53 protein-coding genes (2 of these 53 only partly in view) are annotated in these 57,085 nt (G+C 61.8%); 24 read left to right on the forward strand and 29 right to left on the reverse strand.

The window, feature by feature from the left end; all coding sequences use genetic code 11:
- Positions 1 to 512: the 5' portion of a UdgX family uracil-DNA binding protein gene (locus tag HFO99_RS07515; RefSeq protein ID WP_164575722.1), read on the reverse strand. 130 nt of this gene lie to the left of the window's left edge; only the first 512 of its 642 coding nucleotides appear in the window; it begins with the start codon at positions 510 to 512; the stop codon falls past the left edge of the window.
- Between the two features lie 210 nt (positions 513 to 722).
- Here HFO99_RS07515 and HFO99_RS07520 point away from each other — a divergent pair, with 210 nt between their 5' ends.
- The 12 genes from HFO99_RS07520 to pepT all read left to right on the forward strand — a co-directional run bounded on the left by HFO99_RS07520 (position 723) and on the right by pepT (position 15,314).
- Positions 723 to 2,186 (forward strand): phospholipase D-like domain-containing protein, encoded by a 1,464-nt coding sequence (locus HFO99_RS07520; protein WP_222333975.1) that lies wholly within the window; start codon positions 723 to 725, stop codon positions 2,184 to 2,186.
- Positions 2,187 to 2,280: 94 nt separating this feature from the next.
- Positions 2,281 to 3,093: an endonuclease/exonuclease/phosphatase family protein gene (locus tag HFO99_RS07525; protein WP_222360296.1), complete on the forward strand. Its 813-nt coding sequence runs from the start codon at positions 2,281 to 2,283 to the stop codon at positions 3,091 to 3,093.
- A 207-nt stretch (positions 3,094 to 3,300) separates the two neighbouring features.
- Entirely contained in the window at positions 3,301 to 4,191 is an 891-nt protein-coding gene (locus tag HFO99_RS07530; RefSeq protein ID WP_222360298.1) for a LysR substrate-binding domain-containing protein, read from the forward strand.
- A 530-nt stretch (positions 4,192 to 4,721) separates the two neighbouring features.
- A complete protein-coding gene (locus tag HFO99_RS07535; RefSeq protein ID WP_222360300.1) occupies positions 4,722 to 6,545 on the forward strand; it encodes a methyl-accepting chemotaxis protein in 1,824 nt (607 codons plus the stop codon).
- A 386-nt stretch (positions 6,546 to 6,931) separates the two neighbouring features.
- Positions 6,932 to 7,654, forward strand: a complete 723-nt coding sequence (locus HFO99_RS07540; RefSeq protein ID WP_222360302.1) for a FadR/GntR family transcriptional regulator — start codon at positions 6,932 to 6,934, stop codon at positions 7,652 to 7,654.
- Positions 7,651 to 8,823: a PLP-dependent transferase gene (locus HFO99_RS07545; protein WP_222360304.1), complete on the forward strand. Its 1,173-nt coding sequence runs from the start codon at positions 7,651 to 7,653 to the stop codon at positions 8,821 to 8,823. Before HFO99_RS07540 ends, HFO99_RS07545 begins: the two co-directional genes overlap by 4 nt.
- 35 nt (positions 8,824 to 8,858) lie before the next feature.
- Entirely contained in the window at positions 8,859 to 10,118 is a 1,260-nt protein-coding gene (locus tag HFO99_RS07550) for an ABC transporter substrate-binding protein (RefSeq protein ID WP_222360306.1), read from the forward strand.
- 202 nt (positions 10,119 to 10,320) lie between these two features.
- A complete protein-coding gene (locus HFO99_RS07555) occupies positions 10,321 to 11,256 on the forward strand; it encodes a carbohydrate ABC transporter permease (protein ID WP_222360308.1) in 936 nt (311 codons plus the stop codon).
- 4 nt (positions 11,257 to 11,260) lie between these two features.
- The gene (locus HFO99_RS07560; RefSeq protein WP_222333652.1) at positions 11,261 to 12,091 is read left to right on the forward strand and encodes a carbohydrate ABC transporter permease; all 831 of its coding nucleotides are present in this window, start codon (positions 11,261 to 11,263) and stop codon (positions 12,089 to 12,091) included.
- Positions 12,092 to 12,095: 4 nt separating this feature from the next.
- Complete coding sequence (locus HFO99_RS07565; protein WP_222360309.1) at positions 12,096 to 13,154, forward strand: ABC transporter ATP-binding protein; 1,059 nt, start codon at positions 12,096 to 12,098, stop codon at positions 13,152 to 13,154.
- Between the two features lie 69 nt (positions 13,155 to 13,223).
- A complete protein-coding gene (locus HFO99_RS07570; RefSeq protein WP_222360311.1) occupies positions 13,224 to 13,976 on the forward strand; it encodes a metallophosphoesterase in 753 nt (250 codons plus the stop codon).
- Positions 13,977 to 14,081: 105 nt separating this feature from the next.
- Positions 14,082 to 15,314, forward strand: coding sequence for a peptidase T (pepT, locus tag HFO99_RS07575; protein ID WP_222360313.1), 1,233 nt, complete (start codon positions 14,082 to 14,084; stop codon positions 15,312 to 15,314).
- A gap of 85 nt (positions 15,315 to 15,399) precedes the next feature.
- Here the strand turns inward: pepT and HFO99_RS07580 are convergent, their stop codons facing one another.
- The 5 genes from HFO99_RS07580 to HFO99_RS07600 form a co-directional block, all read right to left on the reverse strand.
- Positions 15,400 to 16,236, reverse strand: a complete 837-nt coding sequence (locus tag HFO99_RS07580) for a cell wall hydrolase (RefSeq protein ID WP_222250904.1) — start codon at positions 16,234 to 16,236, stop codon at positions 15,400 to 15,402.
- A 266-nt stretch (positions 16,237 to 16,502) separates the two neighbouring features.
- Positions 16,503 to 17,543, reverse strand: coding sequence for a sulfate/molybdate ABC transporter ATP-binding protein (locus tag HFO99_RS07585; protein WP_222250906.1), 1,041 nt, complete (start codon positions 17,541 to 17,543; stop codon positions 16,503 to 16,505).
- A gap of 10 nt (positions 17,544 to 17,553) precedes the next feature.
- Complete coding sequence (gene cysW, locus HFO99_RS07590; protein ID WP_222250908.1) at positions 17,554 to 18,426, reverse strand: sulfate ABC transporter permease subunit CysW; 873 nt, start codon at positions 18,424 to 18,426, stop codon at positions 17,554 to 17,556.
- Complete coding sequence (gene cysT, locus HFO99_RS07595; RefSeq protein ID WP_222360315.1) at positions 18,416 to 19,273, reverse strand: sulfate ABC transporter permease subunit CysT; 858 nt, start codon at positions 19,271 to 19,273, stop codon at positions 18,416 to 18,418. Before cysT ends, cysW begins: the two co-directional genes overlap by 11 nt.
- Positions 19,274 to 19,281: 8 nt before the next feature.
- The gene (locus HFO99_RS07600; RefSeq protein ID WP_020052644.1) at positions 19,282 to 20,307 is read right to left on the reverse strand and encodes a sulfate ABC transporter substrate-binding protein; all 1,026 of its coding nucleotides are present in this window, start codon (positions 20,305 to 20,307) and stop codon (positions 19,282 to 19,284) included.
- Positions 20,308 to 20,669: 362 nt separating this feature from the next.
- Here HFO99_RS07600 and HFO99_RS07605 point away from each other — a divergent pair, with 362 nt between their 5' ends.
- A complete protein-coding gene (locus HFO99_RS07605) occupies positions 20,670 to 21,686 on the forward strand; it encodes a porin (RefSeq protein ID WP_222360317.1) in 1,017 nt (338 codons plus the stop codon).
- A 114-nt stretch (positions 21,687 to 21,800) separates the two neighbouring features.
- Here HFO99_RS07605 and HFO99_RS07610 read toward each other — a convergent pair whose 3' ends face one another.
- From HFO99_RS07610 to HFO99_RS07645, 8 genes are all read right to left on the reverse strand, one after another.
- Complete coding sequence (locus HFO99_RS07610; protein ID WP_222360319.1) at positions 21,801 to 22,256, reverse strand: PTS sugar transporter subunit IIA; 456 nt, start codon at positions 22,254 to 22,256, stop codon at positions 21,801 to 21,803.
- A 56-nt stretch (positions 22,257 to 22,312) separates the two neighbouring features.
- Positions 22,313 to 23,005 (reverse strand): response regulator transcription factor, encoded by a 693-nt coding sequence (locus HFO99_RS07615; protein ID WP_222360321.1) that lies wholly within the window; start codon positions 23,003 to 23,005, stop codon positions 22,313 to 22,315.
- Positions 23,002 to 25,710, reverse strand: coding sequence for a sensor histidine kinase (locus tag HFO99_RS07620; RefSeq protein ID WP_222360323.1), 2,709 nt, complete (start codon positions 25,708 to 25,710; stop codon positions 23,002 to 23,004). Before HFO99_RS07620 ends, HFO99_RS07615 begins: the two co-directional genes overlap by 4 nt.
- Before the next feature lie 178 nt (positions 25,711 to 25,888).
- Positions 25,889 to 26,458, reverse strand: a complete 570-nt coding sequence (gene kdpC, locus HFO99_RS07625; protein WP_222333640.1) for a potassium-transporting ATPase subunit KdpC — start codon at positions 26,456 to 26,458, stop codon at positions 25,889 to 25,891.
- Positions 26,459 to 26,636: 178 nt separating this feature from the next.
- Entirely contained in the window at positions 26,637 to 28,697 is a 2,061-nt protein-coding gene (kdpB, locus tag HFO99_RS07630; protein ID WP_222333639.1) for a potassium-transporting ATPase subunit KdpB, read from the reverse strand.
- Between the two features lie 44 nt (positions 28,698 to 28,741).
- Positions 28,742 to 28,897: a hypothetical protein gene (locus tag HFO99_RS07635; RefSeq protein ID WP_222360325.1), complete on the reverse strand. Its 156-nt coding sequence runs from the start codon at positions 28,895 to 28,897 to the stop codon at positions 28,742 to 28,744.
- Between the two features lie 9 nt (positions 28,898 to 28,906).
- A complete protein-coding gene (gene kdpA, locus HFO99_RS07640) occupies positions 28,907 to 30,610 on the reverse strand; it encodes a potassium-transporting ATPase subunit KdpA (protein ID WP_222360327.1) in 1,704 nt (567 codons plus the stop codon).
- A 70-nt stretch (positions 30,611 to 30,680) separates the two neighbouring features.
- The gene (locus HFO99_RS07645; RefSeq protein WP_003547774.1) at positions 30,681 to 30,770 is read right to left on the reverse strand and encodes a K(+)-transporting ATPase subunit F; all 90 of its coding nucleotides are present in this window, start codon (positions 30,768 to 30,770) and stop codon (positions 30,681 to 30,683) included.
- 487 nt (positions 30,771 to 31,257) lie between these two features.
- On the opposite strand from HFO99_RS07645, the gene HFO99_RS07650 reads away from it, so the two are divergent.
- Positions 31,258 to 32,301 (forward strand): NAD(P)-dependent alcohol dehydrogenase, encoded by a 1,044-nt coding sequence (locus HFO99_RS07650; protein ID WP_222360329.1) that lies wholly within the window; start codon positions 31,258 to 31,260, stop codon positions 32,299 to 32,301.
- Between the two features lie 13 nt (positions 32,302 to 32,314).
- Here HFO99_RS07650 and HFO99_RS07655 read toward each other — a convergent pair whose 3' ends face one another.
- The 4 genes from HFO99_RS07655 to HFO99_RS07670 all read right to left on the reverse strand — a co-directional run bounded on the left by HFO99_RS07655 (position 32,315) and on the right by HFO99_RS07670 (position 36,010).
- Complete coding sequence (locus HFO99_RS07655; RefSeq protein ID WP_130746877.1) at positions 32,315 to 32,884, reverse strand: DedA family protein; 570 nt, start codon at positions 32,882 to 32,884, stop codon at positions 32,315 to 32,317.
- A gap of 30 nt (positions 32,885 to 32,914) precedes the next feature.
- Entirely contained in the window at positions 32,915 to 34,276 is a 1,362-nt protein-coding gene (locus HFO99_RS07660; RefSeq protein ID WP_222360331.1) for an FAD-containing oxidoreductase, read from the reverse strand.
- On the reverse strand, positions 34,273 to 34,731 hold the full coding sequence (locus HFO99_RS07665; protein ID WP_222360333.1) for a DUF4126 domain-containing protein: 459 nt from the start codon (positions 34,729 to 34,731) through the stop codon (positions 34,273 to 34,275). Before HFO99_RS07665 ends, HFO99_RS07660 begins: the two co-directional genes overlap by 4 nt.
- Before the next feature lie 91 nt (positions 34,732 to 34,822).
- The gene (locus tag HFO99_RS07670; protein WP_222360335.1) at positions 34,823 to 36,010 is read right to left on the reverse strand and encodes an acyl-CoA dehydrogenase; all 1,188 of its coding nucleotides are present in this window, start codon (positions 36,008 to 36,010) and stop codon (positions 34,823 to 34,825) included.
- A gap of 174 nt (positions 36,011 to 36,184) precedes the next feature.
- Here HFO99_RS07670 and HFO99_RS07675 point away from each other — a divergent pair, with 174 nt between their 5' ends.
- Positions 36,185 to 36,523, forward strand: coding sequence for a cupin domain-containing protein (locus HFO99_RS07675; RefSeq protein WP_011655128.1), 339 nt, complete (start codon positions 36,185 to 36,187; stop codon positions 36,521 to 36,523).
- A gap of 22 nt (positions 36,524 to 36,545) precedes the next feature.
- On the opposite strand, the gene HFO99_RS07680 is transcribed toward HFO99_RS07675, so the two are convergent.
- Positions 36,546 to 37,499: a LysR family transcriptional regulator gene (locus HFO99_RS07680; RefSeq protein ID WP_222333628.1), complete on the reverse strand. Its 954-nt coding sequence runs from the start codon at positions 37,497 to 37,499 to the stop codon at positions 36,546 to 36,548.
- Positions 37,500 to 37,673: 174 nt separating this feature from the next.
- On the opposite strand from HFO99_RS07680, the gene HFO99_RS07685 reads away from it, so the two are divergent.
- The 7 genes from HFO99_RS07685 to mmsB all read left to right on the forward strand — a co-directional run bounded on the left by HFO99_RS07685 (position 37,674) and on the right by mmsB (position 44,869).
- Entirely contained in the window at positions 37,674 to 38,879 is a 1,206-nt protein-coding gene (locus HFO99_RS07685) for an ABC transporter substrate-binding protein (protein WP_222360337.1), read from the forward strand.
- 5 nt (positions 38,880 to 38,884) lie between these two features.
- Positions 38,885 to 39,667 carry an ABC transporter ATP-binding protein gene (locus tag HFO99_RS07690; protein WP_222333627.1) on the forward strand — a complete coding sequence of 261 codons (783 nt, stop codon included), beginning with the start codon at positions 38,885 to 38,887 and terminating at the stop codon, positions 39,665 to 39,667.
- Complete coding sequence (locus HFO99_RS07695; RefSeq protein ID WP_222333626.1) at positions 39,667 to 40,368, forward strand: ABC transporter ATP-binding protein; 702 nt, start codon at positions 39,667 to 39,669, stop codon at positions 40,366 to 40,368. The genes HFO99_RS07690 and HFO99_RS07695 overlap by 1 nt, the downstream gene beginning before the upstream one ends.
- Before the next feature lie 4 nt (positions 40,369 to 40,372).
- Positions 40,373 to 41,260: a branched-chain amino acid ABC transporter permease gene (locus HFO99_RS07700; protein WP_222333625.1), complete on the forward strand. Its 888-nt coding sequence runs from the start codon at positions 40,373 to 40,375 to the stop codon at positions 41,258 to 41,260.
- A 1-nt stretch (position 41,261) separates the two neighbouring features.
- Positions 41,262 to 42,251 (forward strand): branched-chain amino acid ABC transporter permease, encoded by a 990-nt coding sequence (locus tag HFO99_RS07705; RefSeq protein WP_222333624.1) that lies wholly within the window; start codon positions 41,262 to 41,264, stop codon positions 42,249 to 42,251.
- Positions 42,252 to 42,382: 131 nt separating this feature from the next.
- A complete protein-coding gene (locus tag HFO99_RS07710) occupies positions 42,383 to 43,978 on the forward strand; it encodes a GMC family oxidoreductase (protein ID WP_222333622.1) in 1,596 nt (531 codons plus the stop codon).
- A gap of 9 nt (positions 43,979 to 43,987) precedes the next feature.
- Positions 43,988 to 44,869: a 3-hydroxyisobutyrate dehydrogenase gene (mmsB, locus tag HFO99_RS07715; RefSeq protein ID WP_222360339.1), complete on the forward strand. Its 882-nt coding sequence runs from the start codon at positions 43,988 to 43,990 to the stop codon at positions 44,867 to 44,869.
- A gap of 16 nt (positions 44,870 to 44,885) precedes the next feature.
- Here mmsB and HFO99_RS07720 read toward each other — a convergent pair whose 3' ends face one another.
- From HFO99_RS07720 to HFO99_RS07755, 8 genes are all read right to left on the reverse strand, one after another.
- Positions 44,886 to 45,644 (reverse strand): fumarylacetoacetate hydrolase family protein, encoded by a 759-nt coding sequence (locus tag HFO99_RS07720; RefSeq protein ID WP_222360341.1) that lies wholly within the window; start codon positions 45,642 to 45,644, stop codon positions 44,886 to 44,888.
- 79 nt (positions 45,645 to 45,723) lie between these two features.
- Positions 45,724 to 47,103: an FGGY-family carbohydrate kinase gene (locus tag HFO99_RS07725; protein ID WP_222360343.1), complete on the reverse strand. Its 1,380-nt coding sequence runs from the start codon at positions 47,101 to 47,103 to the stop codon at positions 45,724 to 45,726.
- Complete coding sequence (rhaM, locus tag HFO99_RS07730) at positions 47,100 to 47,420, reverse strand: L-rhamnose mutarotase (RefSeq protein ID WP_003547822.1); 321 nt, start codon at positions 47,418 to 47,420, stop codon at positions 47,100 to 47,102. Before rhaM ends, HFO99_RS07725 begins: the two co-directional genes overlap by 4 nt.
- Positions 47,417 to 48,424 (reverse strand): ABC transporter permease, encoded by a 1,008-nt coding sequence (locus tag HFO99_RS07735; protein WP_222333615.1) that lies wholly within the window; start codon positions 48,422 to 48,424, stop codon positions 47,417 to 47,419. Before HFO99_RS07735 ends, rhaM begins: the two co-directional genes overlap by 4 nt.
- A complete protein-coding gene (locus HFO99_RS07740; RefSeq protein ID WP_003553868.1) occupies positions 48,421 to 49,422 on the reverse strand; it encodes an ABC transporter permease in 1,002 nt (333 codons plus the stop codon). Before HFO99_RS07740 ends, HFO99_RS07735 begins: the two co-directional genes overlap by 4 nt.
- A gap of 25 nt (positions 49,423 to 49,447) precedes the next feature.
- Complete coding sequence (locus HFO99_RS07745; protein WP_222360345.1) at positions 49,448 to 50,983, reverse strand: sugar ABC transporter ATP-binding protein; 1,536 nt, start codon at positions 50,981 to 50,983, stop codon at positions 49,448 to 49,450.
- A gap of 73 nt (positions 50,984 to 51,056) precedes the next feature.
- Positions 51,057 to 52,052 (reverse strand): rhamnose ABC transporter substrate-binding protein, encoded by a 996-nt coding sequence (gene rhaS / locus HFO99_RS07750; RefSeq protein ID WP_024320014.1) that lies wholly within the window; start codon positions 52,050 to 52,052, stop codon positions 51,057 to 51,059.
- 47 nt (positions 52,053 to 52,099) lie between these two features.
- On the reverse strand, positions 52,100 to 52,912 hold the full coding sequence (locus HFO99_RS07755) for a DeoR/GlpR family DNA-binding transcription regulator (RefSeq protein WP_011655152.1): 813 nt from the start codon (positions 52,910 to 52,912) through the stop codon (positions 52,100 to 52,102).
- A gap of 198 nt (positions 52,913 to 53,110) precedes the next feature.
- On the opposite strand from HFO99_RS07755, the gene HFO99_RS07760 reads away from it, so the two are divergent.
- Positions 53,111 to 55,207, forward strand: a complete 2,097-nt coding sequence (locus tag HFO99_RS07760) for a bifunctional rhamnulose-1-phosphate aldolase/short-chain dehydrogenase (RefSeq protein WP_222360347.1) — start codon at positions 53,111 to 53,113, stop codon at positions 55,205 to 55,207.
- 64 nt (positions 55,208 to 55,271) lie between these two features.
- Here HFO99_RS07760 and HFO99_RS07765 read toward each other — a convergent pair whose 3' ends face one another.
- Positions 55,272 to 55,430: a YqaE/Pmp3 family membrane protein gene (locus HFO99_RS07765; protein ID WP_003547831.1), complete on the reverse strand. Its 159-nt coding sequence runs from the start codon at positions 55,428 to 55,430 to the stop codon at positions 55,272 to 55,274.
- 77 nt (positions 55,431 to 55,507) lie between these two features.
- On the opposite strand from HFO99_RS07765, the gene rhaI reads away from it, so the two are divergent.
- Positions 55,508 to 56,800 carry an L-rhamnose catabolism isomerase gene (rhaI, locus tag HFO99_RS07770; RefSeq protein ID WP_222360350.1) on the forward strand — a complete coding sequence of 431 codons (1,293 nt, stop codon included), beginning with the start codon at positions 55,508 to 55,510 and terminating at the stop codon, positions 56,798 to 56,800.
- 94 nt (positions 56,801 to 56,894) lie between these two features.
- Here the strand turns inward: rhaI and HFO99_RS07775 are convergent, their stop codons facing one another.
- On the reverse strand, positions 56,895 to 57,085 hold the 3' portion of the coding sequence (locus HFO99_RS07775) for a carboxymuconolactone decarboxylase family protein (protein ID WP_024320017.1). It continues 268 nt past the right edge of the window; 191 of the gene's 459 nt are visible here — the last part of the coding sequence; its start codon lies off the right edge, out of view; it ends in the stop codon at positions 56,895 to 56,897.

The raw sequence follows: 57,085 nt of genomic DNA on the forward strand, positions 1-57,085 counted from the left end.
TTTGCCGGATGCAGGATATGGCCGCGCTCCGGCGTCAGCTTTGCTTTCGGGCCGAGCAGCGCATAAAGAGCGCTTGCGCCGAGCGTCACGACGAGCTTCGGCTGCAGGATATTGATCTCTGCGCCGAGCCACCAGGCGCACCGCCTGATCTCGCCGGCATTCGGTTTCGAATGCAGCCGCCGTTTGCCGCGTGGCGTGAACTTGAAGTGCTTGACCGCATTGGTGACATAACAGCGTTGACGATCGAGACCTGCCTCTTCGAGGCAGCGATCGAGCAGCCGGCCGGCGGGGCCGACAAAGGGCCTGCCGGTCAGATCCTCCTGATCGCCCGGCTGCTCGCCGATGAGGACGATCTCGGCTTTTCCAGAACCTTCGCCGAAGACGATTTGCGTGGCATTCCTGTAGAGATCACAACGGGTGCAATCTTCGGCCTGATGCCGGAGTTCGGCAATGCTGTCAGCGTCCGCGACTTCGAGCGCCAAGGCGGGACCGACGTTTGCGGCTATGTTCATGATGGCGATCCTCATTTCCTTGGGGTCAATCGATCTGTGCCGGGATTGTTCCCGTTCGGGAATGGGCGGCGCGCTTTCGTTGCGGGCCTATTCAGGAACTTTTCACGATCGGTCCCCGGGCTGGCAAAATGGTCACGGTGAAAAATTTCGCCTCATGGGAGAGCGGCAGTGTGATTGAACGTCGCGGTTTCGCGGCTATATTCGCCAGCGATGTTCTATCTCCTATCAACCTACTGGCCGCATATCCTCTTTGTCGTTTCGATCGCCATGGGGGCCGCGGCGGCGATCCATGCCGCCATGACCAAGGAGGAGGTGCGTGCCGCGATCGGCTGGGTCGGCGTCATCATTCTGTCTCCGATCATCGGCGCGGTGCTTTACGCGATTGCCGGCATCAACCGCATCCGCCGCAAATCGTTGAGCGTCCGCCGCGACGCGCTGCTGCTTGCGGCCGAATTCGACGAACTGGAGACATTTGATGCCGAGGCCGAGACGGTGATCAGCCAGTTCGGCCGCCGTTTTGCCGCGCTGCAGACGCTGGGCGACCGGGTGACTCGCAATCCGCTGACGACAGGCAATACGATCGACGTGCTGGAGACCGGCGACGAGGCCTATGCCGCGATGAAGACCGCCATCGACGAGGCGACGCGCAGCATCCTGCTCGAAACCTATATTTTCGACCGCGATGCGGCTGGCCTTCGCATCGCTGATGCGCTGATTGCCGCGGTCAGGCGTGGTGTGGAGGTCCGGGTCCTGATCGACGCGGTCGGGGCGCGTTATTCGGTGCCGAGCATTCTCGGCCATCTCAGGGAGAGCGGCGTCACCGTTGCCGTCTTCAACGGCAACGTCATCATGGGCTTGCGGCTGCCTTATGCCAATCTGCGCACCCACCGTAAGATCCTGATCGTCGACGGGAAAATTGCGCTGACAGGCGGGATGAACATCAGGGCGGGATTCAGCGAGGAGGCGACAGGCGAAAACTTTGCCCACGACACGCATTTCAGCGTCACGGGCCCTGTCGTGGCCGACCTCTTCGACCTCGCCGCCGAAGACTGGCGCTTCTCGACGCAGGAGTTGTTGAACGACGAGCCGTGGCGCATCGAACCGCCAGAGCGCAGCCCCGGTGATCCCATACTGATGCGTGTCGTCGCCTCCGGCCCGGACCGCAGCGTCGAGACCAACCATAAGATGCTGATGGGCGCTTTTTCCGTGGCGCGCCAATCGATCCGCATCATGTCGCCCTATTTCCTGCCGGACCGCGAACTCATCAGCGCGCTGGTGACGGCAGCGCGGCGCGGCGTCGAAGTTGATATCGTCGTGCCTGCGGTCAACAACCTCGTCCTGGTCGACCGGGCGATGACGGCGCAATTCGACCAGATCCTCAAGAATTATTGCCGCATCTGGCGCTCCACCGGCAACTTCAGCCATTCGAAGCTGCTGACGATCGACGGCACCTGGGCCTATGTCGGCTCTTCCAATCTCGACCCGCGTTCGCTGCGGCTGAATTTCGAGGTCGATCTCGAAGTGCTGAACGAGGGCTTCGCCGCCGAGATCGACGAGCACATCGAGGAAACCTTGAAAACGGCAGCGCCGGTGACGCTTGAGGGGCTGCAGGCGCGACCCTTCGCGGTGCGGCTGATCGAAAAGATGCTATGGCTGGGGTCGCCCTATCTCTGACGGATTTTTTGTTGATCGGACGTGGCAAGTCCGGCTTGCCTGCCTATACTGCTGAGACAAGCCTTTTCGATCAACGGAACAAGTGCGCCTGCCGATGCACGCCAGAAAAGATAGCCTTCCCGCCAGCATTCTCGCCTCGATCAGGAGCAGGAAAAAGCGGCTCGACGCAGCCTATACCGAGGCAAGGCCGCGCAGCGCGGGAACGCTGATCGCCTCCTACAACGTACACAAGTGCATCGGCACCGACCGCCGCTTCGATCCGGAGCGCACCAGCCGGGTGATCCATGAAATCGGCGCCGACGTGATCGCGCTGCAGGAGGCCGATACGCGCTTCGGCGAACGCACGGGCATTCTCGATCTCGGCCGGCTGGAGCGGGAGACCGGACTGATCCCGGTGCCGATTGCCGGCATGGCGAAAGCGCATGGCTGGCACGGCAATGTCGTGCTCTTCAAGAAAGGGCTGGTGCATGACGTGCATCAGGTCAAGCTGCCGGGGCTGGAGCCGCGCGGGGCGCTGGTTGCCGAAATCGAACTCGAGCAAGGGGTGCTGCGCATCATCGCCGCGCATTTCGGATTGCTGCGCCACAGCAGAGCCCAGCAGGCCCGCACGCTGGTCGAACTGATCAACGACAGGCACGAGATGCCGACCATCCTGCTTGGCGACCTCAACGAATGGCGGCTCGGCGACCGCTCTTCGCTCAACACCTTCCAATCCGCCTTCGGCGAGCTGCCGGCCGCCGTCCCGAGTTTCCCCGCCGGCCTGCCGCTTCTGGCGCTCGACCGGATCATCGCCAACCGCAAGGGGATCATTTCGGAGGTGGAAGCGCATGACACGCCACTGGCGCGCATCGCCTCCGACCACCTGCCGATCAAGGCGCTTGTCGATCTGGAGCCGGTGCCGGTCTGATGTCACGGCGACAGGGGTGCTGTCGCCATTGTCACTTCGCCCGGCGCTTTCACTCAGGCATGGCTGAAACGTCACCAGTCGGATGACGTTCAATATGATCTCGAATATCCGCCTGCGCATCGATATCTCTCCTTCGCGTCATATGCCGCCTCTTGCCTGGCGCCTTCAAACGAGCTTATCGTTCCCTCGAATGACTTGAGGTTATGGATGAAACGCGGGCGCCTGCCATTGACGGCTTTGCGGAGTTTCGAGGTCGCCGGCCGCCTCGAAAGCTTCACGCTGGCGGCGCAGGAGCTGTTCATCTCGCAGGCAGCGGTCAGCCGGCAGATCCGCGAGCTGGAGACGTCGCTGGGCGAAGCGCTCTTCGAGCGCCGCCATCGCAGCGTCCATCTCACCACTTCCGGGGCCAGGCTGCTGGCGATCCTGACGTTATCCTTCGACCGGATCGATGAATGCCTGGAGGAGATCCGCGGCCGGTCGACGGCTGCCGCGGTGACGATCAGCGCGGAACCTTCCTTCGCGGCATGCTGGCTCGTTCCCCGCCTGCCGGAGTTTCGCGAGCGGCATCCCGAGATCGAGGTAACGATCGACTCCGATCCACACCTCGTCGAGTTCCGCAGTGGCCAGGCCGACATCGCCATCCGCCACAGCGCGGTCGCCACCGTCTGGCCGAGAACCGAGAGCAGGCATCTCGCCGATGTCAGAATGATAGCGGTCGCAGCGCCTGCGCTGCTTAAGATGGGGCCGGCGATCAAGCGGCCGGAGGACATTCTGCGCCACACGCTGCTGCATGAGGAAAATCGGGACGTGTGGTCGAGATGGTTCCAGACGGCTGATGTCGCCATGCCGGAGACGGCGCGGGGGCCGATCTATGCCGATGGCGGCCTGGTGATGCAGGCTGTCCTGCGCGGGCAGGGCGTAGCGCTGATGGACGAGATCTTCGCCGAGGAGGAGATCAAAGCAGGCCGGCTGCTTCGCCTCTTCGATCTTGCCATTCCTCACGGCGCCTACTGGCTCGTTGCGCGCAGTTTCGAACGGCTCAGCCCATCTGCCTCGCTCTTCGTGCGCTGGATCGCGTCCCGGATCAGGGGATTCTGAAGGGGCGGACGAGGGCGATCTATTGTCTGTGCCGCTCGACCTCGGTCAGCACCGTGATGAAGGCCCCAAACCCTGCGGTTGGCGTTGTCGTTATACGCGTCATGGACGCAGGCGAGCGTACGCGACAGAAGATCAAAGGTCGGCATGCCGTGCCATCCCGATCTCCGCACCGAGCCCGATGATCCGAAGTTTGTTGGCCCTTTGGGAAAGCCTGAGTGCTTTGTCCTTGAAGGTTTCGGGTGCCACCGCCAGTAGCCCAGAGGCGATGATGGCCACGTTCCGGTGACTGGCTCGAGGAATACTCAACTCGGGTCAATCGGCTGCGCATAATCCGTCCAGCTTTGCTGGCCGAATGGCCTTCGGCAGATTGCTAGACACGCGCATTAATACCGCCTTTTGGCGAGTGCCAAAGTCAAGCACACTAACTGCGGGTTTGACGTTTAATTAAACAGAAATCCCTAAAATTCATACAATACTTACCAAGAGCCAAGTTTGTGACCTGGCCTGACATCGTTCCAAGGAGTGAATACATGCGCAGGCCTACCGTCCGAACCGCCCTGATCGTCATCAATCTGACCTTTGCGTCCATCTTTCTCGGCTTCGCAATGTTCTCGCTGAGTAGCGTGCGAGCGGTAAATGAGGACACTACTGCCATTGCCAGGAATTGGCTGCCAAGCGTTTCCGTTGTCAGGAACATTCAACTCCAACTTCAGAAGATGAAGTTCACATATGCCAATCATATCATGTCCCTCAGTGACGAAGCGATCGCGGCGGCTGAAAGGCAGGTTACCGCACAGAGAGAGGAACTGGCAAAAGCGATCGAAGCCTATAACGCGTTGATATCATCGCCTCGCGAGAAAGAAGTACTGGAACAGATCGCAAAAGGCGCAACCGACTACGCGAATGCAGCAGAGCCGATGCTCGAGAAATCTCGTAAGAACGACAACGATGCGGCGAAGGTCATTTTCTACAATGATATGGAGCCCATTATCCAAGAAGCCGACAAGGACGCTAGCGAGCTGCTTTACATCAACGTCAAGGGTTCGGATGCCTCATACGAGAGCAGCGAACTAACTTATAGTACGATCCTCTGGAGCACCTGGGGTCTTATTGCGTCAGTCTTGGCGATCGTCGCTGGCGCGATTGTCTACGTCGCCTCGCAGATCGCCCGTCCAATCAACGCGATTACGGGTTCGATGATCGGGCTTGCTGCAGGCGACACAGCGGCAATCATTCCTTATGCCAGCCGAACGGACGAAATCGGCTCGATGGCCGGGGCGGTCGAAGTTTTCAGGCAGACGGCATTGGCCAAGATCAAAGCTGATCAGGAGATTGAGGTAAGTCGCGCCCTTTCAGAAGGTGAACGCCAGAGACGTGAGGAAATTGACCGTGCGCGAGCGGTGGCGATGGCCCAGGCTACGAACGGATTGGCCGGAAATTTGAAGAAGCTGGCTGATGGCGATCTCACAATCCAGATCAGCGAGCCATTCGATGCTGATTTTGAGGCGCTAAGGAGCGACTTCAACAGTGCAGTGGCCCAGCTCTGTCGAACACTGACCAAAGTGGCCGGCTCGACAGTGGGTATCGACAGCGGATCGAACGAGATCGCCAACAGTGCGAACGACCTCGCAAAACGCACCGAGCAGCAGGCGGCGGCTTTGGAACAAACGGCGGCCGCGCTAGACGAAATCACAGCAAACGTCGCCTCATCTTCCAAACGCGCCGAAGAAGCCCGGAAGGTTGCCGCTGAGGCCAACGCTAGCGCAGCGACGTCCGGCCAGATTGTCACACAAGCAGTCGAAGCAATGAGCCGCATCGAGCAATCTTCCAACGAGATATCGACCATTATCGGTGTCATTGACGAAATCGCCTTTCAGACGAACCTCCTCGCGTTGAACGCAGGTGTTGAAGCTGCACGCGCGGGCGAAGCTGGCAAGGGCTTCGCGGTCGTTGCCCAGGAGGTACGCGAGCTGGCGCAGCGCTCAGCTAAAGCGGCAAAGGAAATCAAATCACTCATTCAAACATCGAGCGGAGAGGTGGCAACAGGTGTCGAGCTGGTCTCGAAAACCGGCAGTGCCTTGAAGCAGATCGGTGAGCTCGTGGTAGCAATGAACCAACACGTCGAAGCGATCGCAGTATCGTCGCGCGAGCAGTCGACGGGTCTCGCTGAGATAAACACGGCAGTTAACAGCCTCGATCAGACGACCCAACAGAATGCTGCGATGGTCGAGGAGGCGAGTGCCGCCTCCACGTCGCTGGCGAACGAGACCGTCACGCTACGCGAGCTGATTGGACAATTCAAAATGGGTGACGGAACGGGACACCAAGCCTATGCTTTCCGCAAGACTGCATAGTTCACCTGTCATCGATCCGACTAAAAGTTCACTCGACGATACGTCGCCGTGAACGCACCGTTGCGTCTGTCAAATCTGGGATTCGGATGCCGATTCTCGGTCAAAGGGCGTAGAAATTGGCAATTGATAGGATGGTAGCGTTCCGCGTGATGTCCAGCTAAGCCGCTTTTTGGCCCGGCGCCCAACCCACACATCGATACGAATGCACAATGACACCCGCAACCTCCCAATAAGAACGGAGAACGGGCTTGCCACCATGCATGTTGGCTGAACCAACGCGAGTTCGTTGCCAACAAACACCCCTTGACGCTTTCCCCACTTTGAGAAATGCTAAGATGTCAGACCAATTTCAAGCTCTGACTGCCTGAGAAGAAAAATGGGGAGCCATGAAGGCAAATCGCAGCGACAGGCCGGTGATCCGGCCGCTTCCGGTCATGGACCGCGCGCGTCAGGTGACCGATGCGCTGGCGGACTATGTCGAGGAAGCCAGGTTGAAGGCGGGAGACCGGCTGCCGGCCGAGCGCGAGCTGATGGCGGCCCTTGCCGTCGGCCGCTCGACCATTCGCGAAGCGATCCGCCACTTCCAGGCGCTCGGCGTCATCGAGACGCGCAAGGGCAGCGGCACCTATCTGCTGAAGCCGGTTTCCAGGGCGACGATCCACATGCCGCTGTCGCTCGACACGGTCCATTTGCGCGACGCGCTGCTGCAGACGCTGGAGGTTCGCCGCGGCATCGAATGCGAGGCGGGCATGGTTGCGGCCCGGCGGCGCACGAGCACGGATCTCGTCGTCATCGAGGAAAAGCTGGACGCGATGGAACGAGTGCACTTGGAGAAGGGCACCTCCGGGCCGGAGGATCTGGCCTTCCATCTCGCCGTCTACGACGCCACCCACAATCCGCTGTTTCGCCAGCTTCTCGAACAAATGCGCGAGACCTTCGAGCGCTTCTGGGAGCATCCGTTCGACCGGCAGGATTTCGCGCGTCGGTCCTTTCCCTTTCACCGCACCCTTTTCGACGCGATCACTGCCGGGGACCCCGAGGCGGCGCGCGCCGAAACATTGAAAATTCTCGATATCGTCGAGGAAGACATCAAGGAAATGTCCAAATGAGCAGCGGCTCTGAACCGTTCGATCTTGCTTCCCTCATCACGGCTCACGACGAGAGCAACTTCGCTGACGCCGTCGTGCCGCCGATTTTCCAGACTTCGCTTTTCACCTTTTCCGATTACGACGACATGATCGCCTCTTATCGCGGCGAGAAGGTGCGGCCGATCTATACGCGCGGCCTGAACCCGACGGTACGCGCCTTCGAGGAAATGCTGGCCAGGCTTGAAGGTGCCGAGGATGCGTTGGGTTTTGCCAGCGGCATGGCGGCGATCTCGTCGGCGGTCTTAAGCTTCGTCGAGCCGGGCGACCGCATCGTCGCGGTCAAGCACCTCTATCCCGATGCCTTTCGCCTGTTCGGCACCATCCTGAAGCGGATGAAGATCGAGGTGACCTATGTCGACGGGCGCGACGAGGAGGCGGTCGCCAAGGCGCTGCCCGGCGCCAAACTCTTCTATATGGAAAGCCCGACGAGCTGGGTGATGGAGGCGCATGACGTCGGCGCGCTCGCAGCACTCGCCCGACAACAGGGCGTCGTCTCGATGATCGACAACAGCTGGGCGAGCCCATTCTTCCAGCGGCCGCTGACGCTCGGCGTCGATCTCGTCATCCATTCGGCCTCGAAATATCTCGGCGGCCACAGCGATGTGGTGGCGGGCATCATCGCCGGCTCGAAGGCGATAATTGCGCGGGTCAAGGCCGAGGCCTATCCCTATCTCGGCGGCAAGCTTTCGCCGTTCGACGCCTGGCTGCTGATCCGCGGGTTGCGCACGCTGCCGCTGCGCATGCGAGCCCACGAGACATCGGCGCTTGAAATCGCCAGGCGCCTGCAGAAACTCGACGTCGTGGAGACGGTCTGCCACCCGGGGCTCGCCAACCGCCTGCCCGCCGGCCTCAACGGCACCTCGGGCCTGTTTTCCTTCATCTTCCGCGACGGCGTCGATATCCGCACCTTCGCCGATCGCCTCAAGCTCTTCAAACTGGGCGTAAGCTGGGGTGGACATGAAAGCCTGATCGTACCGGGCGAGGTGGTGCTCCAGCAGAAGGCACAGCCGAATTCCGCACATGCCTTCGGCATCCATGCGCGATCCGTACGTCTCCATGTCGGCCTCGAAGGAACCGAGGCTCTGTGGAGAGACATCGAGGAGGCGCTCGCCGCCGCCTCACAATCCTGAAACCCGAGAGAAACCTAATAAGGGGGAACTGAGCCATGAAAAAACTAATAATCTCGACGCTCTTTGCTTCGATGATGGCGGGAACGGCCTTTGCCGATACGACGCTCAAGCTTGTCGAAGTCATCACCAGCCCGGAGCGCACCGAAACGCTGAAATCGATCGTCGGCAAATTCGAAGCCGCCAATCCCGGCACCAAGGTCGACATCATCTCGCTGCCCTGGAACGAAGCCTTCCAGAAGTTCGCGACCATGGTGTCGGCCGGCGACGTGCCCGATGTGATGGAAATGCCCGATACCTGGCTGTCGCTCTATGCCAATAACGGCATGCTCGAGAGCCTGGAGCCCTACCTCGAAAAGTGGGAACACACCAAGGAGCTGACGCCGCGCGCGCTCGAACTCGGCCGCGACGTCAAGAATACCGCCTATATGCTGCCCTACGGCTTCTATCTCAGGGCGATGTTCTACAACAAGAAGCTGCTTTCCGAAGCCGGCGTCGCCGCGCCGCCGAAGACCATGGAAGAATTTACTGCCGCTTCGGAAAAGGTTTCCAAACTGTCCGGCAAATACGGCTACTGCATGCGCGGCGGACCGGGCGGCCTCAACGGCTGGATGATCTTTGCGGCCTCGATGGCCGGCTCGAACAAGTACTTCAACGATGACGGCACCTCGACGATGAACAGTCCCGGCTGGGCCAAGGGCATCGAATGGATGGTCGATCTCTACAAGAAGGGCTATGCGCCGAAGGATAGCGTCAACTGGGGCTTCAACGAAGTCGTCGCCGGCTTCTATTCCGGCACCTGCGCTTTCCTCGACCAGGATCCGGATGCGCTGATCGCCATCGCCGAACGCATGAACAAGGATGATTTCGGCGTCATGCCGTTGCCGAAGGGTCCTGACGGCAAGTCCTTCCCGACGATCGGCTATGGCGGTTGGTCGATGTTCACGACAAGCGGCAACAAGGATCTCTCCTGGAAGCTGATCGCCACCCTCGAAGGGCCGGAAGGCAATATCGAGTGGAACAAGCGCATCGGCGCGCTGCCGGCCTATACGGCGGCCGAGAAGGACCCCTTCTATGCCGGTGACCAGTTCAAGGGTTGGTTCGAGGAACTGGCGGACCCGAACACGGTTCCAACCGTCATGCCGACCTACCTCGAGGAATTCGCCTTCTTCAAGGATTCGCTGGCGATCAAGACCTCGCAGCAGGCATTGCTTGGCGATATCTCGGCAAAGGATCTGGCCAACCAGTGGGCGGAATACCTCACTAAGGCGCAGCAGAAGTTTCTTGCCAAGAAATAAGAGGGCTTTGAGCCAGAAGCCCCCTCATCCGACCCTGCGGGCCACCTTCTCCCCGAGGCGAGAAGGGAACGGAAACGTTGCGGCATATTCCCTTCTCCCCAGCGGGGAGAAGGTGCCGGCAGGCGGATGAGGGGGCTCCGGTCTCTCCATTCAAAAGCACCACAAATTCCCAACCGGGTAAGACAATGGAAATTGCAGACCGATGACCATATCCGCCGATACGCTCGACATGCGCCGCGACCGCAGGCCATGGCTGCGTCGCGTTGCCGATGCTTCGGAGCCCTATCTCTACAGCGCGCCGTCGCTGATCCTGATCATTGCGATCATGCTGGTGCCGCTGACGGTTGGGATTTCCTACGCCTTCCGCGATATCCAGCTGCTCAATCCGTTTTCCGGCGGCTTCATTGGGCTCGATCATTTCCGCGAGCTTGCCGGCGACGCCGCCTTCTATGGCGCGCTGCGGAACACGCTCTGGTGGACAGGCGCCTCCGTCGTCCTGCAATTCGTCTTCGGGCTGATCCTGGCGCTGCTGCTCGACAAGCCGTTCAAGGGCCGTGCAATCGCGCAGGCTCTGGTCTTCCTGCCTTGGGCCGTGCCTTCCTTTCTTGCCGGGCTCAACTGGGCCTGGCTGTTCAATCCCGTCATCGGGCCGATCCCGCACTGGCTCTTCGCCCTCGGGCTGATGCATGAGCCGGGCAATATCCTCTCCGATCCCAACTATGCGATGTGGGGGCCGATAGTCGCCAATGTCTGGTGGGGCATTCCGTTTTTCGCGATCACGCTGCTTGCCGCCTTGCAGGCGATCCCGCGCGATCTCTACGAGGCGGCGTCGATCGACGGCGCCGGCTGGTTCCAGCGTTTCCGTTCGATCACCCTGCCGTTTCTGGCGCCGACAATCGCCATCACCGTGCTACTGCGCACCGTGTGGATTTCCAATTTCGCCGATCTCATCGTCGTCATGACCAGTGGCGGACCGGCCGACCGGACGCAGATCGTCGCCAGCTATATCTTCACGACAGCCTTCAGGCGGCTCGATTTCGGTTATGCCTCGGCGATCGCGCTGGTGCTGCTGGTACTGCTGCTTGCCTATTCGATGCTGATCATCCTGCTCCGGCAGACGCTGCTGAACAAGGATTGAGATCATGAGACGATCCGTCATTCCCACCATCGCACACCGTCTGGCGATCCTTTGCTACATCGCCTTCGCGCTCTTTCCGCTGTTCTGGCTGCTCAAGGTGTCGGTGACGCCGAACGACCTGCTCTATAGCGAGGGCGTGCGCATGTGGCCGTCGCGCACGACATGGGATCATTATGCCTTCGTGCTGCGGCACAGCGCCTTTCCGACCTTCTTCAAGAACAGCCTGATCGTCTCGGCCTCGACGGCCGTCACCGTGACGATCTGCGCCTCGCTGTCCGGCTACGCGCTGTCGCGCTTCAATTTCCGGGCAAAATACGGGATCATCGCCCTGATGCTGCTGACCCAGATGTTCCCGCTGGTCATGCTGGTGGCGCCGATCTTCAAGATCCTGTCGCCCTTACATCTGACCAACAGCCTGACCGGGCTCGTCATCGTCTACACCGCCTTCAACGTGCCTTTCGCCACCTTCCTGATGCAGTCCTTCTTCGACGGCATTCCGAGGGATCTCGAAGAGGCGGCGAAGATCGACGGGGCGACGCAGTTCACGGCGTTTCGCCAGATCATCCTGCCGCTGACCCTGCCGGGAATCGCCGCCACCCTCGGCTTCGTTTTCACGGCCGCCTGGAGCGAGCTGCTCTTCGCGCTGATGCTGATCAACGGCAATGATGCGGCGACCTTCCCCGTCGGCCTTCTCACCTTCGTTTCGAAATTCTCGGTGGATTTCGGGCAGATGATGGCGGCGGGCGTCATGGCGCTCATTCCGGCCGGCCTCTTCTTCCTGCTCATCCAGCGCTATCTCGTCCAGGGCCTGACGGCCGGCGCGGTCAAGGGTTAATCAAATGGCATCGATCGATATCCGGAATATCCGCAAAGCCTATGGTCATGTGCAGGTGCTGCACGGCGTCGACCTCGAAATCCGGGACGGCGAATTCGTCGTGCTCGTTGGCCCGTCCGGCTGCGGCAAGTCCACGCTGCTGCGGATGATCGCCGGGCTGGAGGAGGTCACATCAGGCGAGATTCGCATCGCCGGCAATAGGGTGAACGAGCTGCATCCTAAGGACCGTGACATCGCCATGGTGTTCCAGTCCTATGCGCTCTACCCGCATATGAACGTCGCCGGCAATATGAGCTACAGCCTGAGGCTCCGGAAGGTGGCAAAGGAGAAGATTGCAAGCGCGGTGGCTGCGGCTGCCGCCAAGCTCGGCCTCGATCCGCTGCTCGAACGCAGGCCGAAGGCGCTTTCGGGCGGCCAGCGCCAGCGCGTCGCCATGGGTCGCGCCATCGTGCGCCAGCCGAAGGCCTTTCTGTTTGACGAACCGCTGTCCAACCTCGATGCGCGCCTGCGCGAGCAGATGCGCGCCGAAATCAAGAAACTGCATGGCGACCTGAAGGCGACCTCGATCTACGTGACCCACGACCAGATCGAGGCAATGACGCTGGCGGACCGGATCGTCGCCATGCATGGCGGGGTGGTCCAGCAGGTCGGCAGTCCCCTGGAACTCTACGACCGCCCCGCCAATCTCTTTGTTGCCGGCTTCATCGGCTCGCCGGGGATGAATTTCCTCGAGGCCACCTATGATGCCGGCGGCGCGAGGCTGAAGGACGGCACGATCCTGCCGCTTGCAAAGCCTTTGCCGCTTCCAGACGGCGCAAAGGTGACGCTCGGCATCCGGCCGGAGCATGTGCTGATGAGTGACGGCGGGGCTGGGCTTGCCGCGGATGTGGAACTCGTCGAACCGACTGGCTTCGGCATCATCATGCACCTCGCGCTCCATGGTCTGCCATTCAAGATCTTTACGCTGAACCGCGACGCGCTAAAGGCCGGTCCGAAGGTCAATGTGACCTTCCCGGCTCAATATCTGCATGTGTTCGACGGCGAGGGAAAACGCGTCGATTGAACAGCAGAGCCGGTGGCCCGTTGCTGTCGGCTTCGGCATACTCTCTTCGGCAGAACTGAGAGGCACAACATGCTCATTGCGCAGATATCCGATATCCATGCGGGGCCGGACCTTTCGTCGCTCCGGACGCTGGAGTGGGCGATAGGCTGGCTGAGGTCGTTCCGCCCGGATGTGCTTGTTGTCACTGGAGATCTGGTGGACGACGAATGGCGGCAAGGCTATCGCCTGGTCGCCGAAAGCCTGCGGTTGCTGGATTTCCCCGTCTACCTGTTGCCGGGCAACGGTGACGATGTGCAATTGATGCGCTCCGAATTTGCCGCCGTCGACACCTGGATCAAAGCGACGGGACCGATGCATTTCCGGGTAGCCGTCGATGGGCTGGCCCTCTTCGGTGTCGATGTGACCGTCGCCGGTCAGAGCCACGGCGACGTCCTGCCGCATCTGCCGTGGCTGATGAGCGCGCTTGCGGACGTGACGACCCCTGCTCTTCTGTTCATGCATCAGCCGCCATTCGCGATCGGCATCGAGGCGCTGGACCGGGTCGGATGCAGGAACGGCAGTGCCCTTCTCAGCACCCTGGAGACAATCCACAGGCTGCCGCTGGCAATTCTCTGCGGCCATGTTCACCGACCTGCATTCGGTCGGCTGGGAATAATCCCTGTCCAGACCTGCGGCACCCTCTGTCCGCCCAATCCGCTTCTGCTGGAAGGCCGGACCGATCTTCCGGTGATCGACGCTCCGTCCTTCCTCGTGCATGAGGTCAGTGACGGCGGGCTGGTTTCACATGTGGTATCGATTCCAGCATCCGATGGCAGAGCATGAAGTGGATTGAATGCGGAAACTCTCCCGCGCTGCGAGCCGAAAAATCTTTTACCGCATCGCCCATGAGGGCTATATCCTTTGCATGATCTTGCTGGACTGGATGCCATGACCGACACTGTTTTCGACCGCTTTCTCCGTTATGTCGTTATCGACACGCAATCCGATCCTGCCTCGTCGACGCAGCCGACCACGGGCAAGCAGAAGGATCTCGGACGGGTTCTGGTCGATGAACTGCTGAAGATCGGTCTTGCCGACGCGCATCTCGATGAACACGGCTATGTCTACGCGACCATTCCGGCCAATAGCGACAAGACGGTGCCGGTCATCTGTTTCTGCTCGCACATGGATACGGCGCCCGATTTCAGCGGCACCGATGTCAAGCCGCAGATCGTCAGGAACTATGCTGGCGGTGATATCAAGCTTGCCAGTGATACGAGCCGGGTGATCCGCGTCAGCGACCATCCCGAACTGAAGAACCAGATCGGCAACGATATCGTCACGACCGACGGCACGACATTGCTCGGCGCCGACGACAAGGCCGGACTGGCCGAAATCATGACCGCGGCTGAGATGCTCGTCGGCAATCCCGATATCAGGCACGGGACGATCAGGATCCTGTTCACGCCCGACGAGGAAGTCGGGCGCGGCGTCAACAAGGTCGACCTGAAGAAACTCGGTGCCGACTTCGCCTATACGATGGACGGCGAGACTGCCGGCCATATCGAGGATGAGACGTTTTCGGCCGACGGCGTCGAGATCAGCATATTAGGTGTGGCAATCCATCCCGGCTTTGCCAAGGACCGCATGGAAAACGCCATCAAGATCGCAGGCGCCATCATCGACCGGCTGCCGAGGGATCTTGCCCCCGAGACCACCGAAGGCAACCAGGGCTTCATCCATCCGACAGGCGTGACCGGCTCGATGGAGAAGGCGTCGCTGAGCCTCATCATCCGTGACTTTACCGACAAGGGGCTGACGGAAAAGGAAACGATGCTCCAAGCCATCGTTAAGGACGTGTTGGCTGGCTATCCCGGCTCGACCTATCGTTTTGAGGTGAAGGAGCAGTATCGCAACATGAAGGTGGTGCTCGATCGTCACCCGGAGATCGTCGAGAACGCGATTGAGGCGGTGCGTCGGGCCGGCATGACGCCGGTGCGCGGAAGCATCCGCGGCGGCACGGATGGCTCGCGCCTTTCCTTCATGGGACTGCCGTGCCCGAACATCTTCGCCGGCGGCCATGCTTTCCACTCGCCGCTCGAATGGGTGAGCCGCCAGGATATGGAAAAGGCCGTCAAAACGATCGTGGAATTGGCGAGGGTTTGGGAAGAGCGCGCCTAAAGCATGTCGCGCAAAAGTGTGCAGCGATTTTGAGATCGCGACGCGCTTAGGCACGCTTCCATCTAACTCATACCGGAAGGGCGGTTTAACCGCCGTTCGTCGGAAGGCTTTCACGCAGCATCACGCTGTCATAGGCGGGCCGGGGAATAGGGATCGCAATGGGCATTCCCGGCTCGGGCTCGACCGATGTTACCGGCGATGTTTCCGGCGCGGTCACCGGCGCCATTATCCGCATCTGCCCCGTGCTAGCCGTCGCCATGGGGTCTGGAGCTGGCAAAGGAACGGGAACCGCCGAGGGTATCAGTGCCTCAAATTGCGGCGGCAGCATGCTTTCGCCGGGCACATAGTTCATCGCCACCTCGTAGGAGGGCAGCGGCGGCGGCGTTTCAAGCATGCCGTTGGAGTCGCGCTTCTCATAGAAGGCGTTGCCGCCGGCAACCGTCACATAGTGCATATTGTCGTAAGGGAATTTCAGCCCATCGGTGTGGAAGAACATCGCATCCTTCACTGCAGGATGGCGTGCGCCCTTGATAAGGATTGCATCGGCCGCGCTCGCGAGCTCCGTTTCCGCCTGCGGTTTGACTTCGCGCGTCATCACGCCGGGCGCGAACTGCCTTTTCTGGGCCACCACGCCGCAGATCGATGCGGGATAGGCGCCGGAGGTGAGCCTGTTCATCACGACGGTCCCGACCGCCATGTAACCGTCCTCGTCCGAATGCTGCGATTCGAAATACATCGCGCGCTGCAGGCACTCGCGGTCTTTGGCCGTATAATTGAACGTGACTTTCGCCGCTTGGCCCTGCTTCGTCTTGGTGTTCGCCGCCGTTGCCGCCGGTTTCGATGTCGTCGTGCAGCTTGCCGCTGCCAGTCCTACCAACAAAATCCCGATCAGGGATTTTCCAAAGGAAATCTCCGCCCTCAACGCCAGGTGCCTCCTATGGGATTAGTCCAGCCCTTAATGATCAAGCGAAAACGTTTTACTCGTCATATGACTGAAATACAAACAACCTTAGATAACAAAAACCTTAAGGGCTCTCGCCAAATACGATTCCGGCGATGAGCCATTCCTTAATTCCTGAGATCGGAATCGATCCAAGGGATAAAATTATGCAGAAATTCAAAGTGTTAGAGCGTCTTTTGCGGCTCTCGGAAGACGCGCGGCGCTGTGGGCGGCAGGCCCAATCTCCATCAGCTGCGGAACAGTTTCCAGCGGGTTGGCTTGAAAGCTACCCGGTTGCGGTCAAGTCTGTCGGCCTCGCTCGGCGGCAATTCGATCTCGATATGCGGGCGGTCGTTGCCGATATCCAATTCGATATGGCGGGTGCCTGCCACACGGCGGCTGGAGACCGGCTGGCCGGCGATACAGCTTTCAGCTGATTCGCAGAGCCTGACGTCATGCGGGCGGAAGTAGAGCTGCGCAGTCCCATCCGGTTCGTCATCGGCATTGAGGCCGAGCGAGCGGCCTTCGAAGCGAATGTCGCCGTCTGATATCTCGACCTCAAGGCAGTTCGATTGGCCGATGAAGCCGAAGACGAAGGGAGAATTGGGATTGTCGTACACCTGGTCCGGCGTGCCGACCTGTTCGATCGCGCCCTGGCTCATGACGACGACGCGGTCGGCAAGCTCCAGCGCCTCATCCTGGTCGTGGGTGACGAAGACTGTGGTGTGTCCGGTACGGTCGTGGATATCGCGCAGCCATTTGCGCAGATCCTTGCGCACCTGGGCGTCGAGCGCGCCGAAGGGTTCGTCGAGCAGCAGCACGTTCGGCTCGACAGCCATGGCGCGGGCGAGCGCCACACGCTGGCGCTGGCCGCCGGAAAGCTGGGCCGGGTAGCGTTTTTCGAGACCGGAAAGCTGGACGAGGTCGAGCAGTTCGAGCGCCCGCCTGCGGATATCGGCCTTCGGCGGCCGCCGCGCGCTGTTTCTGACTTTGAGGCCGAAGGAGACGTTTTCGAGCACCGTCATGTAGCGGAAAAGCGCATAGTGCTGGAAGACGAAGCCGATATTGCGCTGCTGTACCGATTTCTTCGAGGCATCCTCGTCGCCGAAGAAGATCAGCCCCTCCGTCGGGCTTTCGAGGCCGGCGATCAGCCGCAGCAATGTCGTCTTGCCGGAGCCCGACGGGCCGAGCAGTGCGATCAGCTCGCCGGAGCGGATATCGAGCGAGACATCGTGCAGCGCCGGAAAACGATCGAATTCCTTGCGTATGTTTTGAACGCGTACTTCCATTCCAAATCCTTCAGTGCCGCCGGCTGGCGGCGATTTCAGCGCTATAGCGCATTTCCAGCAGCGTCTTCAAAACAAGAGTCAGGAGCGCGAGCAAGGCCAAAAGCGTGGCGACGGCAAAAGCGCCGGTAAAATTATACTCGTTATAGAGAATCTCCACCTGCAGGGGCATCGTGTTGGTCTGGCCGCGGATGTGGCCTGATACCACCGAGACGGCGCCGAATTCGCCCATGGCGCGGGCGTTGCAGAGAAGCACGCCATAGAGCAGGCCCCATTTGATATTCGGCAGCGTCACGTGCCAGAAGGTCTGCCAGCCGCTGGCGCCGAGCGAAAGGGCCGCCTCCTCGTCGGCCGTTCCCTGTTCCTGCATCAGCGGGATCAGCTCGCGGGCGACGAAGGGGAAGGTGACGAATATGGTGGCGAGGATCAACCCCGGTACCGCAAACAGGATCTTGATGTCGTGAGCGCTGAACCATTGGCCGAGCCAGGTATTGGCGCCGAACAGCAGAACGAAGACCAGACCCGATATGACGGGCGAGACCGAGAAGGGCAGGTCGATCAGCGTCGTCAGGAAGGCCTTGCCTTTGAACTCGAACTTGGCGATTGCCCAGGCGGCGGCGACCCCGAAGACGAGGTTGAGTGGCACGCTGACGCCGGCAACGATCAGTGTCAGGCGGATGGCCGAGAAGGTCTCGGCGTCTGCGAGCGCCTCGAGGAAGGGGCCGGTGCCCTTGCGGAAAGCTTCTACGAAAACGGCGGCTAGGGGCAGCAGCAGGATAAGCAGCAGGAAGACGAGTGAAAGGACAATCAGGCTATAGCGTGCGGTCCGATGTTCAGTCGTCACCGAGCGCAGTTTTGTCGGTTGAGCGGTCGCATCAAGCGCCATAGCCGTACCTCCGCCTGCTCCAGCTCTGGATGAGATTGATGACGAGCAGCAGGGCGAACGAGAGGACCAGCATGATCGCCGCAATGCCGGTCGCCGCCGCGTAATTATACTCTTCGAGTTTGATGATGATCAGCAGCGGCGCGATCTCCGATTTGAACGGCAGGTTGCCGGCGATGAAGATGACCGAGCCGTATTCGCCGACGCCGCGGGCAAAGGCGAGCGCGAAGCCGGTGAGCACGGCGGGCGCCAGCCCCGGCAGCAGCACGCGGAAAATCGTCTGGAAGCGATTGGCGCCGAGCGTTGCCGCGGCCTCCTCCACTTCCTTGTCGATTTCCTCCATGACGGGCTGCACGGTGCGCACCACGAAGGGCAGGCCGACGAAGATCAGCGCCACGACGATACCGGCAGGCGTGAAGGCGATCTTGATGCCGAGCGGCGTCAGGAACTGGCCGATCCAGCCGTTCGGCGCGTAGAGCGTCGCCAGCGCGATGCCGGCAACGGCGGTCGGCAGCGCGAAGGGCAGGTCGACCATGGCGTCGATGATGCGTTTGCCGGGGAAGCGGTAACGCACCAGCACCCAGGCGAGGATGATGCCGAAGATGGCATTGACGATCGCGGCGATGAAGGCGCTGCCGAAGCTGATACGCAGCGCGTTCAGCGTGCGGGAATCGACCGCGATCGACCAGAATTTCTCCCAGCCGAGCGCGCTCGACCGGACGGCAAGGCCCGAGAGCGGGATGAGGATCAGAAGGGTGAGCCAGGTCAAGGTAAGGCCGAGCGCCATTCCGAAACCCGGAATGACGCTCGGCCGTTTGAACCGCCACCGCGTGGGGCTATTTGCTTTCATGAAGTCTATTATTGGGCCGGCTTGTAGATTTGGTCAAATACGCCGCCGTCGCCGAAGAATTTCGGCTGTGCGCTCTTCCAGCCGCCGAAGTCGTCGATGGTCGCAAGCGTCAGCTTCGGGAAGCGGGCGATGTCAGCCGGATCGGCGGCTTCCGGCTTGAACGGCCGGTAGTAATGCTTGGCGGCGATCTTCTGGCCTTCGTCCGAATAGAGGTAGTTGAGATAGGCTTCGGCGACCTTGCGTGTTCCCTTCTTGTCGACATTGCCGTCGACGATGGCGACAGGCGGGTCGGCGCGGATGGAGAAGGTCGGTGTCACGATCTCGAACTGGTCGGGACCGAGTTCCTCGAGCGAAAGATAGGCTTCGTTTTCCCAGGCGAGCAGCACATCGCCGAGGCCGCGCTGGACGAAGGTGGTCGTGGCGCCGCGGGCGCCGGTGTCGAGAACCGGAACGTGCTGCAGCAGTTTCGCAACGTAATCCTGCGCCTTGGCTTCGTCGCCGCCGTTGGCCTGCTTGGCCCATGCCCAGGCGGCGAGGAAGTTCCAGCGTGCGCCGCCCGAGGTCTTCGGGTTCGGGGTGATGACCTGCACGTCGTCCTTGACCAGGTCGCCCCAGTCCTTGATGCCCTTCGGGTTGCCCTTGCGGACGAGGAAGACGATCGTCGACGTATAGGGCGTCGAATTGTTGGGGAACTTGGTCTTCCAGTCGGCCGGGATCTTGCCGGTCGCCTTGGCGATGGCGTCGATATCACCTTCGAGGGCAAGCGTCACGACGTCGGCGTCGAGGCCGTCGATGACGGAGCGGGCCTGGGCGCCGGAACCGCCATGCGAAGCCTGGATCGTCACCGTTTCACCGCTGTCCTTTTGCCACTTGGCGGCAAAGGCGGCATTGAAATCCTTATACAATTCGCGGGTCGGATCGTAGGAGACGTTAAGAAGCGTCTGATCTGCGAATGCCGGAGCAATGCTTCCGATCGCGAAGCTGCCTGCCATGACCGCCGCCGCGAGGAGCCGGGTGAGCCGTAGTGTGTGCATGGGAACCCTCCTGTTTTTCTGTCTTAACTCTATCAAATCAGTCGTATAATGAAACAAAGGTTCTTCCGGTTCCGGCTTGGCTGTTAGAATGCCATTCCATTTAACAGGCAATTTGGAAATGGACGTGCCGAAGTTGGCCGCGGCCAATTGGCCGCCAAGCCGTCCTGCCGCAGGGCCGTGTTTTTTTGGCCACAGTTCCTCCACGAAAACAACATGGTACTGCTGATTTTTGCCAGGATTTTGCCGCGATGGCACTTGCGGATTCCTATATGGCCTCCGTTGCGGCCGTATTCGCCGACCGCAACGCGGGGGCAACCCTTGAAGTGCGCCTCGCATTCCAAACCTGTTAAGGGCCGTTCAAAATGAATATCAGGACTATCCTTTTTGCCTCCGTTGCCGCCCTTGCCGCGGCATCCGGAGTTCGCGCAGCCGACGCCATTGTGGCGGCGGAACCGGAGCCCGTGGAATATGTTCGCGTTTGCGACGCCTACGGTACCGGCTATTTTTATATTCCGGGGACGGAAACATGCCTTTCGATCAGCGGTTACATCCGTACCGAAGTGCGCTTCGGTGACGATATTTCCGGCGATTCCGACGTAGACTTCTGGACTCGCGGTCAGGTCACCTTCCAGACCAAGAACGACACCGAGTACGGTACGCTCACCGGCGTTATCACGCTGCGTTACAATGTCGACGATGCCTCCGATCAGGAAGCATTGCTCGATGAGGGCTATCTCGACATTGCCGGTTTCCGCGCCGGTATGATGTATAGCTGGTGGGATGACGACATGAGCGGCGAGACCGATACGCTCGCCAGCAACGAGACGAACCACAACTCGATCCGTTATCAGTACGAGAATGGCGCTTTCGCAGCCGGCATCTCGGTCGACGAACTGGAAGAAGACTACGCCACCAAGCCGGGCGACGGCCCGAACAACTATGGTGTCGCAGGCCAGGTCTCCTACAAGGCCGGCGCCATCAGCGCTTACCTGCTTGCCGGTTATGACACCGACACCAGCGAAGTCGCTGTCCGCGGCATCGTCTATGCCGACATCGGCCCTGGCACGCTCGGCATTGCCGGCGTATGGGCAAGCGGCGCCAACTACTACTACGAAGAGTCCGAGTGGACGATCGCAGCACAGTATGCCTTGAAGGTCAACGACAAGTGGTCGGTCACCCCGGGCTTCCAGTACTTCGAGAACATCGCTCTCGAGGCTGACGGCAACGGCTTCACCGGCGGCAGCGCCTATACGACCGGTGTCACCATCGACTACCAGATCGTCGAAGACCTGCGTTCGAAGCTCAGCGTGCAATATCACGATGAGGACGAAGGCGACGACGAAGTGTACGGCTTCCTGCGCTTCCAGCGCGATTTCTAAGATAGTCTGATTGCAGACGAGCGGGCGCGACCTTCGGGCCGCGCCTTTTTTATGATGCCGAAAAGTGTGAGCGGTTTTCGGACGACATCATGCTCTCGCTATTGAATTTGGACGTCACACCCGTGAATCGGCGATGAAATCGGAATAGAATTCGTCGACCGTTCCTGCCTTGCGCATGGCGGCAAGCACGCCGTCCGATTGCAGCCGCCTGGCGATGGCGGACAGCACGTTCAGATATTCGCCGCGATTGTTTTCTCCAAAGAGCAGCACGAAGGCGATATCCGTCGGGATATCGTCGATCGCCTCGAAATCCAGCGGTTGGGCGAAGCGGAGGAGAAGGCCGCGCGGGCTGGTCATGCCGTCGATCGCCGCATGCGGGATGGCGATACCGTTGCCGATCCCCGTCGAGCCGAGCTTCTCACGCGCTTCGAGCGCCTTCAGGATGGTCTGGCCGTCGACGGAGAACGCCTTGGCGGCCTTGTCCGCGATGGTCTGCAACGCTCGCCATTTGGTCGGCGCCGACACGCCGATGAAGGCGTGTTCCGGCCGGATGATGTTGGGAAGGTTCATGTCATTCTCAATACTGTTCGGCTCGATACTGTTCGGGCAGCGGGAGGGAAGGGAGGTCAGTCCGGTTCCCTGAGCCGGTAGCCGACGCCGGTCTCGGTGGTGATATAGTGCGGCTGGTCCGGAAGCTGCTCGACCTTTTGCCGCAGCTGCCTGATATAGACGCGCAGATACTGCACATCCGCCGCCGGCCCCCATACCTGTTTTAAAAGAAACTGGTGTGTCAGCACCTTCCCGGCGTGCTGGGCGAGCACGCGCAGGATGTCGTATTCCTTCGGCGACAGCTTTATTTCCATGCCGTCGACCTTGACGATGCGCTTGACGAGATCGATCGACAGCCCGCCGGTCTGGAAGATCGGCTTTTCTCCCTGCTGCTGCAGGCGGTGGCGCAGCGCCACGCGGATGCGGGCGCCGAGTTCGTTGATGCCGAAGGGCTTGGTGACGTAATCGTCGGCGCCGCTTTCCAGCGCCTTGACGATACCGGCCTCGTCAGTGCGGCTGGACAGAATGACGACCGGCATGGAAAGCCCTTCCTCGCGCCACGCCTGCAGCAGGTCGTGGCCTGATGTGTCGGGCAGGCCGAGGTCGAGCACGATGAGATCGGGCATGTCGTCGGCGACCGACTGGCGGGCAGCGCTGGCGTTTGGCGCCTCCTGCACCTCGTAGCCTTGCGCGCTCAGGCCGACGCGGAGCAGCTTGCGGATCGGAGGCTCGTCGTCGACGACGAGGATTTTGACGGCTGAACCGGTCATTTGAGTTCATCCAGTTTTGGAATGTCGGTGGGTTTCGGCAGGCGGATGGTGAAGACGGCGCCCGGACGGCCCGTCCGGTTGCCGGCAGTGATCGTGCCGCCCATCGCCTCGATGAAGCCGCGGCAGATGGAAAGGCCAAGCCCGGTGCCGGCGCGCACCTGATCGCCCTTGCGCACGCGGTAGAAGGTATCGAAGACGCGGTTAAGATCGGCCGGCGGAATGCCTGGGCCTTCGTCCGAAATCTGCACGACCACGTTGTCGGCATCGGCCCAGCCCTCGATGTGGATCACCGATGCCTCGGGCGCGTATTTCGCGGCATTGTCGAGCAGGTTGAAGATCACCTGCTCGAACAGGACGGGATCGACACGCACCATCGGCAGCTCGGCGGGAATGCTCATCTCGGTCTTATGACCGTCGAGGATCTTTGCCGCACGGCGCAACGCACTGCCGATGATATCGCCGGCATAATGCAGCGCATGGTTCGGCTCCATCGCGCCGGATTCGATCTTGGTCATGTCGAGCAGGTTGGCGATGAAGCGATTGAGGCGTTCGGATTCGTCGACGACGGTCGACAGCAGGTCGCTGCGGTCCTCCTCCGGCATCGAGGCGAAATAGTCGCGCAACGTGCCGGCGGCGCCGAGAATGGCGGCTAGCGGTGTCTTCAGGTCATGCGAAATCGACGTCAGCAGCGCCGAGCGCAGCCGGTCGGCTTCGGCTGCCAGCCTTGCCCGGTCGACATCGGCGACGAGCTGAACGCGCTCGATGGCAAGGGCTGCCTGGTCTGCCAGCGCGTCGAGCAGCCGCTGCCGCTCCGGCGTCAGCAGCGGGCCGTCGCGGCGGTCACTGTCGAGGCCGATGACGCCGACAGCGGTGCGCCCGGTTCTGAGCGGCACATAGAGGCGCTTGGCGCCGGGCAGGGTGTCGGCTCCGCGGCCGGCGGCGTGATTATGCTCCCAGGCCCAGCGGGCCGCGGCGATATCGGCATCGTCGAGTGTGTCATCGGGGGGATAACCGGCCTTGACGGCGATGGTGCCGTCTTCCGGCAGCAGCAGCACGACGCGGACCTTCAGCATCGAGGCGAGTTGGAAGGCCGTCGCCCAGAGCACGTCGTCGAGCGTGCCGGTGCCGGCGAGCTTTTTCGAGAAGAGATAGAGATCCTCGGTCGTGCGCGCCCGCTGGCGGGCGGCGGCGGCCTGGCGCTGCACGGTTGCGGTTAGGTTGCTGGCGATGATGGCGACGCCCAGGAAGAAGAACAGGGCAAGCACGCTTTCCGGATCGCTGATCGTCAACGTGTAGCGCGGCGGCAGGAAGAAGAAGTTGAAGGACAGCGCGCTGAGGATGCAGCTGTAAAGGGCCGGCCGCAGGCCGTGGAGGACGGCCGAGGTCAGCACCGCCATCAGGAAGACGAGGGCGAGGTTGCGCACGTCGAGCACCTGGTCGAGCACGACGCTGACGCCGAGCGCGATAGCGACATAGCCGGTCGCCAGAAGATAGGCCCTGAAATCCAGTTGCGGCGGGCTGGCGGCCGCCCTGACGCCGCGCGCGGTGGTGCCGTCCTTCTCATTGCCTGAAATGACATGGACGCTGATCTCGCCGGTCTTGCGGATCAGCTCGTCGGTGATCGAACGGCTCCACCAGTCGCGCCATGTCGGCTTCTTCGGGGCGCCGATGACGATATGGGTGACGTTGTTGGCGGTGGCATGACGAACGAGCTCCTCGGCCACTTCGCGGCCGGGAATGGTGATCGCTTCGCCGCCGAGCTGCTCGGCAAGGCGCAGCGTGGCGGCGACGATATCGCGCTCGGCTTCCGTCAGATTGATCGAGCGGTTGGTCTCGACATACACGGCAGCCCAGGGCGCGCGCAGCCGCGAGGCCATGCGGGCGGCATAACGCACCAGCGAGGCGGAGCGCGGATGGTGGTCGACCGAGACGAGAACACGTTCGCCCGCCGCCCAGGGGCCCGATATGGCGTGGGCCTGCATATGGGAAAGCAACTGGTCGTCGACGCGCTGGGCAGTCCTGCGGAGCGCAAGCTCTCGCAGTGCCGTCAGGTTGCCCGGGGTGAAATAATTGCTCAGCGCCCGTTCGGCGGTGCGCGGCATGTAGACCTTGCCGTCATGCAGGCGCTTGATCAGATCATCCGGCGTCAGGTCGATGATCTCGACGTCGTCGGCAAGGTCGATGATCGAGTCCGGCACCGTCTCGCGCACGCGGATGCGAGTGATCTGCGAGACGACGTCGTTCAGGCTCTCGACGTGCTGGATGTTCAGCGTCGTGTAGACGTCGATGCCGCGATCGAGCAATTCCTTGACGTCGAGATAGCGCTTCGGATGGCGGCTGCCCTCGGCATTGGTGTGGGCGAGTTCGTCGACCAGCACGAGATCAGGCCGGCGGGCGAGGATGCCGTCGAGGTCCATTTCCTCGAGCGGCCGACCCTTGTAGCTGATTTCGACGCGAGGGATGATCTCGAAGCCGGCGACGAGCGCTTCGGTCTCCTTGCGGCCGTGGGTCTCGACGACGCCAATGACGACGTCGAGACCGTCGGCTATCTTGGCACGGCCGGAGACGAGCATCTCGTAGGTCTTGCCGACGCCGGGGGCCGCTCCGAGAAAGATCTTCAGACGGCCGCGCATTTCGGCCCGGGCCTTTTCGAGAAGCGCATCGGGCGAGGGCCTGCCGGCCTGGTCGCGGTTGTCGTCTGGCATGCGTATGGTCTTTCCTGTCGGCGAGGCTTGCTCCACCTTCCCTCATCCCTGTGCTCGTCACAGGGATCCAGCAGCGCCGCGTCTGCGGCGCGGAAGACTCTTTTCACGCGAAGGACTTCGCGTGGCTGGATTCCTGTGACGAGCACAGGAATGAGGGAGGGGTTGTAGCCCGCAACCTTCATTCAGTCATAGAAGCATCAAGGCTCTGGTTCAACGCCAGAACATTGACTGTAGGTTCGCCGAGAATGCCGAGTTCGCGGGCTTGAACGGTGCCGTCGACCAGTGCCTTGACCTTGGCTTCATCCATGCTGCGTGCCTTGGCGACGCGCGGTACCTGGAAATAGGCCGCTTCCGGTGAGATCTCGGGATCGAGGCCGCTGGCCGAAGCGGTGGCAAGGTCGGCGGGCACGTCAGCCGTCGGGTTTGCCGCCTTGGCTGCCTCGTAGTCACCCTTGACACGGTCGATCAGCTTCTGGCTGGTCGGGCCGAGGTTAGAGCCGCTGGAGGCAGCCGCATTGTAGCCGTCGCCGGCGGCCGAGGGGCGGCCGTGGAAATACTTGTCGCTGGTGAAGGCCTGGCCGATCAGCGTCGAGCCGATCACCTGGCCGTTCTTCTCGATCAGGCTGCCGTTCGCCTGGGTCGGGAAGAGGGCCTGGGCAGCACCCGTCATGGCGAGCGGATAGAGAAGGCCGGTTATGGCGGTGGTAGCGACGATCATGACGATTGCCGGACGAAGTTCTTTCAACATTGACTTACTCCTTGGAGTGTTCTTTTGCGAAGAGCTCCGGTTCCGATCCTCTCGGAACCGGGATGGCTCCAGGCCTTAGAGCGCCGTGCGTCCTTTCGGACGCACAAAGGACGCTCTAACTCTTTGAATCTACGCATCGTGCTTTCCGAAAATCGATTCCGATTTTCGGGCCGATGCGCTAGGCGAGGCCGAGGGCTGCGACAGCCATGTCGATCGCCTTGATGCCGATGAAGGGGACGATGATGCCGCCGGCACCATAAATCAGCAGGTTGCGCGACAGTAGCGCGCCGGCGCCGATCGGACGGTAGCGCACACCCTTCAATGAAAGCGGGATCAGCGCGATGATGATCAGCGCATTGAAGATGATCGCCGAGAGGATGGCGCTTTGCGGCGTCGACAATCCCATGATGTTGAGCACGCCGAGCTGCGGGTAGAAGGTCAGGAACATCGCCGGGATGATGGCGAAATACTTGGCAATGTCGTTGGCGATCGAAAACGTCGTCAGCGCGCCGCGCGTCATCAGGAGCTGCTTGCCGATCTCGACGATCTCGATGAGCTTCGTTGGATCGCTATCGAGATCGACCATGTTGCCGGCCTCGCGGGCGGCGACCGTGCCGGTGTTCATGGCGACGCCGACATCGGCCTGCGCAAGCGCCGGCGCATCGTTGGTGCCGTCGCCGCACATGGCGACGAGCTTGCCCTTCGACTGCTCCTCGCGCATCAGCGCCAGCTTCATCTCCGGTGTTGCCTGGGCGAGGAAGTCGTCGACCCCGGCTTCGGCTGCGATGGCGGCTGCCGTCAGCGGGTTATCGCCTGTTATCATCACCGTGCGGATGCCCATGCGGCGAAGCTCGGTGAAGCGCTCGCGGATGCCGCCCTTGACGATATCCTTCAGCTGGATGACGCCGAGCAGCCTGCCGTCGCGGGCAACCGCCAGCGGCGTGCCGCCTGATTTGGCGACTTCGTCGGCGATCGACTGCAGTTCGCGCACGACCTCGCTGCCGTTTTTCGAGGATGAATCGCCGTTGACATAGGTCAGCACGGCGTCGACCGCACCCTTGCGGATCGAGGCTCCTTCGAGATCGACGCCGCTCATGCGGGTCTGGGCGGTGAAGGGCACGAAGGTTGCTTTCAGGCTTGCCATGTCGCGGCCGCGGATCGCGTATTTCTCCTTGGCGAGCACGACGATGGAACGACCTTCCGGCGTTTCGTCGGCAAGCGAGGCGAGCTGCGCGGCATCGGCGAGATCCTGTTCGGGAACGCCGCGTACCGGACGGAAGGTCGTCGCCTGGCGATTGCCGAGCGTGATCGTGCCCGTCTTGTCGAGCAGCAGCGTGTCGACGTCGCCGGCGGCTTCGACCGCACGGCCGGACATGGCGAGCACGTTGAAGCGGACGAGGCGGTCCATGCCGGCGATGCCGATTGCCGAGAGCAGTGCGCCGATCGTCGTCGGGATCAGGGTGACGAAGAGGGCGACGAGCACGATGATCGGGATCGAGCCGCCGGCATAAATGGCAAAGCTCGGGATCGTCGCGGTGGCGAGCACGAAGATCAGCGTCATGCCGGCGAGCAGGATGTTAAGCGCGATCTCGTTCGGCGTCTTCTGGCGTTCGGCGCCTTCGACGAGCGCAATCATCCGGTCGATGAAGGTCGAGCCGGCAGCGGCGGTGATGCGGACACGGATCCAGTCGGAGAGTACCTGCGTGCCGCCGGTGACGGCCGAGCGGTCGCCGCCGGATTCGCGGATGACAGGGGCGGATTCACCGGTGATCGCCGCTTCGTTGACGGAGGCCACACCTTCGATCACTTCGCCATCCGAGGGGATGATGTCACCGGCCTCGACGAGCACGATATCGCCGACCTTGAGGCTGGTGCCCGGCACCATGCGGTAGCCGCTGCCGTTGTGGGCGGTGAGTAGCTTCGCCTGGGTTTCGGTGCGCGCTTTGCGCAGCGAATCCGCCTGCGCTTTGCCGCGGCCTTCGGCGACGGCTTCGGCGAAATTGGCAAAGAGCACCGTGAACCAGAGCCAGAGATTGATCTGGAACGAGAAGCCGAGATTGCCGTTGCCCGCCACCAAATCGCGCAGGAAAAGAACGGTGGTCAGCACCGAGACCGTGGCCACCACAAACATGACCGGGTTTCTGGCAAGCGCCCGCGGGTTGAGCTTCTTGAAAGCGTCCCCCACGGCCGGAATGAGAATGCGAGAATCCATGATGCTCGCGGATTTTGCCTGGCTCATAAGAGACTCCAGCTTTGAAACGAGGATGGCGAACCGGCGGCCGGTCAGCCCTGTGGGATCTTGAATGCGGCGGCGATGACGAGGAGGCCGGTCATCATCACCAGGATGATGTCGGAGGCGCGGGCCGTCGGGCCATTCCCTCGTCCCGGCGCACCGGGACAAGGGTGGAAGGCGTTGCGAAGCCTGTGACGGAGGATCATGGCGTCGCCTCAGAAGGTCTGGCCGGCGATCATGACCAGGTGCTCGACGATAGGGCCGAGCGCCAAGGCCGGGAAGAAGGTCAGGCCGCCGACGATCAGGATCGTGCCGACGAGCAGGCCGACGAAGAGCGGTCCATCGGTCGGGAAGGTGCCTGCCGAGGCCGGAACCGTCTTCTTGGCGATCAGCGAGCCGGCGATGGCAAGCGCCGGGATGATGACCAGGAAGCGGCCGGCGAGCATGCCGATGCCGAGCGTCACGTTGTACCAGGGCGTATTGCCGGTCAGGCCGCCGAAAGCCGAACCGTTGTTGGCCGCAGCCGAGGTATAGGCATAGAGGATTTCGGAGAAGCCGTGCGGGCCGGCCGTGCCGATCGAGGCGACGGCGGAGGGCAGCACGGTGGCGATCGCGGTAAAGACCAGCATGGCGAGCGGCAGGCAGAGGATGGCGAGAACGGCCATCTTCATTTCCTTCGCCTCGATCTTCTTGCCGAGATATTCCGGCGTGCGGCCGACCATCAGGCCGGAGACGAAGACGGCGACGATGATGAAGAGAAGGATGCCGTAGAAACCCGCGCCGACACCGCCGACAATGATTTCGCCGAGCTGCATGTTGATCAAAGGGATCAGGCCGCCAAGCGCGGTGAAGCTGCCATGCATGGCATTGACCGCGCCGCAGGAAGCGGCCGTGGTAATGACCGCAAAGAGCGAAGACAGGGCGACGCCGAAGCGGACTTCCTTGCCTTCCATATTGCCGCCGCCGAGACCGAAAGCGTGCATCAGCGGGTTGCCGGCAGCTTCGGCCCAATAGGTGACGATGACACCTGCGAGGAACAGCACGCCCATCGTGGCAAGGATCGCCCAGCCCTGGCGCTGATTGCCGACCATGCGGCCGAAGACGTTGGTCAAAGCCGCGCCGATCGCGAAGATCGAGACCATCTGGATGAGATTGGAGATCGCGTTGGGATTTTCGAACGGATGGGCCGAATTGGCGTTGAAGAAGCCGCCGCCGTTGGTGCCGAGCATCTTGATCGCAAGCTGCGAGGCGACGGGTCCGACGGCAATCGTCTGTTGCGCGCCTTCGAGCGTGGTCGCATTGACATAGGGCCCAAGCGTCTGCGGCACGCCGAGATAGACGTAGACGATGGTCAGCACGATGCAGATCGGCAGCAGGATGTAGAACGTGCCGCGGATCATATCGACCCAGAAATTGCCGATCGCCCTGCCCGACGCCCGTGCGAAGGCACGAATAAAGGCGACAGCGATCGCCATGCCGGTCGCGGCCGACAGGAAGTTCTGCACCGTGAAGCCGGCCATCTGGGTCAGGTACGACATGGTGCTTTCGCCGCCGTAATTCTGCCAATTGGTGTTTGTGGGAAAGCTGACGGCGGTGTTGAACGAAAGCTCCGGCGGGACGGCGGCCATGCCGGCCGGATTATAGGGCAGGATGTCCTGCAGGCGCAGGAGCGCGTAGAGGACGAGGACGCCGAGCAGGTTGAACATCAGCATCGCGAAGGCATAGGAGGTCCAATGCTGCTCCTCGCGCTCGCTGGTGCCCGCAATACGGTAAAGCCGCCGTTCGATCGGAACGAGGACCGGGAAGAGGAATGTGCGCTCGCCGTTATAGACACGCGTCATGTAGCCGCCGAGCGGTTTGACGAGCACGAGGACGATCCCGCAGTAAAGCAGGATCTGAAGCCATCCGTTGAGGGTCATTTGGGGTAACTTTCAATACCCGGCTGCTTCTGAGGTCACGCATGCGCGACCTCAGAAGCGCCAGTTCTCTTCAAAAGCGTTCTGGGCGAAGGAGAGCGTAGGTGAGGTAAACGGTGAGAAACACGGTCACGGCACCGCTCAAGACATAGTCGAGGGTCATCGTCGGTTCTCCTGTCAAAGCCTGTCGCAGGCTCGGGTGTAGGCAAAGCACAGCGCAAAGAATATGATCGCCGTGCCAAGTAGAATGATATCCATCATGATCGTGACTCCTGTTGTTCTTGGAGTCAGACAAGACAAAGGGCGCTGGGAGGCCGCCTTTCATGCTTTCTGGCGTGGAGATGACCTTTCGATCTCTCGGCGATCAATATGGAGCCGGAGAGCATAAAGGTTCGAGACGGACGACAGGCCATCTATATAAAAATCTTATAAATGCCCTTACGGGGCCGCTCGTCGTCGGACCAGGCTGGCGCAGTTTTCGGGCGGGCCGCTGCCGGCACTGAGCCTCGGCAAATCTGCGTGAGCATTTTATCATGTGTTGAGCAAAAGCCTTCTCAATCTGGTTGAATTGGGAGGGCTTCGGGCTTTATAGTCGGTTTCAACGGTGCCCGATGGAGTCATGGGCAAGCCAATAGGGAAGGAAACCGACGATGACCAAAGTCCGCGCGCTTGTCCTCGAGCGCCAGCATGAGCTTGCGCTCCGCGATATCGATCTGCCGCTCGAAACCGGCCCCGGCGAGGTGAAGGTCAGGATCCACACGGTCGGCGTCTGCGGTTCGGACGTGCATTATTACACGCACGGCAAGATCGGCCCCTTCGTCGTCAACGCGCCGATGGTGCTCGGCCATGAGGCGGCGGGCACGGTGGTCGAGGTCGGAGCCGGCGTCACGCATCTGAAAGTCGGCGACCGCGTCTGCATGGAGCCTGGCATTCCCGATCCGAATTCGAAGGCAAGCCGTCTCGGCATGTACAATATCGACCCGGCCGTCACCTTCTGGGCGACCCCGCCGATCCATGGCGTGCTGACGCCAGAGGTCGTGCATCCCGCCAATTACACCTTCAAGCTGCCCGACAATGTCAGCTTCGCCGAAGGCGCCATGGTCGAGCCCTTCGCCGTCGGCATGCAGGCGGCCGCCAAGGCGAAGATTACGCCTGGTGATACTGCCGTCGTTCTCGGCGCCGGGCCGATTGGCACCATGGTGGCGATCGCGGCGCTTGCCGGCGGCTGCGCCCGCGCGATCGTCGCCGATCTTGCCCAGCCGAAGCTCGATATCGCCGCACAATACCAGGGCGTCATCCCGGTCAATATCCGCGAGAAGAACCTGGCCGAAGAGGTTGCCCGGCTGACCGACGGCTGGGGCGCCGACGTCGTTTTCGAATGCTCCGGTTCGCCGAAGGCCTGGGAGACGATCATGGCGCTGCCGCGCCCGGGCGGCATCATCGTCGTCGTCGGCCTGCCCGTCAACCCGATCGGCTTCGATGTCTCGACGGCATCCACCAAGGAAATCCGCATCGAGACGGTGTTCCGCTACGCGCACCAGTATGAGCGCTCGATCGCGCTGCTCGGCTCGGGACGCGTGGACCTGAAGCCGCTGATATCAGAGACCTTTAGGTTCGAAGATTCGATCAAGGCGTTTGATCGCGCCGTCGAGGCACGGCCGAGCGACGTGAAGCTGCAGATCGTGATGGAATAGAGCAAGTCTGCTCTCATGAGTGCCTGGCACTCAGTTTCATCTTGCGAAAGGCAAGAGCCGCGCCTGCGACGACAGCCGCGGCTCCGACTGCGATCAGCAGGTGGCGGTGCAGGGGAAGGTGGCCCAATGTCTGTTCGATGCCATGCCCAAACACGTAACCGAGCCCTGTGAACAGCTGCCCCCACACCAACGCGGCCGCGGCATTCAGGATAATGAATTTACCGGTCGCAATTCGCGTTGTCCCGATGACGATCGGGCTGATCGTCCGCAACCCAACCAGGAAACGAAACGCAAGGATGAAGCCTGTGGGATATCTTTCCAGAAGCCGGGTTGCGCGCGCCAGCGTCGGTGTTTCCATCAGCCGGCGGACGAGACCCCATCGAGCGGCATAACGGCCGGCGAAGAACCAGAACTGATCGCCGGCGAAGGATCCTGCCGTTGCCGCAAGCGACGCCGACCAATAGGTCAGCAGCCCGCGGTGGGAAATCACGCCGCCAAGGAAGGCGGCTGTTTCGCCTTCGAAGGCTGCACCCAGAAATATCGCCAACAGGCCGTAGTGCTCGATCAGCAGTTCGATAGACACGTAGCTGTCCTCGGCCCTGGGTTTCTACAGCTAAACCGGCTTCAAATCCCCAAGCAGCGTCGGGATCAGCTCCGACACCGTCGGATGGATCGGCACCGACCATTGCAATGCGGGATACGTCGTTCCCGCATTCATCGCGTCTATGATGCCGTGGATCACCTCGTCGCCTTCGATGCCCAGGATTGCCGCACCGAGGATTTTTTTAGTCTCGGCGTCGGCGATCACCTTCATGAAGCCCTTAGTCTCGCCGCGCTCGTTGGCGCGGCCGACGCGGCTCATCGGCCGGGTCGAGATCATGATCTTGCGTCCCGAGGCGCGCGCCTGCTTCTCCGTTATGCCGACGCGGCCAAGCGGCGGGTCGATATAAAGCGCATAGGCCAGTATGCGGCTCGAGACCTTGCGATCGTCGCCGTCGAGCAGATTGGCGGCGGCGATCTCGAAATCATTGTAGGAGGTGTGGGTGAAGGCGCCGTGGCCGTTGCAGTCGCCGAGCGCCAAGATGCCATCGACATTGGTGGCAAGCCTGTCGTCGACGGTGATATAGCCGTGCTTGTCGGTGATGACGCCGGCGGCATTGAGGCCGAGATCGTCGGTGTTCGGCTTGCGGCCGGTGGCGATCAGCACATGGCTCGCATCGATCCTCGCTGAATCGGTGGCGACCGTTATTCCGTCGCTGCTCTTGGCGAAGGCGATGTCGCTGGCGCCGGTATGAATGTCGATGCCCTCCGAGCGCAGGACATCGGCGATCGCATCGGATATATCCTCGTCCTCGCGCGCTGCGAGCTTCGGGCCATGCTCGATGACGCTGACTTCGGCGCCGAAGCGGCGATACATCTGTGCGAATTCCAGCCCGATGTAACTGCCGCCGATGACGGCCAGATGCCGCGGCAGCGTGTCGAGATGGATGATCGAGGTGCTGGTGAGATAGTCGATATCGTTGATCCCGGGCAGGTCGGGGATGATCGGCCGCGCGCCGACATTGAGGAAGATGCGCGGTGCGGTCAGCATGTCGCCGTTGACGCTGACCGTCTTCGGGTCCTCGAAACGGGCATGGCCGTAAATCACGGTCATGCCGTCCATGCCGGCGAACCAGCCGATCAGGCCGTTGCGGGCGTTCATGGTCACGGTTTCGGCACGGGCTTTGACCACCTTCATGTCGATGGCGATCTCGCCCTGGAGATTCACGCCGTAAACGGCGCCGTTTCTCGCGACATGGGCGGCGCGGGCGCTGGCGACCAGCGTCTTCGTCGGCATGCAGCCGGCATTGACGCAGGTGCCGCCGAGGAATTTGCGCTCGATCAGCGCCACCTTCATGCCCTTTTCGACCATGCGGGCGGCGAGGAAGGGGCCGGCCTGACCGGCGCCGATAACGATGGCGTCGAAGCTCTTCATGACACGGCCACGATCAGCAGCGCGCCGATGACGGCGACGGCATCCTCGATAAGGGCGGCCGGCAGATCCTTGCCGAAGGACGCTGCGAGCCTGCCGCGGACGGCAGCACCGCCATATGTGCCGATCACGGCGCCGATTACCCCGACGATCAGCCCGCCGAAGAGCAGGCTGTTGGCCGCGCCGATCGTGGCACCTGCCAGCGCGCCCATGACGATGCGAGCGCCGAACTGCACCGGCACCTTGCGCGATGGCGTCGATGGTAGCTGGTCGGTGATCAGTTCGACGACGGCGAGAAGCGTGAAGATCCACGGCGTCCAATGGTAACCCATGAACGCAAGCGGCGTCTGCGAGACATCGAACCAGCCAAGCGCCGCGCCCCAGGCGACGGCGGCCGGCGCCGTCATGGCGCGAAGCCCGGCAATGACACCAAACAGCAATGCAAGAAGCAGAAACATGCATGATCCCCCTTTTTGCCGGCTCTTGCCGCCGTCAGGGAAAGTTGCACATTGTCAGGCGCGTGGCAATTCGTCCTTTCGCGCCAAGAGGCTAGTTCGCAAAGGCGGCAATGCCGGTGATCGCCCGGCCGATGATCAGCGCGTGGATGTCGTGCGTGCCCTCATAGGTGTTGACCACTTCGAGGTTGACCAGATGACGGGCGATGCCGAATTCGTCGGAGATGCCGTTGCCGCCGAGCATGTCGCGGGCCGCCCGCGCAATCTCCAGCCCCTTGCCGCAGCTGTTGCGCTTGAGGATCGAGGTCAGCTCCACCGGCGGATGGCCGTCCTCCTTCATGCGGCCAAGCCGCAGGCAGCCCTGAAGGCCGAGCGAGATTTCCGCCGCCATGTCGACGAGCTTCTTCTGGATCAGCTGGTTGGCGGCAAGCGGCCGGCCGAACTGCTTGCGCTCGAGCGTGTATTGCCGGGCTCGCGCATAACAATCCTCGGCAGCACCGAGTGCGCCCCAGGCGATGCCGAAACGGGCCGAGTTGAGGCAGGTGAACGGTCCCTTGAGGCCGGTCACATCAGGCAGAAGGTTTTCCTCAGGCACGAAGACCCCGTCCATCACCACTTCGCCGGTGATCGAGGCGCGCAGTCCCACCTTGCCGTGGATCGCAGGCGCCGAAAGCCCTTTCCAGCCCCTTTCGAGAATGAAGCCGCGGATGAGGCCATCCTCGGTCTTTGCCCAGACGACGAAGACATCGGCGATCGGTGCGTTGGAGATCCAGGTCTTCGAGCCGGCCAGGCTATAGCCGCCGTCGACCTTTTTGGCACGTGTCGCCATCGAGCCGGGGTCGGAGCCGTGATCCGGTTCGGTCAGGCCGAAGCAGCCGATCCATTCGCCGGTGGCGAGTTTCGGCAGGTATTTCAGCTTCTGCGCCTGCGACCCGAAGGTTTCGATCGGCACCATCACGAGTGAGGACTGCACGCTCATCATCGAACGATAGCCACTATCGACCTTTTCGACCTCGCGGGCGATGAGGCCGTAGGCGACGTAACCGAGTCCGGCGCCGCCATAATCCGGCGAGATCGTCGGGCCGAGCAGGCCGAGTTCGCCCATTTCGCGGAAGATCGCAGGATCGGTCCTTTCATTGCGGAAAGCGTCGAGAACGCGGGGCGCAAGCTTTTCCTGCGCATAGGCGTGGGCTGTGTCCTGCACCATGCGCTCTTCGCTGGTCAGCTGCTCCACCAGGCGGAACGGATCGGCCCAGTCGAAAACTTCGCGCGTATGCTGCATAGCGGCGTCTCCTCATCCCAGTTCAGGCTTGCCTCGCTCAAGTTGGCCATAGACCCGCCAGCCGACCGCGTCAACAGAAGGTCGTCGCGCCGAAAAGACGGGCCACGCCATCTTTTCAAAAGCGTCGGCATGATCCACTCTGCCCGCGATCGATTCTGGAACGAGGAGGCGGAAATGTCGTCAAGCGATCTGTTCGTATCGGCCGAAGGCGCCGAATGGGTCAATCCCGAGCCCGGCGTGGTCAGGCGCATCATGACCTATCTGCCCGAGATGATGATGGTGGAAGTGGCCTTCGAAAGCGGTGCCGTGGGTGCGGCCCATTCGCATCCGCACATCCAGGCCAGCTACGTCGCCGAAGGCAGTTTCGAAGTGACGATCGATGGCCGGACCGAGGTGCTCAAGCAGGGCGGCAGCTTCATCGTACCCCCCAATCTGGTCCATGGCGTCAAGGCGCTGGAAAAGGGCAGACTGATCGATGCATTCACCCCGCACCGGGCCGAATTCCTGAAATAGCTGGCATGATGCCACTCATGATCTAAACGTCCGCTCTTGTCCGGCGCGCCGGGCTGGCGGCGGTGACATAGGGCGGCACGAAGCGCGCATCCTCGCCGCGTACCGCCTCGCGGAGGAAATCAATCACGGCGCGCACGCGGGGCGCCTGTTTCAGGTCGCGATGGCAGGTGATCCAGTAGTGGCGCTTGAGGTCGATTTCGTCTGGCAGCACGCGCACGAGTTCGGGATAACGGCTGGCGAAGAAATAGGGCAGGATGCAGAGACCGAGGCCGTTTCTCGTGGCGGTCAGCTGCGCGAAGATGCTGGAGCTCTGGAATTGCGGCTTGATGCGCGGGTGCACATCGCCGAGATAATCCAGGCCCGGCGCGAAAATCATTTCCTCGATATAGCTGACGAAGGGATGGCTGAGCAGGTCTTCGCGGGAGTTGATGTCAGGCGCCTTGGCTAGATATTCCCGAGAGCCGTAGACCTGCAGGTGGTAATCCGTCAGCTTCTCGGCGAAATACGCCCCGCCCTTCGGTTCGTCGAGCACGACGGAAAGATCGGCCTCCTTGCGCGACAGCGACATGATCTGCTGGATCGTCACCAGTTCCAGCGCCAGGTGCGGATGCTGGGCGGCAAACTGCGGCAGCACGGTTGCGAAGAAGAAATTGGCAAAACCTTCCGGTGCGCTCAGCCGCACCAGGCCGCGCTGCGCCATCGAGCCGTCGGCGAGGTCGGCACGCAGCCGCTCGGTCTCCTGCTCCATCCTTTCGGCCGTCTCGACGAAGCGCGTGCCCATGGCGGTCAGCACGTAGCCGCGCGGATTGCGCTCGAACAGCTTTACCTTGAGAGTGAACTCCAGGCGGTCGATGCGGCGCGAGACGGTGGCATGGCTGGAGCGCAACTGGCGAGCCGCCGTCGACAGCTGTCCGGTGCGGGCGACGGCTAGAAAAAACTGCAGATCGTCCCAAGTAAACTGCGACGGATTGTTCATCGCGATCCTCTCTGTTCAAATATGAACAGATACTGTTTGGAATTAGTTGTAAACCACCCGTTGCCTCAGGGCGGAATTTCCGTGATCGTAGGGTGAGGGTCCGTCGTTCTGAGGAGGACGGCTGGCCAAATTTGAACAGATCCGCAATCTGGCCAATCTCTGGGAGGAGAGAATATGCGAAAGAATCTCATTGCATCAGTTGCATTTCTGCTTGCAAGCAGCACCGCGGTGCTCGCGCAGAGCGCGACCGACGGCAAGGTCAAGATCGGCATCCTGAACGACCAGTCGGGTGTCTATGCCGATTTCGGCGGCAAGTCTTCCGTCGAAGCCGCCAAGATGGCGGTCGAGGATTTCGGCGGCAAGGTGCTTGATGTGCCGGTCGAGATCGTCGATGCCGACCACCAGAACAAGGCGGATATCGCCTCCAACATCGCCCGCCAGTGGTACGACACCGAGCAGGTGGATGCGATCATGGAACTGACGACCTCGTCTGTGGCGCTCGCCGTGCAGGCGATCGCCAAGGAGAAGAAGAAGATCGACATCGTCACGGGTGCTGCGACGACGGATCTGACCGGCAAGGCCTGCTCGCCTTATGGCTTCCATTGGGCCTATGACACCCATGCACTCGCCGTCGGCACCGGCGGCGCGCTTGTCAAGCAGGGCGGCGACAGCTGGTTCTTCCTGACCGCCGACTATGCCTTCGGCTATTCGCTGGAGCAGCAGACCAGCGATTACGTCAAGGCGAGCGGCGGCACGGTCGTTGGCGCCGTCCGCCATCCGCTGTCGAGCCAGGACTTCTCGTCCTTCCTGCTTCAGGCGCAATCGTCTGGCGCCAAGGTGATCGGCCTTGCCAATGCCGGCCTCGATACATCGAACGCCATCAAGCAGGCGGCTGAATTCGGCATCACCCAGGGCGGCCAGCATCTGGCGGCGCTGCTCTTCACATTGGCCGAAGTCCACGGCCTCGGCCTCGACGCGGCGCAGGGGCTGACGCTGACGGAAGGCTATTACTGGAACCACGACGACGAAAGCCGCGCCTTTGCCAAGAAGTTCTTCGCCCGCACCGGCAAGATGCCGAACATGATCCATACCGGCACCTATTCGGCGGTGACGCAATATCTGAAAGCCGTGCAGAAGGCCGGCACCGACGAGACGGAAGCCGTCGCCAAGCAGCTGCATGAAATGCCCGTCGACGACGTCTTTGGTCGCGGCGGCACGGTCGGCGCCAATGGCCGCATGATCCACGACATGTACCTGCTGCAGGTGAAGAAGCCTTCCGAAAGCAAGGAGCCGTGGGATTACTTCAACGTGCTCGCCACCATTCCCGGCAAGGAAGCTTATATCGATCCCGCCAAGAGCGGCTGCGATCTGGTGAAGTAGCAACGATGGCGGTTTCCGCAATTGAAACTCAGGAAAAGCCGCGGGTGGTCTTGTCCGCTCGCGGCCTGCGTCGCGATTTCGGCGGCTTCACGGCCGTCAAGAACGTCGATCTCGATGTGCATGACGCACGCGTGCATGCACTGATCGGCCCGAACGGCGCCGGCAAGACGACGGTCTTCAACCTGCTGACCAAGTTCCTGCAGCCGACCTCAGGCACCATCACCCTCATGGGCACCGATATTACCAGGACGCCGCCCGACAAGGTGGCGCGCATGGGGCTCGTTCGCTCCTTCCAGATCTCGGCGGTCTTTCCGCACCTGACCGTACTCGACAATGTCCGCGTGGCGCTGCAGCGGCCGAACAATCTTTCCACACAGTTCTGGCGGCCGCTTTCGGCACTCGATCGGTTGAACGAGCGCGCCGAGCAACTGCTCGCCAGCGTCGGGCTTTCCAAGGAGCGCGATCATATCGCCGCCGATCTTTCTTATGGCCGCAAGCGGGTGCTGGAGATCGCCACCACGCTGGCATTGGATCCGAGAGTGCTGCTGCTCGACGAGCCGATGGCCGGCATGGGGCAGGAGGATGTCGGCGTCGTCTCGTCGATCATCCGCGAGGTCGCCCGTGACCGGGCGGTGCTGATGGTCGAACACAATCTCTCCGTCGTCGCCAATATCTGCCAGCACGTCACCGTCCTCCAGCGCGGCGAGATCCTCGCCGAGGGCGATTATGCCACCGTCAGCCAGGACGAGCGAGTGCGTGTGGCCTATATGGGCACGGAGGAGCATTGATGGCCGCTCTCCTCGAAGTCCAAGGCCTCAATGCCTGGTACGGCGAAAGCCACATATTACATGGCGTCGACATGCGTGTCGGCGAAGGCGAGACGATCACCATTCTCGGCCGTAACGGCGTCGGCAAGACGACGACGTTGCGCACCATCACCGGCATCGTGCGAACCCGTAAGGGCAAGATCAGCTTTGCCGGCAGCGACATGATGCAGGTGCCGCTGCACAAGACGGCGCGTCGGGGCATCGGCTTCGTGCCGGAGGAGCGCGGCATCTTCTCGACCCTGACTGTTTCGGAAAATCTGCTGCTGCCGCCTGTCGTGGCAGGCGGCGGCATGACGCTCGACGAGATCTACGAGCTCTTTCCCAATCTTTACGAGCGCCGCGGCAGCCCGGGCACCAAACTATCAGGCGGCGAGCAGCAGATGCTGGCGATCGCCCGGATCTTACGCACCGGCGTCAGGCTACTCATTCTCGACGAACCGACGGAAGGGCTTGCCCCGGTCATCGTCCAGCGCATCGGCGAGGTGCTGAAGACGCTGAAGGCGCGCGGCATGACGATCCTGCTCGTCGAGCAGAATTTCCGTTTCGCCAGCCGTATTGCCGATCGCTTCTATCTGATGGATCATGGGCAGATGGTGTCGGAATTCCCGGTCGGTGAACTGCCGCAGCGCATGGACACGCTGCACAAAGTTCTGGGAGTGTGACCAGATGACGATGATCTTCGGCATTCCCCTTCAGGCGCTGTTCGGCCAGCTGCTGATCGGCCTGATCAACGGCTCGTTCTATGCGCTGCTCAGCCTCGGCCTGGCCATCATCTTCGGCCTGCTTAGGGTGATCAACTTCGCCCATGGCGCGCAATATATGCTCGGCGCCTTCGTCGCCTACCTGCTGCTGACCTATGTCGGCATCGGCTACTGGCCGTCGCTGATCCTGGCACCCGTTATCGTCGGCCTCGCCGGCGCTGTCATCGAGCGGCTGTTCCTGCGCCGGCTCTATGATCTCGATCCGCTCTACGGGCTGCTCTTCACCTTTGGGCTGGCGCTCGCGGTCGAGGGCACCTTCCGTTATCTCTACGGCTCTTCCGGCCAGCCCTATGCGACGCCGGCAGCGCTCGCCGGCGGGGCCAATCTCGGCTTCATGTTCCTGCCGATTTATCGCGGCTGGGTGGTCGTCGTCTCGCTGGTCGTCTGCCTCGGCACCTGGCTGCTGATCGAGAAGACCAAGCTCGGTGCCTATCTCAGGGCCGCCACTGAAAATGCCGTTTTGGTGCAGGTCTTCGGCGTCAACGTGCCGGTGCTCTTGACGCTCACCTATGCGCTCGGCGCCGGTCTTGCCGCCTTTGCAGGCGTGCTGGCGGCGCCGATCTACCAGGTCTCGCCACTGATGGGCTCGAACATGATCATCGTCGTTTTCGCCGTGGTCGTCGTCGGCGGCATGGGATCGATTTTGGGCGCGATTATCACCGGTTACGTGCTCGGCATTGCCGAGGGCCTGACCAAGGTCTTCTATCCCGAGGCGTCCAACATCGTGATCTTCGTCATCATGGCGATCGTGCTTCTCATCAGGCCCGCGGGCCTCTTCGGACGGGATGCTTGACATGGCCGACATCACCGACACCGTTGGAACGGAAAAAAGCCGAACCGCCCTTTCGGTGCAGGCGGGTTTCCTGCTGGCCGGGTTGCTGCTCCTGCTGCTGGCACCGTTCTTTTTCTATCCGATCTTCCTGATGAAGCTGCTCTGCTTCGCGCTCTTTGCCTGCGCCTTCAACCTGCTGCTCGGCTATACCGGCCTGCTTTCCTTCGGCCACGCCACTTTCTTCGGCGGGGCGGCCTATTTCACCGCCTATACGGTGAAGGCATGGGGCCTGCCGCCGGAACTCGGCATCCTGATTGGCGTGGCGGGGGCGGCCTTTCTCGGGCTCGTCATGGGTTTCTTCGCCATCCGCCGGCAGGGCATCTATTTCGCGATGATCACGCTGGCGCTGTCGCAGATGTTCTTCTTCTTCTGCCTGCAGGCGAAGTTCACCGAGGGCGAGGACGGTATCCAGTCGGTGCCGCGCGGCCATCTCTTCGGCTTCATCGATCTGAACAGCTCGACCAACATGTATTATTTCGTGCTGGCCGTGTTCATCATCGGCGTGCTGATCATCTGGCGCTTCATCAATTCACCCTTCGGCATGATCCTGAAATCGATCCGTGAAAACGAGCAACGGGCGACCTCGCTCGGTTATTCCGTGGCGCGCTACAAGCTCGGCGCCTTTGTCATGTCGGCAGCGCTTGCCGGGCTCGCGGGTGCTGTGAAATCGATCGTTTTCCAGTTTGCAACGCTGACCGACGTCGCCTGGCAGATGTCGGGCGAGGTGATCCTGATGACGCTGCTCGGCGGCATCGGCACGCTGATCGGCCCGCTGTTTGGCGCCGGCCTGGTGGTGGCGTTGGAAAACTACCTCGCCACGTCGGAATTCCCGGTGACGATCATCACCGGCATCGTCTTCATGGTCTGCGTGCTGATCTTCCGCCGCGGCATCATCGGGGAATTCTACGCCTCTCGGCTGGGGCGGAAACTGGGCTTCGTCTATCGCCGCTGAACGGGCGGACCTCTCTTTCCGGAAAGAATTACTTTTCCCGGGAAGAGAGACGGACGGCGGCGCTGCGACTCTTCCTCTCCCCGTGCTGCGGGGAGAGGGAAGCGGCAAGCATCTGGAGTCTCGTGCGCGGCATGGATCGTTACGACTACATCATCATCGGGGCAGGCAGCGCCGGCTGCGTGCTCGCCAACCGGCTGTCTGCCGATGGCCGGAACCGGGTGCTGCTGCTCGAAGCCGGCGGCAGCGACAACTATCACTGGATCCATATTCCGGTCGGTTATCTCTATTGCATCAACAATCCGCGTACCGACTGGTGCTTCACCACGGCGCCGGAAGCGGGGTTGAACGGCCGGGCGCTGAGTTATCCGCGCGGCAAGGTGCTCGGCGGCTGTTCGTCGATCAACGGCATGATCTACATGCGCGGCCAGGCGCGCGATTACGACCTCTGGCAACAGATGGGCTGCAGCGGCTGGGGCTGGGATGATGTTCTGCCCTTCTTCCGCAAGTCGGAGGATTTTTATCGCGGCGAAGACGAGATGCATGGTGCCGGCGGCGAATGGCGCATCGAAAAAGCGCGGGTGCGCTGGGCCGTGCTCGATGCCTTCCAGCAGGCTGCCAGGGAAGCCGGCATCCCTGAGACGGCGGATTTCAACCGCGGCAGCAACGAAGGCTCCGGCTATTTCGACGTCAATCAACGTTCCGGCATTCGCTGGAACACCTCGAAGGCCTTCCTGCGCCCGGCGGTGAAACGCTCCAACCTGACCGTCCTGATCAAGGCACAGGTCCGGCGGCTGCTGGTGGAGGAGGGCGCCGTTGCCGGTGTCGAGTTCCAGCACGGCGGCGTGGCGAAACGCGCCTATGCGGCGAGAGAAACCGTCCTTTCAGCCGGTTCGATCGGTTCGCCGCATATCCTGGAACTATCAGGCATCGGCCGGGGCGAGGTTCTCCAGCGGGCGGGCGTCGATGTCGTCACCGAGGTCAAGGGCGTTGGCGAGAACCTGCAGGACCATCTACAGCTGCGTCTGGCCTACAAAGTCACGGGCGTTCCGACGCTGAACGAGAAGGCGACGAAGCTGATCGGCAAGGCGGCGATCGGGCTCGAATATCTCGTCCGCCGCTCCGGGCCGATGGCGATGGCGCCGAGCCAACTCGGCATCTTCACCCGATCAGGCCCGGACCGGGAAACGCCCGACCTGCAGTATCATGTGCAGCCGGTGTCGCTGGAGAAGTTCGGCGATCCCGTCCATCCTTTCCCGGCAATCACCGCGAGCGTCTGCAATCTGAGGCCGGAAAGCCGCGGTTCAGTCCACCTGTCGAGCCCGGATTTTGCCGCCCAGCCGACGATCAGCCCAAAATACCTCTCGACGCAGCGCGATCGTGACATAGCTGTCCGTTCAATACGATTGACGCGCAAGATCGTCGCGCAGCCTTCGTTTGCCCGTTACAGGCCGGAGGAATTCAAGCCGGGGCCTGCCTATCAGACGGAGGCCGATCTGGAGCGGGCGGCGGGCGAGATCGGCACGACGATCTTCCATCCCGTCGGCACCTGCCGCATGGGCGCCGACAGGGATAGCGTCGTCGACCCCAGGCTGAGATTCCGGCCACTCGGCAAGCTCAGGATCGCCGACGCCTCGGTGATGCCGTCGATCACCTCGGGCAACACCAATTCGCCGACTATCATGATCGCCGAAAAGGCGGCAGCAATGATCCTCGAAGACAATCGATAGGAGAAGACCATGGCAAGGATCGCATTCATCGGCCTCGGCAACATGGGTGGGCCGATGGCGGCCAATCTGGTCAAATCAGGCCACGAGGTCTTGGGCTTCGATCTCGCGGCTTCGGTGCTGAAGGCGGCCGAGGAGAGCGGCGTCAAGCCGGCAAGCCATGCCAGCCAGGCGGTCAAGGACGCGGAGATCATCATTACCATGCTGCCGCAGGGCAGACACGTGCTGACGGCCTGGACGGATATCCTGCAGTCTGCGGCTCAGGGCACGCTGGTCATCGATTGCTCGACCATCGATGTCGAAAGCAGCCGCAAGGCGCATGAAATGGCCCAGGCCACCAGTTGCCTGTCGCTCGACGCCCCGGTCTCCGGCGGCACGGGCGGGGCGACCGCGGGCACGCTGACCTTCATGGCCGGCGGCACGGTAGACGCCTTCGCCAGGGCAAAACCAATCCTGGAGGCCATGGGAAAAAAGATCGTCCATTGCGGCGAGGCCGGCGCCGGCCAGGCGGCGAAGATCTGCAACAACATGATCCTCGGCATTTCGATGGTGGGCGTCTGCGAGGCCTTCGTGCTCGCCGAGAAACTTGGTCTCTCGCATCAGGCGCTGTTCGACGTTGCCTCGACCTCGTCAGGCCAGTGCTGGTCGATCAATACCTATTGCCCGGTGCCGGGACCGATCCCGACCTCGCCGGCAAACAATGACTACAAACCGGGTTTTGCCGCGGCACTGATGCTGAAGGATCTCAGGCTGTCCCAGGAAGCGGCGCTGGCAAGCGGCGCCTCCACCCCGCTCGGCGCGGAAGCAGCGCAGCTTTATGCTCTCTTCGAAAAGCAGGGCAACGGCGGAAGGGACTTTTCCGCCATCATCGAGATGTTCCGCGAGAAGGCGTGAGCGCCGCGGCGTCAAATCAACCCTTCGACACCGAGAAGCTGAGGTGGGCCTTGCCGAGTTCGATGTCGATCTCGCCGGGTTCGGTCAGTTCGATCGCGCCGCTCAACGTGCCTGTGGTGATGAGCGCACCCGTCTTCAGCGATGTCTGTGGGCGCAAGCCGTCATTGGCGTAATCGACGAGCCAGGTGAGAACATCGCCCTTCGGATGCTGTGCTGGACCATTATAGATCGTGCGGCCGGCATGGGTGACCTTGAGCGGCGTTGCGGCGGCGGTGTCGACGACGCTTTTTTCGACCTCCGGGCCGAGCACATAGCCGCTGTTGCCGAGCCGGTCGGCGACGAACAGCAGAAACGAAACGCTGCCGCTTTCCCTAATGGCGCTCACCAACAGTTCAGCGCCAACATAGACAGCGGAGATCGCCTCGACCACCTCGGCGCGGCTGTAGGAAGCGCCTGTGCGGACCGGCAGATCGCTGCCGAGACGGACGGCGATCTCGGTCTCGAATTTCAGGCCCGGATACCAGGGAATGTCCGCGCCCGAAACGCCTTCGGCATACGGATGCAGCGGAGCGGTGACCGCCTGGCCCTGCGGCGAGACCGTGACTTTCCACGCATTGCTCGAAATACCGTCCGCAGCGGCAAGCAAGTCCTGCGCCTCCATCGCCTGATCGAGATCGGCTGGCAGCGCGAAAGTGCTCGTTGCCTCCTGACGGCCGGACTGTCTCAGGCTATGAAGCCCGGCTGCAAGGGCGCGCGGATCGAAAGTCTCTGTCATGCTATCTCCTCGACCTGATTTTCGAGGAGCCACACTAACCAGAAGGCACGGATGAACAAGGCCGCTTTTGGAAAGACTCCTATTCCATCGCCGCGTACCAGCAGGTGCGATAGGCGGTCAGCCCCGGGATATCGGTCGGCGGAACATGCGTCTCGGCGCCCGACACCGGCCGGATGCCGGTCAGAAGGGCGGCACCCTGGCTGGTGCCGGTCGAACCCGGAAGGGCCATGACCTCGCGGCCGGTTAGGGTGGCCAGCAGCTTGAGATAGGTCTCATTCAGCGCAAAGGGCCCTTCGACGATAACCGGGCCTTTGGCGCCGATCAGTCCGAGGCAGGCATCGGTCATCAAAGCGAGATAGAGACAGGCAGCGGCAGAGCGCTCGTCGAGGCTTGCCTCTTCGGCGCCGATCCAGCGGCTTGTCTTTCCCGGAAAGGGCCCGGAACCCGGGGCGATATTCGGAAGCAGCATCACGCCTTTGCCGATGACCCGGCCGATTGCCGCTTGTGCGGCTTTTTCGTCGACAGGGCCGATTTCGGCCGACAGGATTTCGAATTCACGGCCGCCCATGAAACGGGAGGAGGGGACGGCCCGGCCATAGGCATCGACATTGGCGAGCGCATCGCGTTTCGGATCGAGATGATCGAGATCGCCGCCGACGCCGAAATTGATGACCCATGTGCCGGTGGAGACGACGGCAAAGGGTGCGGCCCGGTGGACCAGATGCGGCAGCAGCGAGGCATTGGAATCGTGAATGCCGCAATAGACCGGCACGGGTGCGGCAAGGCCGAGCTCAGCGGCGATATCCGGCAGGACCGGGCCAAGCGCATCGAAAGCGGAACGGATCGGCGCCATGAGGTCGCCGATGGCGAGCCTGTCGACGAGTGAGGAATAGCGGCCGGCCCTCGGGTTCCAGAGGTCGGTATGGCAGCCGAGCGAGGTCAGCTCATTGGCGGCAACACCCGTCAGCCGCGCCGTCCAGTATTGCGCATAGGTGAGGATGGTCGCCACCCCGGCAAACTCCTCGGGAAAGGCGCTCTTCTGGTAGTGCAGCTGCGCGCCGATATTGAGACCCATAGCGAGGTGCGGCGAGAAGGTTTCGTCGAAGGAGGGGCGCAGCCGCGTATAGGCGTCGCGGATTTCCTGAGGATATTCGTGTTCATAGTCGACGACAGGCATGGCAAGCGTGCCGTCCCGGGCAAGGAGTGCCGCGGAGGCGCCATGGGTGGTGATCGAAATGGCGTCGAAGCCAGGCTCGCGCGCAAGGTTCTTCAGCGCATCGAGCGCAAAGGACCAGAGAGCCTCTACGTCGTAGTGCGGATAGAGACCGGTTTTGATCGAGATATTCGGCCGTTTCAACATGGCGATCTCGGCGCCCGTCTCGCTGTCGAGGACGACGACCTTGGCGTTGGTCTTGCCGATGTCGAGGACGGCGATGCGGCGATAGGAGGTGGCGTTCATGGCATATGGAAGACGGTGACCAGGTCGCTCTGGACCGGTGAATTATCGGGATTGGTCGCCATGATATCGGCCATATAAGCCCACCATTTTTTCACGACCGGATGCTCTGGCAGGCTCGCCATCGTGTGGTCGGCCGGCCGCGTCAACACGCCGAACAGCGTGTTGGTCTCGCGGTCGAGATGGATGGAATAGTCGCTGGCCCCTGACTTGTGCAGGAGATCGACCAGTTCCGGCCAGATCTCGTCATGCCGCCGGCGGTATTCGGCTTCCATGCCGGGATTGAGCTGCATCTTGAAGGCGTGTTTTTCTAAAGTCATCGGGAGCTCATGACCTTGATGCGACGGGCGATGATCGGGATGGCGATGGTGATGATGAGAAGCAGGCCGATGAAGATCGACATGACGATGCCGGGCACGTTGAGCAGGCCGAGGCCGAAGGTGACGAGGCCCATGACGAAGGCAGCGATGACGACGCCGACGATCGTGCCGGAGCCGCCGAGGATCGAGATGCCGCCGAGCACGACCATGGTGACGACCTCGAGTTCCCAGCCCTGGGCAATCGACGGCCGGGTCGAGCCGAGGCGTGAGGTCAGGCAGACGGCGGCGATGCCGCTCATGACGCCGGTCAGCAGGAAGAGGATGAATTTGACGCGTTCGACCGGAATACCCGAAAAGCGGGCGGCGAAGTCGTTGTTGCCGATCGCATAGACCTGCCGGCCGAAATTCGTCGCATGCAGCAGCACGGCGAAGAGGATCGCCAGCACGATGAAGAGCACGAATTCGAAGGAGAATACCCAGACGACATAACCCTGGCCGAAATAGGCGAAATCTGCCGGGTATTTGCCATAGGCCTGGTCGCCGAGGACGATATAGGAAATGCCGCGGAAAAGGCTCATCGTGCCGATGGTGACAACGATCGACGGCAGTTTCAGCACCGAGACCAGAACGCCGTTGAAAATGCCGCAGGCAAGGCCGGTGCCGATGCCGATCGCGACCAGACCCGGTGTGCCGATGCCGACCTGCGCTGCCGCGCCCATTGCCGTCGAGGCGAGCGCGATGACCGCGGCGACCGAGAGATCGATCTCGCCTGATATGACGAGCAGCGCCATGGCGAAGGCAATCATTGCCTTTTCGGTGAAATTGAAGGTGGCGTCCGAAAGGTTCCAGGCATCGAGGAAATAGGGCGAGGCGAGCGAATTGAAGATGAAGATCAGCACGGCGACGGCAAAGAGCAGCACTTCCCAGCTCGCGAGGATGCGGCGGAAGGGTGTGCCGAGGCGGTCGGGAATGACCCGCTTTTCGTGGGTGGACACGGTGCTCATGCTGCGGCCTCCGTTCTGATCTCGGCCGCGGCGCGGTCGCGCAGGATGATGCGGCCGCGGTTGCGCTCACGCCTGGCGTTGAAGGCGACGGCGAGAATGATGACGGTTCCGGAGATCGCCATTTGCGTGAAGGGTGAAATGCCGATCACCGGCAGCGCATTCTTGATGACGCCGAGGAACAGCGCGCCGAGCACGGTGCCGGCGACCGAGCCGACGCCGCCGGCAATCGAAATGCCGCCGATGACGCAGGCCGCGACGCTGTCGAGCTCGAAGCCGTTGGCGATATCGACATAGGCAACAGCATAACGCGACACCCAGAGATAGCTCGCAAGACCGGCCAAGGCGCCCGACAGAACGAAGGCCAGGAATTTCGTCCAGCCCGTATCGATGCCGGCATAGACGGCCGCGGTCGGATTGCCGCCGGTGGCATAGGCCGAGCGGCCGAATTGGGTGTATCTGAGCAGGACATACATCAGCAGCACGATGACGATGCCCACCCAGCCGAGAACCGGCAGGCCGAGGATCGGCGTGCGCGGCACCGACAGGAAGACCGGCGTCATCTGGTGGGCGTTCACCCACGCCCCGCCCGAGAGCACGAAGGCCATGCCGCGATAGATGGTCAGCGTGCCGAGTGTCACGACGATCGGCGGGATTTCGAGCGCCCAGACGAGAAAGCCGTTGATGGCGCCGAGGCAGGCGCCGATGACGATCGCGGCAAGGATGAGCACGACGAGCGGCAGGTCGGGATAGGCGGCATTCATCATGGCGATCGCCATGCCGGTGAAGGCGAGGTTGGCGGCGACGGACAGGTCGATCGATTTCGTCAGGATAACCGTCATCTGCGCGAGCGCCAGGATGATCAGGATGGAGGTATCGTTGAAAATGCCGGCGAGGTTCTCCGGCGTTGCGAAATCGGCAGCGCGCGTCGAAAAGATCGCGATCATCACGACGATGATGAGGAACAGCAGGGTTTCGCGTTTTCTGATCAGTCTTGCCATGCTTTTACCTTGTGCATTGCGAGCCTCATGCATTGCCGGTGGCGGCGCGCACCAGCGCTTCCGGCGACAACTCGGCGCGGTCGAAAATACCGGCGGCGAGACCCTCCTTCATCACCAGGACGCGGTCCGACATGCCGATGATTTCGGGCAGTTCGGACGAGACCATGATGATCGACAGGCCCTCGGCGGCGAGTTCGCTGATGAAGCCGTGCACGGCGGCCTTCGAGCCGATGTCGATGCCCTTTGTGGGTTCATCGAGGATGATGACCTTCGGCGCCGTCGCCAGCCATTTGCCGATGACGACCTTCTGCTGGTTGCCGCCGGATAGCGTGCCGACCGGGACGGAAAGGGCGGCGGCCCGCAGATCGAGCCGCTCGGCATATTTGCGGGCGAGGGCGAATTCTTCTGCCGCCCTGAGGAAGCCTCGGCGCGAGGTGCGGCTAAGCGAAGGCAGCGTCATGTTTTGGAAGATCGGCATCGGCAGCGCCAAGCCGTGGCGGCCGCGCTCCTCCGGCACATAGACGATGCCGGCCCGGATCGCGTCCTGCGGCGAATGGATGGTGATTTCGCGGCCTTCGAGCATCATGGTGCCGGAGAGTGGCCTGGTGATGCCGAAGAGCGATTGGGAAAGTTCCGAACGGCCGGCGCCGATCAGGCCGTATATGCCGAGAATCTCGCCCTGGCGGAGCGTGAAGGAGATGTCGCGGAATTCGGTGCGATGGCTGTAGTTGCGGATCTCCAGAACCGGGCCGCCGATGGCGACGTCGACCTTCGGGAAAGCGTTCTCGACGTCGCGGCCGACCATCATGCGGACGATCTCGTCCTGTGGCGTCTCCTTGAGTCGGCCTTGGCCGACGGCGCGGCCGTCGCGGAAGACGACGAAATCGTCGGCGATCTCGTAGACCTCGTCGAACTTGTGGCTGATGAAGAGGATCGCCTTGCCCTTTTCCTTCAGGCCGCGGACGATGCGGAAGAGATCGTCGATCTCCTTGCGGGAAAGGGCTGCCGTCGGCTCGTCCATGATGACGATGCGGGCCTCGATCGACAGAGCGCGCGCAATCGCCACCAGGTGGCGCTGCGCGATCGAGAGGTCCTTCAGCCGGATCGTCGGGTCAATATTGCTTTCGAGCGCGATCAGCAGTGTCTTGGCGCGGCTGTTCATCGCCTGCCAGTCGATGGTGCGCAAACGCGTGCGCGGCGCATGGCCGAGGAAAATGTTTTCGGCAACCGTCAGTTCGTCGAACAGCACGGTTTCCTGATGGATGGCGGTAACGCCGGCATCGATCGCGGCCTGGGCGCTGGCAAAGGTCACCGGCTGGTCGTCGACCAGGATCTCGCCTTCGTTCGGCCTGTAGATGCCGGTCAGGATCTTGACCAGCGTCGATTTGCCGGCGCCGTTTTCGCCGATCAGCGCAGTGACCGTGCCGGGATGCAGCGCGATGCTGACATTGTCGAGCGCCTTCACGCCCGGAAAGATCTGGGAGATGCCGCGCATTTCCAGAATGGCGGGCGCATCACCGGTTTTGCTGTCCGTGGCGGTTTGTTGAAAGGCGGCGTTCATCGAGCTTCTACCAGTGTCGAATGAGAATCCCGGCGGCCATCAGGCCGCCGGGCTTTAATGCGGTGGTTCCGGATCAGAAGACCTTGGAGAACTGGTCGATGTTCGAAGCATTGTAGACGAAGGGATCGGCCATGGCGGCTTCGCCGTTGTCGCCGACCTTGATCTTGCCCATGCGGCCGACTTCGATCTCGCTGCCTGGCTTGCCGTCGGTCTCGCCCTTGACGAGGCGATAGGCGATCTGCGTTGCGGAGTAGCCGAGATCGATCGGGTTCCAGATGGCGAATTCCTTCGTCGCGCCCGACTTGATCGCGCCGGCCATTTCGGACGGCAGGCCAAGGCCGGTGACGTAGACCTTGCCGACAAGGCCCTTGTCTTCGACAACCTTTGAAGCGGCGAGAACGCCGACTGTCGTCGGAGCGACGATGACCTTGATGTTCGGGTTCGCCTTCAGCAGGCCCTCGGCTTCACGATAGGACTTGTCCGAGAGGTCGTCGCCATAGACCGTGGTGACGAGGTTGAGGCCTGGGAAATCCTTGAGCTGCTTCTTCATCTGGTCGATCCAGATGTTCTGGTTGGTCGAGGTGGTCGTTGCCGACAGGATGGCGAAGTCACCCTTGCCGCCGTCGAGATGGTCCTTGACGAGCGTCAGGCACATCTTGCCGATCAGCTCGTTGGACGACGGGTTGAGCTGAAGGATTCGGCCTTCAGGTGCGACGCCGGAATCCCAGGAGATGACCTTGATGCCGCGCTGTGTCGCCTTCTTCAGCGCCGGAACGAGCGCGTCGGGATCGTTGGCCGAAACGGCGATGGCGCTGACGCCCTGAGCGATCAGCGAATTGATGACTTCGATCTGGCCTTCGGCCGTCGTCGTCGTCGGACCGGTATAGATGACCTCGACGCCGCCGAGTTCCTTGGCGGCTTCCTGCGCACCCTTGTTGGCAGCATCGAAGAAGCCGTTGCCGAGCGACTTGACGACGAGACCGATCTTGATGTCGGCAGCACTTGCCGTTCCGGCCATCATGGCGACGGCAAATGCCACGCCGATTGCGAGTTTCTTTGCGAGTTTCATGCTTCATCCTCCCACTTGATTGACACTCTTCACACCTCCCCGGCGCCTTATGCGACCGACGAGGAATCCTCCTTGATTGCCTGGGCGACCGGGCTCGCGACAATGAGTCTGATGCCGGCATTCTCGATCATCCTGACGGCTTCCTCTGGAATGCCGTCATCGGTGATGATTGTAGACACACGCTCGAGCGGGCACAGAATGAGGCTCGACCGGCGATGGAACTTGCTGGAATCGGCCATGACGACCAATTCGTCGGCCTGATGCATCAGCTTCTGTTCGCTCTGGATGATCAGCGCGTCGGCTTCCATGATGCCGAGCGGGCCAATACCTTGCGCGCCGATGAAGAAGCGGCGGGCGTAGAAATTGCGGATCGCATCATTGTCGAAAGGGGAGAGGATCAGGCTCTGTTCGCGATAGATCGCGCCGCCCGGCACCGTTACCGTGTTCTTCGAATGCTTGACCAGATGTTCGGCGATCGCGAAGGAATTGGTCATCACCTGCAGGCGGTGCGCCGCCATGAAATGCACCATCTGGAAGGTGGTCGTGCCGCCGTTGATGATGATCGCGTCGCCCGGATCGCATAGCTCGACGGCCTGGCGGGCGATTGCGCGTTTCTTGTCGATATTGACCGATTCCGAAACGCGGAAGGGGCGGCCGGCGAGATTGCCGAGCTGCGGCGGATGCACGGCCTCGGCGCCGCCGCGCACACGCCGGATCTTGCCCTGGACATGAAGAGCCGCGATGTCGCGCCGGATCGTCGCCTCGGAAGCCTCCGTCAGTTCGGAAATATCCTGAACCGTCACGACGGACTTTTCCTGAACGGCGCTCAGAATGATGCGATGGCGTTCGCGTTCGTGCATAGGGCTCCTCCTTGGACCGTTTATTTCGCACATATGACAATGTGTCAATCAAAAACGATCATAGATTTTCATATTGCGCTGCACAATAATCGAATTTGATCGTTTTCGATTGACAACCTCCATTTTGATGAGCGATACCGTCAGCGAAAAGGGGCGCGAACTTTGCGTCTCGATGAAGATTTCATATGGGAGGATGACATGGCGGCGAACGTCCGGCTTCTGGAAAACCGGTGGGATGATGCTTACGCGGCAGGCCTCGATGAGCCTGGCAAGCTGCTCTATCGCTCCAACCTGCTCGGCGCCGACAAGCGCATCACCAATTATGGCGGCGGCAACACCTCGGCGAAGGTGATGGAAACCGATCCGCTGACCGGCGGCAAGGTGAAGGTACTTTGGGTCAAGGGCTCGGGCGGCGACGTCGGCACGATCAAGCTCGACGGTTTCGCGACGCTCTACCAGGACAAGCTGGAATCGCTGAAGGGCATCTACAAGGGTGTCGAAGACGAGGACCGCATGGTCGGCTTCCTGCCGCACTGCACCTTCAACCTGAATGCCCGTGCCGCCTCGATCGACACACCGCTGCACGGTTTCGTGCCTTTCACCCATGTCGACCACATGCATCCCGACGCGATCATCGCGATCGCCGCGTCGAAGAATTCCAAGGAATTGACGCAGCAGATCTTCGGCGACGAGATCGGCTGGCTGCCCTGGCGCCGTCCGGGCTTCCAGCTCGGCCTCGACCTCGGCGCTTTCGTTGCAGCCAATCCGAATGCAAAGGGCGTCGTGCTCGAAAGCCACGGCCTCTTCACCTGGGCGAATGATGCCAAGGCCTGCTACGAGCTGACACTCGATGTCATCAATAAGGCGATCGTCTGGTTTGCTGAAAAGACCGAAGGCAAGACGATTTTCGGCGGCGCGGTCACGCAGAACCTGGTCGTTGCCGAACGCCGCGCCATCGCCGCCCGGCTGATGCCGGAGATCCGCGGTCGCATCGGCAAGCAGGAGCGTAAGCTCGGACATTTCGACGATCAGGACGCCGTGCTCGAATTCGTCAATTCCAGCGATTTGCGTCCGCTCGGCGCGCTCGGCACCAGCTGCCCGGATCATTTCCTGCGCACCAAGATCCGCCCGCTGATCGTCGATTTCGACCCGGCCAAGCCGGATGTCGACGCGATCGTCGCCGGTCTCGACAAGGCGCTGGAGGACTACCGCGCCGACTACGCCCGCTATTATAACGACTGCAAGCATGACAATTCGCCCGCCATGCGCGATGCCAATCCGGTCATCTTCCTCGTTCCCGGCGTCGGCATGCTATCCTTTGCCCGCGACAAGGCGACGGCCCGCATTGCCAGCGAATTCTACGTCAACGCCATCAACGTCATGCGCGGCGCCTCGACGGTCTCCGAATATCAGGGCCTGCCCGAGCAGGAAGCCTTCGATATCGAATATTGGCTGCTCGAAGAAGCCAAGCTGCAGCGCATGCCGAAGCCGAAGAGCCTGGCCGGTCGCGTCGCCTTCGTCACCGGCGGCGCCGGCGGCATCGGCCGGGCGACGGCCGCGCGGCTCGTCGGTGAAGGCGCCTGCGTGGTGCTTGCCGATATCGACCAGGCAGCACTCGAGGGGACCGAAGCCGATTTCGTCAAGAAGTTCGGCGTTGACGCCGTGCGCAGCGTCCGGCTCGACGTCACCAAGGAAGATGCGGTGATCGCCTCCTTCGCGGAAGCCTGCGTCGAATTCGGCGGCATCGATATCCTCGTCTCGAATGCCGGCATTGCCTCCTCCGCACCGATCGAAGCGACCGAACTGTCGACGTGGAACCGCAATATCGACATTCTGGCGACCGGCTATTTTCTCGTCTCGCGTGAAGCCTTCCGCCTGCTTCGCCGTCAGACGCTCGGCGGCAACGTCGTCTTCGTCGCTTCGAAAAACGGTCTGGCCGCTTCGCCGAATGCGGCTGCCTATTGCACGGCAAAGGCTGCCGAAATCCATCTCGCCCGCTGCCTGGCGCTCGAAGGCGCGGATGCCGGCATCCGCGTCAACACCGTCAACCCGGATGCCGTCCTGCGCGGCTCGAAGATCTGGAGCGGCGAATGGCGCGAGCAGCGCGCCGCCTCGTCCAAGATCGAGGTGGACGATCTCGAGGAACATTACCGCAAGCGGTCGATGCTGAAACTCAACGTGTTTCCGGAAGACATCGCCGAGGCGATCTATTTCCTCGCATCGGACCTTTCGGCAAAATCGACCGGCAACATCATCAACGTCGATGCCGGCAACGTGCAGAGTTTTACGCGCTAGAGCAATTCCAGCAGCAGTGTGCAGGGGTTTTGCGTCCGGAATTGCGTAGAGCAAACGGAGGGAGCTATTTCCGGAGGATCACCCATATCGCGTGGATGATCCCCGGCACATAGCCGCAGAGTGTCAGCAATATATTGAGCCAGAAATGCAGGCCGATCCCGACCTGCAAAAATACGCCAAGGGGCGGCAGGATGATCGCAAGAAGAATGCGGACAACGTCCATCGTCGCTCCTTAGTTTGAAGACTTGTAAGCGTTTGAACGCGAACCGTGCCCTATGGTTCGCGACCAGGGAGGAATAGATGACAGAATCCAGGATTGCGCCAGATCTGGTCGCGACGGACAACGACAAGCGGGCAATCGCGCTGAAAGCCGATTACGAGGCGCTGGGTGCGACGCTTGCCCGTCGCGGCGTCGATATCGAAGCAGTCACCCGGAAGGTTGGGGAATTCTTCGTTGCCGTTCCCTCCTGGGGCGTCGGCACCGGCGGCACGCGTTTTGCCCGTTTCCCCGGCACCGGCGAGCCGCGCGGCATCTTCGACAAACTCGACGATTGCGCCGTCATCAACCAGCTGACGCAGGCGACGCCGAACGTCTCGCTGCATATTCCCTGGGACAAGGCGGATGCCAGCGAATTGAAAGCCAAGGGCGACGCGCTCGGCCTTGGCTTCGATGCGATGAATTCGAACACCTTTTCCGATGCGCCCGGCCAGGCCCATTCCTACAAATACGGCTCGCTCAGCCACACCGACGCGGCGACGCGGGCGCAGGCGGTCGAGCACAATCTCGAATGCATCGAGATCGGCAAGGCGCTCGGCTCCAAGGCGCTGACGGTCTGGATCGGCGACGGCTCGAACTTCCCCGGCCAGAGCCATTTCACCAAGGCTTTCGAGCGTTACCTCGCTTCGATGGCGGATATCTACAAGGCGCTGCCCGACGATTGGAAGCTGTTCTCCGAGCACAAGATGTACGAACCGGCCTTCTATTCCACAATCGTGCAGGATTGGGGCACCAACTACCTGATCGCGCAGACGCTCGGGCCTAAGGCTTACTGCCTCGTCGATCTCGGCCACCATGCGCCGAACACCAATATCGAGATGATCGTCGCCCGCCTGATCCAGTTCGGCAGGCTCGGCGGCTTCCACTTCAACGATTCGAAGTATGGCGATGACGATCTCGACGCCGGCGCGATCGATCCCTACCGGCTGTTCCTCGTCTTCAACGAACTGGTCGATGCCGAGCAGCGCGGCGTCAACGACTTCAACCCGGCCCATATGATCGACCAGTCGCACAACGTCACCGACCCGATCGAAAGCCTGATCAACAGCGCCAACGAAATCCGCCGCGCCTATGCGCAGGCGCTGCTCGTCGACCGCAAGGCGCTCTCCGGTTACCAGGACGACAACGACGCGCTGATGGCGTCGGAAACGCTGAAGCGCGCCTATCGCGCCGATGTCGAACCGATTCTGGCCGAAGCCCGCCGCAGGGCCGGCGGCGCAATCGACCCGATCGCCGTCTACCGCGCCAGCGGCTATCGCAGACAAGTGGCGGCCGAGCGTCCGGCATCCGCTGCCGGCGGCGGTGGAATCATCTGAACGACTGATTGTCTCGCATGGCCTGAAGCCATGCTGATCAGGGATGAGGGTTGCCGGCAGCGCAGGGGTGACGCGCTGCCGGCAACCTCGCCGTTTACGGCTTCCAGGCCCCGGCGATCTGGCGGGTGGCGATGTTCAGCCGGTTCCAGACATTGATGTTGGCGATGGCGATGACGAGTGCCGCAAGGCTCCTGCCGTCATAATGCCGGGTCGCCTCGTCCCAGATATCATCCGGCACCGGGTCGGCGCGGTCGCTAATGCGGGTCACCGCCTCGGTCAGCGCAA

It is taken from the genome of Rhizobium leguminosarum, from assembly GCF_019798305.1.
Classification (GTDB): Bacteria; Pseudomonadota; Alphaproteobacteria; order Rhizobiales; family Rhizobiaceae; genus Rhizobium; species Rhizobium leguminosarum_U.

Coding starts and splice junctions, on each gene's coding strand:
- HFO99_RS07520 (WP_222333975.1), top strand. CDS start 723: ATGTTCTATCTCCTATCAACCTACTGGCCGCATATCCTCTTTGTCGTT.
- HFO99_RS07525 (WP_222360296.1), top strand. CDS start 2,281: ATGCACGCCAGAAAAGATAGCCTTCCCGCCAGCATTCTCGCCTCGATC.
- HFO99_RS07530 (WP_222360298.1), top strand. CDS start 3,301: ATGAAACGCGGGCGCCTGCCATTGACGGCTTTGCGGAGTTTCGAGGTC.
- HFO99_RS07535 (WP_222360300.1), top strand. CDS start 4,722: ATGCGCAGGCCTACCGTCCGAACCGCCCTGATCGTCATCAATCTGACC.
- HFO99_RS07540 (WP_222360302.1), top strand. CDS start 6,932: ATGAAGGCAAATCGCAGCGACAGGCCGGTGATCCGGCCGCTTCCGGTC.
- HFO99_RS07545 (WP_222360304.1), top strand. CDS start 7,651: ATGAGCAGCGGCTCTGAACCGTTCGATCTTGCTTCCCTCATCACGGCT.
- HFO99_RS07550 (WP_222360306.1), top strand. CDS start 8,859: ATGAAAAAACTAATAATCTCGACGCTCTTTGCTTCGATGATGGCGGGA.
- HFO99_RS07555 (WP_222360308.1), top strand. CDS start 10,321: ATGACCATATCCGCCGATACGCTCGACATGCGCCGCGACCGCAGGCCA.
- HFO99_RS07560 (WP_222333652.1), top strand. CDS start 11,261: ATGAGACGATCCGTCATTCCCACCATCGCACACCGTCTGGCGATCCTT.
- HFO99_RS07565 (WP_222360309.1), top strand. CDS start 12,096: ATGGCATCGATCGATATCCGGAATATCCGCAAAGCCTATGGTCATGTG.
- HFO99_RS07570 (WP_222360311.1), top strand. CDS start 13,224: ATGCTCATTGCGCAGATATCCGATATCCATGCGGGGCCGGACCTTTCG.
- pepT (WP_222360313.1), top strand. CDS start 14,082: ATGACCGACACTGTTTTCGACCGCTTTCTCCGTTATGTCGTTATCGAC.
- HFO99_RS07585 (WP_222250906.1), bottom strand. CDS start 17,543: ATGGAAGTACGCGTTCAAAACATACGCAAGGAATTCGATCGTTTTCCG.
- cysW (WP_222250908.1), bottom strand. CDS start 18,426: ATGGCGCTTGATGCGACCGCTCAACCGACAAAACTGCGCTCGGTGACG.
- cysT (WP_222360315.1), bottom strand. CDS start 19,273: ATGAAAGCAAATAGCCCCACGCGGTGGCGGTTCAAACGGCCGAGCGTC.
- HFO99_RS07600 (WP_020052644.1), bottom strand. CDS start 20,307: ATGCACACACTACGGCTCACCCGGCTCCTCGCGGCGGCGGTCATGGCA.
- HFO99_RS07605 (WP_222360317.1), top strand. CDS start 20,670: ATGAATATCAGGACTATCCTTTTTGCCTCCGTTGCCGCCCTTGCCGCG.
- HFO99_RS07610 (WP_222360319.1), bottom strand. CDS start 22,256: ATGAACCTTCCCAACATCATCCGGCCGGAACACGCCTTCATCGGCGTG.
- HFO99_RS07615 (WP_222360321.1), bottom strand. CDS start 23,005: ATGACCGGTTCAGCCGTCAAAATCCTCGTCGTCGACGACGAGCCTCCG.
- HFO99_RS07620 (WP_222360323.1), bottom strand. CDS start 25,710: ATGCCAGACGACAACCGCGACCAGGCCGGCAGGCCCTCGCCCGATGCG.
- kdpC (WP_222333640.1), bottom strand. CDS start 26,458: ATGTTGAAAGAACTTCGTCCGGCAATCGTCATGATCGTCGCTACCACC.
- kdpB (WP_222333639.1), bottom strand. CDS start 28,697: ATGAGCCAGGCAAAATCCGCGAGCATCATGGATTCTCGCATTCTCATT.
- HFO99_RS07635 (WP_222360325.1), bottom strand. CDS start 28,897: ATGATCCTCCGTCACAGGCTTCGCAACGCCTTCCACCCTTGTCCCGGT.
- kdpA (WP_222360327.1), bottom strand. CDS start 30,610: ATGACCCTCAACGGATGGCTTCAGATCCTGCTTTACTGCGGGATCGTC.
- HFO99_RS07645 (WP_003547774.1), bottom strand. CDS start 30,770: ATGACCCTCGACTATGTCTTGAGCGGTGCCGTGACCGTGTTTCTCACC.
- HFO99_RS07650 (WP_222360329.1), top strand. CDS start 31,258: ATGACCAAAGTCCGCGCGCTTGTCCTCGAGCGCCAGCATGAGCTTGCG.
- HFO99_RS07660 (WP_222360331.1), bottom strand. CDS start 34,276: ATGAAGAGCTTCGACGCCATCGTTATCGGCGCCGGTCAGGCCGGCCCC.
- HFO99_RS07665 (WP_222360333.1), bottom strand. CDS start 34,731: ATGTTTCTGCTTCTTGCATTGCTGTTTGGTGTCATTGCCGGGCTTCGC.
- HFO99_RS07670 (WP_222360335.1), bottom strand. CDS start 36,010: ATGCAGCATACGCGCGAAGTTTTCGACTGGGCCGATCCGTTCCGCCTG.
- HFO99_RS07675 (WP_011655128.1), top strand. CDS start 36,185: ATGTCGTCAAGCGATCTGTTCGTATCGGCCGAAGGCGCCGAATGGGTC.
- HFO99_RS07680 (WP_222333628.1), bottom strand. CDS start 37,499: ATGAACAATCCGTCGCAGTTTACTTGGGACGATCTGCAGTTTTTTCTA.
- HFO99_RS07685 (WP_222360337.1), top strand. CDS start 37,674: ATGCGAAAGAATCTCATTGCATCAGTTGCATTTCTGCTTGCAAGCAGC.
- HFO99_RS07690 (WP_222333627.1), top strand. CDS start 38,885: ATGGCGGTTTCCGCAATTGAAACTCAGGAAAAGCCGCGGGTGGTCTTG.
- HFO99_RS07695 (WP_222333626.1), top strand. CDS start 39,667: ATGGCCGCTCTCCTCGAAGTCCAAGGCCTCAATGCCTGGTACGGCGAA.
- HFO99_RS07700 (WP_222333625.1), top strand. CDS start 40,373: ATGACGATGATCTTCGGCATTCCCCTTCAGGCGCTGTTCGGCCAGCTG.
- HFO99_RS07705 (WP_222333624.1), top strand. CDS start 41,262: ATGGCCGACATCACCGACACCGTTGGAACGGAAAAAAGCCGAACCGCC.
- HFO99_RS07710 (WP_222333622.1), top strand. CDS start 42,383: ATGGATCGTTACGACTACATCATCATCGGGGCAGGCAGCGCCGGCTGC.
- mmsB (WP_222360339.1), top strand. CDS start 43,988: ATGGCAAGGATCGCATTCATCGGCCTCGGCAACATGGGTGGGCCGATG.
- HFO99_RS07720 (WP_222360341.1), bottom strand. CDS start 45,644: ATGACAGAGACTTTCGATCCGCGCGCCCTTGCAGCCGGGCTTCATAGC.
- HFO99_RS07725 (WP_222360343.1), bottom strand. CDS start 47,103: ATGAACGCCACCTCCTATCGCCGCATCGCCGTCCTCGACATCGGCAAG.
- rhaM (WP_003547822.1), bottom strand. CDS start 47,420: ATGACTTTAGAAAAACACGCCTTCAAGATGCAGCTCAATCCCGGCATG.
- HFO99_RS07735 (WP_222333615.1), bottom strand. CDS start 48,424: ATGAGCACCGTGTCCACCCACGAAAAGCGGGTCATTCCCGACCGCCTC.
- HFO99_RS07740 (WP_003553868.1), bottom strand. CDS start 49,422: ATGGCAAGACTGATCAGAAAACGCGAAACCCTGCTGTTCCTCATCATC.
- HFO99_RS07745 (WP_222360345.1), bottom strand. CDS start 50,983: ATGAACGCCGCCTTTCAACAAACCGCCACGGACAGCAAAACCGGTGAT.
- rhaS (WP_024320014.1), bottom strand. CDS start 52,052: ATGAAACTCGCAAAGAAACTCGCAATCGGCGTGGCATTTGCCGTCGCC.
- HFO99_RS07755 (WP_011655152.1), bottom strand. CDS start 52,912: ATGCACGAACGCGAACGCCATCGCATCATTCTGAGCGCCGTTCAGGAA.
- HFO99_RS07760 (WP_222360347.1), top strand. CDS start 53,111: ATGGCGGCGAACGTCCGGCTTCTGGAAAACCGGTGGGATGATGCTTAC.
- HFO99_RS07765 (WP_003547831.1), bottom strand. CDS start 55,430: ATGGACGTTGTCCGCATTCTTCTTGCGATCATCCTGCCGCCCCTTGGC.
- rhaI (WP_222360350.1), top strand. CDS start 55,508: ATGACAGAATCCAGGATTGCGCCAGATCTGGTCGCGACGGACAACGAC.